Genomic DNA, 57671 nt, shown 5'->3' on the forward strand with positions numbered 1-57671 from the left:
ACAGGCACTTCGCGCGCATGACACAGTACAGCCCCTCCCCCGCCCTTTCGGTGGCGATGAGCGTCTATAATGGCGAGCGCTTCCTCGCGCCCGCTATCCAGAGCGTGCTCGACCAGAGCTTCGGCGATTTCGAATTCCTGATCCTGGATGATGGCTCGACCGACAGCAGCCGCGCGATCATTGAAGAATTTGCCGCACGCGATACGCGCATCAAACCGATCCTGCGCGAGAATCGCGGATTGGTCGCCAGCCTGAATCAATTGCTTGAGACCGCTGCCGCGCCACTTGTCGCCCGTATGGACGCCGATGATATCTGCCGACACAACAGATTTGAAAAGCAGATCGCCTTTCTGGCCGCCCATCCCGATCACGGGGTCGTCGGCAGCTGGAGCGAAGATATCGATGAGAACGGCCAGCCGTGGTTCACCGGCGGTGTCGATCACGCAGTCACCAATGAAGAGATGAAGGCGGTCGCTGCGTGCGGCGGACAATTGCTGGTCCATCCTGCCGTCATGTATCGAAAGGATATCGTGCTTGGCGTTGGCGGCTACCATGCAGCCTTTCGCCATTGCGAAGATTACGACCTGTGGCTGCGGCTCGCGTCAGAAACAAAGATGGCGAACATTCCAGAGCGGCTGCTGCGCTATCGCCATTATCCGGACCAGGTTTCCAAGAAATATGTGACCGAGCAGACCGTGGGAGCGGCTATCGCGCATGAGGCCTGGCGCGCGCGCGAGGCTGGGAAGCCCGACCCCACCGCCGATCTCAAGACGCTCCCGCCGGTCGACCAGTTGGATGCCCTTTTCGGGGAGGCCGGTGTTGCGTCTCGCGTGCGCGCGCGCGTCGCGCGCGGGATTCTTCATTCTCGCAATGCCATGCGTGACGGTGGTTTCGATATCATCCTGCACCATGTGTCGGAGGGCGGTGACCGCGAGGGACTGTGGCGGACTGTCGCGCGCCTGCTACGCTTTGGTGAACCCGCGCGCGCGCTGCGCCTGACGATGGCGCTTGCCGCTCGGTGAATCATGGCGAGTGACCACAATCATCACCAGCCCACGAACGCTCCTTCAGAAGGTGCCGAGATTCGCGCAACCAAGATGAGTGTCCGCGCTGCTGCGCTGTTGGCGATGGCTAGCCAGATGAGCGCCTTCATCATTCAATTCGCAGCCAGCGTGATCCTCGCGCGGTTCTTTATCGACCCCGATGAGCTGGGCTTGTTCACCATCGCTTTCTCCTTCGTCAGCCTGCTGGCGGTACTGCAGGAGTTTGGCATCACCCGGTTCGTGAATGGCGAAAAGGATCTGAGCGACGAGAAGATCCGTACTGCCTTTACCGTCTCGATCACGATCAGCTGGGCCATCGCGATCATCTGCGTGGCGCTCGCGTGGCCGGTGTCAGCTTTTTACGAAATGCCGGAGCTGCTGCCGCTGATGCTGGTGATCGCGGCGAGCTATTTCTTCGTGCCGCTCGCCATTGTCCCTATGGCGCTGGCGCATCGCAAGCTCGATTTCGTGTCCAACACCATGACCGAGAATGGCGTAGTGCTGGCCAATGCCGTGGTCGCTATCGGGCTCGCTTGGAAAGGCTATGGCGCGCTGGCTCTGGCATGGGGTGCCTTCGCCCAGCAGGTGGCGCGCATGGTCATTTCGCAGTGGCGAGTCGGTTTCATCGTGCCCTTCCCGCCGCGTTATGAAGGTGCACTGCCGATCCTGAAATTCGGCGGCTTCAACACAGTGTTGACCGGCCTCTACCAGGCGGGCGGGCGTCTGCCGGAGCTGCTGATCGGGCGCCTGCTCGATACCGCTGCGCTCGGCCTCTATACCCGCGCGTTCGGTCTTGCGGCGCAATTGCGATTGCTGGTCTCAGGCGCGCTGGCGAGTGTGTTCTATCCTGCCTTTGCGCGCCTTCGGGATCGCGGCGATGCCATCGGTCCGCAATATGAGCGGGTGACAGCGAGCTATTGCGCGATCACCTGGCCCGCCATGGCAGGCCTTGCCGCCTGCGCCGTACCGATCATTTCCATGCTGTATGGCGAGCGCTGGCTGGGTGCGGCCACGCCTCTAGAGTGGATCGCGATTTCGCAATTGCTGTTTATCGCTGTGCCTTTGCACATGGACCTGCCCATCCTGCTCGGCAAAATGCGTCCGCTCGTTTGGCGCTGCGCGTGGGACACGCTCGCCTCAATTGTTCTGTTGCTGATCGGCGCATGGTTTTCGCTCGAGGCGGCGGCTGCCAGCCGTGTCGCCTATGGCCTTGCATGGTTTGTCATCCACGCGCCCTTCATGCAGCGATGCACCGGCTTTCGCTGGAGAATGATGATCCGCATCTGGGCGCTTTCGCTACTGGCGACAGGCTTTGCCATCCTGCCCGTCTGGCTGTCTTATCTCTTTTGGGCTTCCTCATCCGAGGCTAGCTTCGGGCAGCTTTTCGTGAGCGTGCTCGCCGGGATGGCGCTGTGGCTTATCTGCCTTCGCCAGACGCGCCATCCGGCCTATGCGGAGATTCATGGCTATGCGACTGCCGGTCTGAACCGTCTCGGCTGGAGCCATCTCATCCCTGCACCGCGATAGGGCTGTATTGCCTGCATTTGGGCCTCTCCCCAGATACTGATAGAGTAAAAAAAACCTGCTGCAGCCGGGACGCGTCAGCAGGCGGGAGAATGCTTTATGAACTGGCTCGCCCTCAGCGGCATTCTTGCGCTGGCAGGCAGCGTGCTCAGCCCAGCCGATCCACAGTCGGGTGAGCTGCCTGTCGAAAGCGAAACCGTGCCGCAGGAAGCGGATCCGGCGCAGCCTGATGTGCTGATCGACACCATCGGAATGCAGATCGAGCACTATCGTCGCCTGACCGTGCCGGTGATGATTGGCGGCGAGGGTCCGTTCAACTTCATGGTCGATACCGGCGCGCAGGCCACCGTGCTTTCCTCTGAACTCGCGGAACAGCTGCAGCTCTACGACCGCGAGGCAGCAATGCTGGTCGGCATGGCGAGCACGCGGGAGGTGGAAACCACGATGGTGCCGGACTTCACCCTGGGCAGCCGCACCTTCACCATCCGCACCGCTCCCATTGTCGAAGGCAGCAATATCGGCGCGGCGGACGGCATCCTGGGTCTCGACTCGCTCCAGGGACAACGCGTCCTGCTCGACTTCGAAAGTAGCGAAATGCTGGTCACGGAGGATTTCGGCAGGGGCGGCGCGAATGGCTATGACATCGTCGTCAGAGCGCGTGAGCGGCTCGGCCAGCTTATCATTCACCGCGCCGAGATCGAAGGTGTGCGGACGGCGATTATCATCGATACCGGCGCTGCAGGTTCGGTAGGCAACCCAGCGTTGCAAGCACGCCTTCGGACGCGCGAGTCGCTGCAGGATTCCATAATGACCGATGTGAACGGCGTCCGCGTCACCAGCCAGACGCGGATTGCGCGCCGGCTGAACATGGGCCGGGTCGAGCTCAACAATTTCCCGATATCCTTCGCCGACTCCCCGACCTTCCATGTGCTCGGACTGGCCGACGAGCCGGCGCTGATCATGGGCATGAGCGAGCTGCGCCTGTTCGAGCGTGTCGCGATCGACTTTCGCAGCAACCGCGTGCTCTTCGATATTCCGGGCGAAGGCGGTTACGAGCAGCAATGGCGTTTCAACCAGCGCGCCACGCGGCTGCGCCCGCAGGACTGATTGCCCAGCCTTCGCTTGTGTAACGCCTGCACCTTCCCCACTTGGGGGCGGTTGTGAGAGATTTCGGCACGCAAACAGGGACGGGTGAAAGCGCGGATTGGGCGACCATGCGTCGCTTCCTTCCCTATCTGTGGCCTAAAGGCCGGCCCGATCTGAAGCGCCGCATCATCGGGGCAGCTGGCTTCGTGCTACTGTCCAAAGCCATCGTCCTGTCCCTGCCCTTTGCCTATGCCCGCGCGGTGGACACCATGTCTGCCGGTGGCGATCCAGCGGTGTGGGTCGCGATGGCGCTGGTGATCGCCTACGCCGCCGGTCGCTTCGGAAATGTGCTGTTCGATCAGCTGCGCAATATCACTTTCAACCGCGTTGGGCAGGATGCGGTGCGCGAGCTGGCAGAGGATGTCTTTTCGCAGCTGCACCGCCTCTCGCTCCGCTTCCACCTCTCACGCCGCACCGGCGAGATTACGCGCGTGATAGAGCGCGGCACCCGCTCGATCGGGCAGATGCTCTATTTCCTGCTGTTCAACATCGCGCCCACGGCGATCGAGCTGGTGGTCGTATCGATCATTTTCTGGACGATTTTCGGCTGGGAGCTTGTCGCGGCGACCGCAGTAACCGTCGTCACATTTATCTGGACGACCCAGCGCATAACAGAATGGCGCGTCAAATTGCGCAAGGACATGAACGATCTCGATGGGCAAGCGATGGCCCGCGCGGTCGACAGCCTGCTGAATTACGAGACGGTCAAATATTTTGGCGCTGAAGAGCGGGAGCGGCATCGCTACGCCAGCTCTGCGACCGCCTATGCGGAGGCCGCGATCAAGACCGAGAACTCCCTCGGCATGCTCAACATCGTGCAGGCAGTGATCCTCAATCTGATGATGGGTGGCGCAATGGCGTGGACGGTCTGGGGCTGGTCACAAGGCCGCTTGTCTCCTGGCGATCTGGTGCTGGTCAACACCTATCTCATGCAGCTCTTCCGCCCGCTCGATCTGCTTGGCTGGGTATACCGCACAATTCGCCAGGGCCTGATTGACATGGCAGACATGTTCCGCCTGATGGATACCGAGGCCGAGGTGGAAGATGCGCCCGGTGCGCCCGCGCTGGTCGTCCGCCGCCCGACAGTCGTGTTCGACAATGTCAGCTTCGGTTATGAAACAGATCGGCAGATCCTGCACAGCCTCAGCTTCGAAGCGCCCGCCGGATCGACGGTCGCGCTGGTCGGGCCATCGGGAGCCGGCAAATCCACCATCGGGCGGTTGCTGTTCCGTTTCTACGACCCGTCGGGCGGTCGCATTCTGATCGACGGACAGGATATTGCCGAGGTCACGCAGGAAAGCCTGCGCAGTGCGATTGGCATTGTCCCGCAAGACAGCGTGCTGTTCAACGACACCATCGGCTACAACATCGCCTACGGCCGCGATGATCCTTCGGACGAAGAGATTGTGCGCGCTGCAGCGGATGCAAGCATCCTGCCTTTTATCGAAGCACTGCCGCAAGGCTTCGACACCGAAGTGGGCGAGCGCGGGCTCAAGCTGTCGGGCGGCGAGAAGCAGCGCGTTGCCATTGCCCGAACGCTACTCAAGAACCCGCCGATCCTGTTGCTCGATGAAGCGACAAGCGCGCTCGACAGCCGGACCGAGCAGGATATTCTCTCGACCCTCAAGCGGGTCAGCGCAGATCGCACCACCATCGCCATCGCCCACCGCCTTTCGACGATTGCCGATGCCGACATCATCAATGTGATGGATGCAGGGCAAATCGTGGAAAGCGGCAGTCACGCAGACCTGCTGAGGCGCGACGGCCTTTATGCCGAGATGTGGAACCGCCAGCTCAGTGAACAACCGGAAGCGACGGAGGCCGCCGAATAGGCAGCCTCCTTGCACATTAGCTTACATCGCGTCGGCGGGCACCTGCGGATTGGTAAGGTCGAGTGCGCTCGCCGGGATGACTTCTACATTGTCGCGCAGCTCACGCAGCTGGTCGATAAAGGCATCGGCATTGCCGACCACGACGATCGTCGTGTTGTCCGGATCGAAATAGCGATCCGCCGCAGCTGAAGCCTGATCGGCCGTTACATCATTGATGCTCGCCGCATAGTTGGAGATTTCCGCGGGATCGATGCCGAGCGCAATCAGGTTTGCGACCTGGTTGTTGTAGCCCACCGTGCTTTCGAGGCTGCGCGAATTGCCACCCGTCAGATAGAGCCGGCGGCGGTCGAGCAGTTCGTTCGAAAACGGCTCGCTGCCGATGCGCTCATATTGCTCGAGCATCACCGCCACGACTTCATCCACCGTCTCGTTAGCGGTCTGCGCGCTCGCCTGCAGCAGCGGATCTTCCCGCAGCGAGGACAGGCCCGAATAGGAGCCGTAGGACAGAGCACGGTTGGTGCGGATTTCCTCGAACAGGCGACCGCTCGATCCACCGCCGAGAACCGCATTGGCGAGCAGCAGTGGATAGTAGCTGTCTTCCGTGCGCGCCGGGCCGCGGCCCAGCATGAAGACGGCAGCCTGTCCCGCCTCGGGCATATCGATCACTACCGTGCGTGCGGGCTGCCGCTCGCCCGCGGGTGCCTCGATATCGGCCGGGATCGGCGCAGCGCTCGTCCAGTCGCCGAACATTTCTTCTGCCAGGGCAAAGGCGTCTTGCGGAGCGATCCCGCCACTCACCACGATGCGCGCTGCACCCGGGTGCCAATAGGTTTCGCGGTGCTCTGCCAGATCTTCGCGGGTCAACGCAGCGAGCGATTCGGGCGTGCCGCCCGCCATGGTGGCGTAGGGCGCATCACCGTAGATCACCGGCCGCGCGACCATTCCGGCGAGCGATCCGGGCTGGCTGAGCGAGACGCGCAGCGCATCGATCGCGCGGGCGATCTCCCGCTCGAACACATCCTGCGGATAGCTGGCATTGCGCACGACATCGGCGAAGACTTCGCCCGCTGCCGGCATATTGCTCACCGGCGCATAGAGCGTCAGCGAAGAACCATCGCTGCGCGTACCGCCATTGATGCCCGCACCCAGCCGCTCCATCGTTGCGGCGATATCATTGGCGCTGCGCGTCGGCGTGCCTTGGTCGGCGAGACCCGCAGCAAAGCTAGCCGTACCTGCGTCTTCGAACCCGTCACTCGCGGTGCCGCCGGGGAAAAGGATGGTCATCGCGGCAATCGGCACATCGCCCGTTTCGATGGCGATGACTTCGATACCGTTGGAGAGCGTATGGCTGACCATATCCGGCACGGCGACTTCGGGTACTGCGCCGGGGCCCGGAGGAGCTTCGCGCGTCTCCGGCGGATTGACCGCCAGCGGCTCACCCACGGCCGGCGGCAGCGTGCGGAAGCTCGGCATCGGTGCGGGGTTGGCGTAATCGGCAGGATCATGCTCACCGCGCGAATAGCGGATTTCAACGCGGGATCCGGGCGTGAGCCATTCCTGCGCGACGCGCTGGACGTCCTCCACGGTCACTTCGGCAATCGCGGCAAGGCGGCGATCGGCAGCGCGCGGATCGCCCGTGCTGACCAGCGCTTCACCCAGTTCAAAAGCGCGACCACGTGCGGTCTCGCGGCTGAAGAGAGAGCCTGAGATCAGCTCATTCTGCGCTTCGGACAATTCCTCCGCGCTCACAGGCTCGTCACGCATGCGCGCGATTTCTTCCATCAGCACGGCAGCAATCGCGTCGCGGTCCGCATCGGGATTGACCAGCGCATAATGCGCAAACAGCCCAGCCTCTTCCTGGAAGTACGCGAATTGCGGCACCTGCACGGCCAACCCCGGCTCGATCAGGGCGGAATAGAGGCGGCTGTTCTGGCCGCTGCTCATGATCGCATCGAGCACTTCCAGCGCAGGCGCATCGGGATGGGTCGCATCGGGCAGCTGCCAGATATGGCCGACAGCAGGCAGGGGCACGTTGGGCGAGAAGGCCTCGACATAGCGCGCCTCTGTCCGCCGGTCCTCGCGTTCCGTGATCGTCACATCGACCGGGTTTTGACGCGCAGGGATGTCGCCGAAATATTCGTCGACCAGGCCGCGCAGATTAGCCATTTCGAAATTACCGGCGACGATCAGCGTCGCGGTGTCGGGACCGTAATAGGCTTGGTGAAAAGCGCGCGCATCTTCCAGCGTTGCGGCGTCCAGATCTTCGATACTGCCGATGCCAGGGCGGCGATGCGGCAGATCGTCATAGGCATTTTCGGACAGTACCAGTCGCTGCAAAATGCCGTATGGCGGCGCGAGGACGCGGGTGCGGTATTCCTCCTTCACGACATTGCGCTCGGTTTCGAACACTTCGTCATCCACCACGGGGAAATACATCCGCTCGCGGTGGGTCCACAGCATGGTTTCCAGATATTCCGCCGGCACTGTCTCGAAGTAATTCGTGCGGTCGGTGCCGTTGGAGGCATTGCGCGTGCCGCCGACATCGGCCGTCAGGTCGTAGATCATGTTGTAAGGCATGTTCAGCGTCTTGCGGCTGAGGATATGCTCGAACAGGTGCGCGAACCCGCTGCGGCCTTCGGGATCGAGCTTGCTGCCGATTTCGTACCACAGCGATGTCGTGACTGTGGCGGTCGTATCGTCCTGAATGGCGATCACGCGCAGGCCATTGTCGAGCTCCCATTCGGTGAATTCGATCTCCGGCGCGGTCAGCACCGGCGCATCGGCGGCGTCCTGCGCGAAAGCAGGCTGCGATGTGGCGAGCGCAAGCGCAGTCGCTGCGGTAGCAAGCAAACGAAATGTCACGATAATATCCCCTTGAGTGTCCCGGACTTCTTCAGGCTGAGATAGACCGCAAAGCCAATCTAGACGCAAGCCGCATCCGGAACGCGCTCGACGAGCGACATGGAATGCTCTGCGAACGACTTGGCCGCCATGGCACCAGAAGGCCCCGCCCTTGCATTGTGCAGTGCAACATGTATGAGGTCGCGGACGAAATTCTTCGGCGCGCCGCCTCGCGCGCGCCCAGCCATAATGGACATTCCCATGCTGAACACCGCCGCGCTGAAGCGCGACTGGCTCGCCCAGCCGCGTGCCGATATCCTTGCAGGCATCGTTGTTGCCCTGGCGCTGATTCCGGAAGCGATCGGCTTCTCGATCATCGCCGGTGTCGACCCGCGCGTGGGCCTCTACGCCTCCATCGCCATCGCCATGATCATCGCTTTTACCGGCGGTCGCCCCGGCATGATCAGTGCTGCGACAGCTGCGGTGGCGGTTGTTGTCGTGCCGCTGGTGCGCGATCACGGGGTGGAATATCTCTTCGCCGCGACGATCCTGATGGGGATTTTCCAGGCGATTGCCGCCGTCTTGCGGCTCGACCTGCTGATGCAGTTCGTGGGCCGCGCGGTCATCATCGGCTTCGTGAACGCGCTGGCTATCCTCATTTTCATGGCGCAGCTGCCGCAGCTCGATCCGAGCAATGAGGGGGTCAATTGGATCACCTATGCGATGGTCGCGGGCGCGCTCGCGATTATCTACCTGCTGCCCAAGCTGACCACAGCCGTGCCCAGCCCGCTGGTGGCGATCATCGTCCTTGGTTCGATCAGCATCGGCATGGATTTGCCCATCATCACTGTCGGCGACATGGGCGATATTCCCGAAGGCCTGCCCTATTTCATCTTTCCCGATGTCCCGCTGACGTGGGAGACCTTCACGATCATCGCGCCCTACTCCGCAACCATGGCTGCCGTCGGCCTGATCGAGAGCCTGCTGACCGCCAAGATCGTCGATGACATGACGCACACCGGCTCCAACAAACGCCGTGAGACCTGGGGTCAGGGCGTTGCCAATATCGGTGCCGCCATGTTCGGCGGCATGGGCGGTTGCGCGATGATCGGCCAGTCGGTGATCAATGTGACCTCGGGCGGACGTGGTCGCTTGTCGACCTTTGTTGCAGGTCTGACGCTGCTGATCCTGCTCTGGCTGCTCGGCCCGATTGTCGGTCAGATCCCCATGCCCGCTCTCGTTGCCGTGATGATCATGGTGAGCATCGGGACGTTCAGCTGGACGTCCATCCCTAATCTCAAGCACCATCCGTGGCAGGCGAATGTCGTGATGCTGTCGACCGTCGCTGTCGTCGTCGGCACGCACAATCTCGCGCTTGGCGTGCTGGTGGGCGTGCTGATGTCCGGCATCTTTTTCGCTGCGCTGGTCATGAACCTGTTCAGCGTGGAGCGCACCCGCGACGGCGAAACCGCCTTTTACAAAGTCACCGGCCAGATTTTCTTCGCCAGTGTCGAGCGCTTCAACGATGCCATGAAGCCCGAAAGCCAGCGATCCGATCCGGCAGACCATGTTGTGATCGACGTATCAGAGGCGCATTTCTGGGACATCTCGAGCGCCGGGGCACTCGATGCCATCGTGGAACGGATGCGCCGCAACGGCCGCAGTGTGCAGGTCGTGGGGCTCAACGAGGCGAGCGCAGATATGATCGACAAACATGCTGTGACCGACAGGACCGGCGTGGAACTAGGGCTGGCGCCGCATCCGTGAGCCGGATGCTGCGGTGTCCGTGCAGCTTGCGCTCAAGGACATAAACTGCGAAGTCTGTTCCTGAGGGTCGCTCTTGCAACCTCTTGGGGGGATATCGCAGATGAAATACGCAATCAGTGCGGCAGTACTTGCCGCAGCCGCAATCGCGATGCCGGCATCAGCGCATGAGGTGAATGCCGAGTATGCGACGACCGTTGTCGCGCGGGCCCTTCCAGCTTCCATGCAGGCCGATACCGGCGTCCGCATCGAAGGCGAGGACGGTGAAATGACCTGGGCCCAACCATGGACGAGATGCGCAGCTCCACGAGCTCGCGCGAGGAATTCATGGCTGCCGTAAGCTCCGCCATCGAGGACGGTACTCTGACGCCGCCGGCAGCCGGGACCACCGGTTACCTTTGGCGGGGTGCGGCAGACACTTGGGGCTTGGCACCGGAAGCTCTCGAGGGCGAAGGCTGGCAGATCGTCTTCACGCCGTTCGCAACGGGCAGCGATCTGAATCTTCTGGAAGAGCCCGATGGTACCATGCCGTGGGTGATGGCAGGCGGCACACCCTTCGCACACATCATGGTCTTCGGCTCAGCCGAGTAAATGGCGCGCATTTCGGGGCTGCCTGTGTACCTGCACGGGCGGCCCTGCTCGCATTGGCGCGATCCGTGGCTTGCGCACTTCGGCCTGAGTGAAGCGAGCGCGGACATGATCGACAAGCACGCTGTGACGGACCGGACCGGCGTCGAAATCGGCCTTGCCCCGCATCCCTAATCGTTTGACGGTTCGCCATTAGCTGATAGCCCTCCCACTTGAGCGCATGGCGCGCGAGGGGCTGCGATTTTTGGCGAGACACGGGCAGACATTCCATACGCTCAACGGCATGCGCGGCATTGCGGCGATCGCCGTTGCGATGATGCATTTCCAGTGGTTTCTGGCAGGCCTGCATCCCGCGATTGTTTCGCTGGCGGTCGACTTCTTCTTCGTACTCAGCGGTTTTGTGATCGCCTTTGCGTATGAAAAACGCCTGCAAAGCGGCCTCAGGCGACGCGATTTCCTGCTCGCGCGTTTCATTCGGCTTTACCCGATGTTTCTCGCCGGGATGCTGCTCGGTATTCTGGCGGTCACCCTTTACCAACCGCCGCAGGACATGACCGCGTTCTGGGGTAATGTCGCCCTCAATTCCTTCATGCTGCCCTATCCGTTCGAATTTCCGGCAGTGAATGATGACCTTTTTCCGCTGAATTTCCCTGCGTGGTCGCTGTTTTTCGAGCTTGTGGCCTACACCCTCTTCGCCTGCCTGATGCCCAGACTTGGAAACCGAACTCTGCTGATCCTGATCGCAGCAGGTTTTCTCGCGCTGATAGTCATCGGGGTGACGCAAGGCACGCTGGATCGCGGCGTATGGCGGCCGAGCTGGCCGGGCGGGCTGGCGCGCGTAACTTTCTGCTTCTTTGCAGGCGTTGGGCTCTATCGCTTATGGCTGCGCAAACCCACAAGGTTCGCTTTGCATCCTGCGATGATGCTGGCCGTGCTCGCCACCCCGCTGCTCTGGCGCCCCCATCCAGAATTGGACAATGCGTGGCTCTATGAGCTGGCAGTCCTCACAGTGTGGATGCCTCTCATGGTTTGGCTCGGGGCGGGCAGCCATGCCTCCGGGGCATCGCAGCGAGCATGCGCGTTTCTGGGCACGATCAGTTACCCGCTATATATAGTCCACGCGCCGCTGGTGCTGATCGCAATCAATTTCAACAATCGCCAGGGCGATGCCTTTTTCATGGCCAATGCCCCTTGGGCCGGATTTGCCTTCATTGGCGTGCTGATAGCTCTCGCATGGCTGCTCGCCACCTTTGTCGACCTGCCCGTTCGGCGCTTTCTCGTGAAAAATCTGCTGGCTGATCGCTTGCGAGTCTCAGCGAAAGCGGAGAGCGCTAAGGACGGTGACCCGGCCAGCGCTCCCTAGCGCTGCAGCAGCTGCAGCCAACCACCTCTACCGCTGCGTCGCCCGCCCATAGGTGCCCGTCACATCGCCCCGCGCCCAATCGGCCATCAGATCGTAGAACCCATCGGTCACGCGCGTAATTTCGCGGCTGCCATCATCCGCCTGAGCGAATTCCCACATTCCGTGATCGGTCTCCGGGAACACGTAGATAGTGATATCGCTTCCTTCGGCGCGAAGGCCGCGTAGCCGTTCCAGAGTGGTATCGATCGGCGCTTCGCGATCTGCTCCTGCCAGCGCCCAGAGCTGCGGCGTTTGCACGTCGCGCAGCACTTCCACCGGATCGAGCGACCAATCGATATTGAGCCGGTCGAACATCGGCACGCCTTCGTCACGCAATTGCGCAATGGGGATATTGAGCAGCACGCCGCTGTAACCGCCGCGAAGGTTCGCCAGCCATGGCTCACCGGCATAGCGATCCCGAAAAGCGGCGAATTCCTCGAGGCCGTCCTGATAATTGGATACGACCATGCGGGCTGTGATGTCGGTCAGTTCGCGGCCCAACGGGACTTCCTCCGAATAACCGCCCTCGCGCAGCTCGAGCTCGACCTGGCTTGCATCTTCTTCGCGGATATCGACCACCAGCCCGTAACCAATGCCAATGAAATCAGCGTCAGCGCGTTCCGAAGCAAGCGGAGCAATCCAGCCGCCCTGACTGAGGCCGACCAGCCCAAACCGGCCGTGCCGATCGACCAGTAAGCGCCGCGCTTCTGCTGATGCTGCGACAAGATCATCGGCCAGATCAGGGAAGTTCTGCGAATAGGTTCCGCCCGATGCACCCGTGCCGCGCTTATCGTATACGAAGACCGTGATGCCCCTGCCGACCATTTGATATGGATCGCGCGCGCGGCCAATCCAGCCCTCTTCCTCGGAGCCGTGAGCAAAGACAATGACCGGAGTATCGGGCCCCGCACCCGGCGGCTGGATGAGCCGCCCGGCCAGCTCGATGTCGCCGGACTGGAAGCGCGTGTCCGTGACCGTCGTTTGCAAGCGCGGCAGGACGATTCCATCGGTATTTACGAGCGTCGGACCGGCGCAGCGGGCCGGCGCGGTCGCATCCGCGATCTGTCCTATCTCTCCAGCTGAGGTCGCGTAATTAAACCCTTCGCTGCCTTCGGTAACGATGATCAATTCACCGTCACCGGATGGATACACGCCCACCATGCAATCGCCGGATGTCATTGGTGCGCGCTGGGTGCCGTCGACAAGCGACGGCTCGATCTCGTCAGCTTGGCAGCCACCGAGCAAACTCGCCATCGTCAAAGCAAAAAAGGTATTCCGCATTTCTGCTGCTTACCGCGCAGCTATCGGCGGTCAATCGACTGGCGCAAACAGATCTATCAACTGAGCAGTCCGCTCTACCGAAGACGATCGCGTATTGTCGCTCGCCGCACCAAATGAAAAATGCCGCGAAAGATCAGATAGGCTGCGGCACCCACAACCATCGGCAGCCAGACGCTCGCGAATTGCATATCGCCGCCGGTCCAGAAAAGCTCTCGCCAGAAGGGGCCGCTCACTTTGAGGTGCAAGGAGATGGCAGAGGCAAAGCCGACAGTGTCTGCCAGAAGACCTAGCAGTGGCAAGCGCCGAAGCAGCATCGCAAACACGTATGCCGCGACCAGTAACGTAATGTGTGAGCCGAGTGTGAATCCAAGCCATGCCATGGGTTGCTCACCAAACGGTGCGCCCGGGCGAGTGATATGGTCGACATAATCGAACGCCGTCAGCGCGGTGAGCAATATCACCAGCCACAACCAGTGCGAACGCCAATGGATCCGCACGATAGTCTCAATCCTTAGGGAGGTAGTCCGGCCAGACCACGGCCTGCGCTACTTTCATCTCACCGCGCCACCAATCGTAGACGGCTTTGGGTTCGCCATAGAGGCGATAGCCCTCTTCCAGAGCTTGTGAGACTTTGAGACAAAAGGCCTTGTCATCCTTACCCGTGATCAGGCGGTAGCCTGACTTGCCGGCGGGAAGATCGTGGATCGGTGAATCGCTCATGTCGGGTTCGCCTTAAAGTACATATTTGCTCAAATCGGCATCGCCAGCGAGTTCGCCCAGCTTTTCGCGAACGTAATCGGCATCGACGGTTACGGTCTGATCGGCCATTTCTTCGGCTTCAAAGCTCAGCTCCTCGAACAGCTTTTCCATCACTGTCTGCAGGCGGCGCGCGCCGATATTCTCGACGCTTTCGTTCACCTGCGCAGCGATGCGGGCGACTTCGGCGACGGCACCTTCGGTCATGTCCACCGTCAGCTTCTCGGTGCCGAGCAGTGCCTTGTACTGGCTGACGAGGTTCGCCTTGGTCTCGCTAAGGATGCGGATGAAGTCCTCTTCCGTAAGCGAGCGCAGCTCGACGCGGATTGGCAGGCGGCCCTGCAACTCGGGCAGCATGTCCGAAGGCTTGGCGACATGGAACGCGCCTGATGCGATGAAGAGAACGTGGTCGGTCTTCATCGGACCGTATTTGGTCGCGACTGTCGTGCCTTCGATCAGCGGCAGCAAGTCGCGCTGCACGCCCTCTCTGCTGACCGAGCCGCCGCGCACGTCGGAGACGGCGATCTTGTCGACCTCGTCTAGGAAAACGATGCCGTTGGTCTCTGCATTGGCAAGCGCCACGCGGGCGACATCGTCTTGGTCCATACGCTTTTCAGCTTCTTCATCGACCAGCCGATCCCACGCATCGGGCACTTTCAGCTTCTGCTTCTTTTTCGGAGGACCGCCGAACGCCTTGCCCATCATCTCACTGAGATTGATCATGCTCGCGCCGTTGCCCATGCCGGGGATGTCCATCTGCATATTGGGCTGATCGGTCACTTCGACTTCGACTTCGGTGTCATTCATCGAATTGTCCACGATCCGCTGGCGGAAGCTTTCGCGCGTTGCCTCGCTGGCGTTCTGGCCGACGAGTGCATCGAGCAGGCGCTGCATCGCAGCCTCGCTCGCCGCTTCGCGCACAGCCTCGCGCCGGCGGTCTTTCTCCAGCCGGATCGCTTCTTCGACGAGGTCGCGGGCGATCTGTTCGACGTCCCGGCCGACATAGCCGACTTCGGTGAATTTGGTCGCTTCGACTTTCACGAAGGGAGCCTCTGCGAGCTTGGCGAGGCGGCGCGAGATTTCGGTCTTGCCGCAGCCGGTCGGGCCGATCATCAGAATGTTCTTCGGCGTTACCTCATCGCGCAATTCGGGCGCGAGGCGTTGCCGCCGCCAGCGATTGCGCAGCGCCACGGCAACCGCGCGCTTGGCATCTTTCTGGCCGATAATATGCTCGTCGAGCGCGCCGACGATGGCTTTGGGAGTCAGGTTTTCCATGAATTCTCTCAGACCGTTTCTACGGTGACATTGCCGTTGGTGAAGACGCAGATTTCCGCCGCCACGGCCATCGCCTTGCGGGCGATCGTTTCGGGGTCATCTTCATATTCGGTGAGCGCGCGGGCAGCAGCGAGCGCGTAATTCCCGCCCGAACCGATCGCGGCGATCCCGCCTTCGGGTTCCAGCACATCGCCATTGCCGGTGAGTACAAGCAGCGTTTCCTTGTCGGCAACGATCATCAGCGCTTCGAGATTGCGCAAGTACTTGTCCGTCCGCCAATCCTTGGCGAGCTCGACAGCGGCGCGCAGCAACTGGCCGCTATATTGCTCAAGCTTACGCTCCAGCCTTTCGAACAGGGTGAAAGCATCGGCAGTCGCGCCAGCGAATCCGGCCACGACTTTGCCATCTTCCCCGATGCGGCGAACCTTGCGCGCATTGGGCTTCATCACGGTATTGCCCATCGAGACCTGGCCATCGCCAGCGATCACGATGCCGCTGTCGCGCTTCACGCCCACAATGGTGGTGCCGTGCCACTGGGTCAGGCCGTGGCTCGCCTTGTCATCACTCATGCGACGCATATGGGCGCGCCCCTCGCGCGCTTCAAGCGATCAGCAATGTGAGAGGAATTGGGAGTGTCTTAGCGCCCGCCGCCGCCGGCAGCACCGGGGCCGGCACCGCCGACCGTGCCGATATTGCCGAACAGGTCTTCCAAGAAGCCGCGCTCACGTCCAAGCGTCGGCGTCGTGTCGTTTTCCGGATCGATCCGGGCGACCTGCTCCATCCCGCTGCGATCGGTGGAGATCACATTGCCCGCTTCATCGAATTGCACGGCGAAGACATTGTGCTGTTCGATGCGCGGCTGGCTGAACGGAGCCTGCTCCGTCCGGCTGGAAATGTAATACCACACCGGATCGCCAAACTGGCTGATCATGGTCGGCTGGCCCAGCGTTTCGCGAACCGACTGCTGGTTGTCGAGACCCGGCTGCACGGCTGCGAACAGCGTTTCGTCGATAATGTAACCGCGATTGGTAGCGATCGAAGCACATCCTGACACCACAAGTGCCACGGCCAGGACCGGCCCTGCCATTGCTGCCTTGCGCACGATCGAACCCATAATCAAATCCTTCAAATATCTCTGGCGTAGACCAAGGGGCAATTGCTTCACCCCCACGGTCACCTATATCAGCGCCGATAGATCAGCCTGAGCCTTAGGCGACCTCTCCCGCCGGTGCAACGCGTTCTAGGGCTTCATCCATTGAACTTGTGCTTAACAAGCCAGAGCAAACGAGAATTGACCATGTCCTTCTGGAAACGCTTCCTCGGAAAAGACGGCCGCGACGAGCTGCGCGACCTGTGGCACGCCACGGTCGGCACCAGCAGAGAGCCCGAATGGTATGCCGATTGCGGCGTGAAAGACAGCGTCGAAGGCCGGTTCGACATGATCGCTCTGGTTATGAGCCTCGTCATGCTGCGGATGGAGAAAAGCGAGGAGCTGGCCCCCAAGACCGCTCTGCTGACCGAGCTGTTCGTCGAGGATATGGACCGGCAGCTGCGCGATACCGGCGTGGGCGATCTTTCGGTCGGCAAGAATATGGGCAAATTGATGAGCGCGATCGGCGGCCGCATGGGCAGCCTGCGCGAGAATTTGACCGAAAGCGATGCGAAGCTCGCCGAGATTCTCCAGCGCAATATGACTTTGAACAATGATGAGGCGAAACCCTTCGCCCTCGCCGTGCGCACCCGCGCTCTTCACAATGATCTGCAGGCGGTGGATGATGCAGCTCTGATGCGCGGGCAATTGCGCCCACTCGAGGCCTGACAATGAGCGATACGCCAGAATTTTCCCGGCCCGCCGATATTCGCGGGATCACTGCCGAACCGGTTGAGCTCGTGGCCGACGAAGCCGAGCGCGCCGCGTTGGCGAAGCGGTTTGGCCTGGTGGCGATCAACCGGCTCGAAGCGCAGCTCAGCCTTGAAGCGGCGGGTGATGAGATTGGAGCTAGCGGCACGATGAAGGCAGACATAGTGCAGAGCTGCGCTGTGTCGGGGGACGATCTGCCCGCCGAAATCCGTGAAGACATTGCCTTTCGTTTCGTCCCTCTCGCCAGCCTTGAAGCGAATGAAGAGGACGAGGAAATCGAACTCGACGAGGATGATCTCGACGAAATCGGCTATTCGGGAACGCAATTCGACTTGGGCGAGGCTGTCGCACAGAGCCTAGCGCTGGCCATCGATCCCTATGCCGAAGGGCCCGGTGCGGATGCCGTGCGGCGCGAGCAGGGTCTGATCGAGGAAGGCGAAGGAAGCGGCCCGCTGGCCGATGCCCTGCGCGGCCTCAAAGGCGAGTAGATACGGAACCTGTTATCGGGCCTGCGTGTTGAATGAGCGAAACGCAATTCGTCATAAGGACATCACCCGATGAAAGCCCTGCGCGCCGCCACCAATACCGCCACCATCGCCCTTGCGCTGGGCCTCGCCGCCTGCGGCTCTTCAGAAGAGGTCGGCGATTCGGGCCTTGGTGACGAGCCAGCGGCAGAAGCCGATGTCTATGACGCCGAAACCACCGACAGCGTCGATACCGACATGCCGACGCAGGGCGATTGGTCGGGCATTGAAAGCGCGCGCGGCGAAATCGAAGAAATCCTTGCCTCGGCTGGCGATGAATATGCGCCTGCTTTCCATTTCGTCGTGGTCGATTCGCTCGATATCGATACGGCTGGCGGCGAGACGCCGTTCATGGCTGCCGGCATGGCCGCAGCCGATCAGGGCGGATCGACGATCGTGGTGTACACTCAGGATCAGCAAGTGCACATCACCGGCGATGAAGGACTCGCCTATATGGTGGAAGACCGCAATCGTATCGAAGGCGAAATGGCCGACTATTTCGATCGCGGTGAATATGTCGAAGGCATTCGGCAAGGGCTGTCCATGATAGACGAATGGAATGCAGAGCCCTGATCCCACTGGCACTGATTTAGAAAGCTAGTGTCACACCGGCCCTTCCCATCACATAGTCGTAATCGGTGCCGCCGGTGATCGAATTATTGCTGTAGGTCACCTCCCCGAACACAGTGAGGTCGCGGCGATCGCGCGGGCTCTCGATGCGCAGATTGCCGTACCGCGCGAGCGACCAGTCGCCGCCTCCGCTGCTCTGCGCTCCCGCTCCGCCAGCCGCCAGAAACATCCAGCCATCGGTATTGAGACGGCGCAATTGCACCAGCGGGACGACGCTCACGAAATTTCGCGGTGAGAAATAGTCGAATTCGCCCGGCTCGGTAGAGTGGTAGTAGCGGGCATCGACCTGCGCGCTCAGCCCCAGATCGGCGTCGACCGCATGCACCAGCCGTCCGCGCAGGTGCAGCCGCTCATTCCGCCCTGAAAACTCCTGCACACCAACCGTTACGCTGGCGCTCGTGCTGTCGGTTACTGGCACGTCCGTGCTCGCCCCGACGAAGGTGTAATAGATGCGGCGATTGAGACCCTGCTCGGTCTCGATAATCTCGCGCTCGATAAACAGGCTCTGCGACCAGTCCGCGCGGCGGAGTTCCGCATTGCCCAGCACGGTGTGGCCGTCGGTGCCGACCCGCGCCCGCCAGCGCCAGTCCTCTCCCAAATGGTCGGCAAGATCGAGGTAGATGCGGGTGTCGCTTTCGGGCTCCCCCTTGGCGGGAGAGAAGCGCGCCGCTTCCACCGCAATTCCGGCATATCGGTCGCGGTCCTCGAAGGAGATGAGCGCGCGGCCCAGCAGCTTGACGACTTCTGTGCCTTCGGAGTCGCCGCTCACCCAGATCTCCGCCCCTGCGGCAGGACCGCTTTCCTCATTAGACTGCGCCGCCGCCGGAGCAGCCATCACGCCGAGCATCGCCGCCAGCGCGGCTCCTGTCATGAAGCGCGACATCATTTGGTATCCCATGCTTTGCGAAGGCCGATCAGTTCGGCCAAATAGCCCCACACGCACACCGGCTGCATCAGCAGGCTGTAGGCAAGCGCATAAAAGAAAAAGCCGCCGCGATTGCGCCGTACTTTCAATCCCTCACGCCGGTAAACGCGCGACTGGATGCGGAAGATGATGCCGTTCCAAAGCACGGTCAGCGGAAGGACCGCGATGGTGAGCGGCCCGGCGATGTAGAAATAGCCGAAACACGCAATCACCAGCCCGGGAATGAAGACCAGCGTGTAGACCAGATCGAGCGGCAGGAAGCAGACGTTCCACCAGATAAACAGCGTAGACATGCGGCGCTGGAACAGCAGCTGCCAATGCGCCTTGAACGCTTCCATAAGCCCGCGCGACCAGCGCTTTCGCTGCAAGGCGAACTGCCGGATCGTGTCAGGCACGTTGGTGAAGACCAGCGCATCGTCGGCATAGCCAATGCGATAGCCGCGCTTCAGCAACGCCCATGACAGGACGATGTCCTCGCCCACGCATTCAGGCCAACCGCCCACCTGCTCGAGCGATTTGCGGCGGTAAATGCTGAAAGCCCCCTGCGCCACCAGCGTGCCATGATACATGCCCTGCATCCGCTTGATCGAAGCGATGCCGTGGAAATAGTCCCACTCCTGCGCCTTGCAGATGAGATTGCGGCGCGAATTGCGCACCATCACGGCTCCGGCAATCGCCTGCGTATCGGGCGGATCGGAATGCAGCCGCTCGACGATCTTGCGAAGACCATCGCGCTTCACCCATGAATCGCCATCGATGGTGACGATAAGATCGTGACTGGCCGCTGCCAGACCATCGTTCAGCACTGCCGACTTGCCGCGGTTGACCTGGAAATCGAGCACCCTGACCGTCATGCCTTCGGGAAATTCCAGTTCGTCAATCGCGGCATTGGCCAAGGCGACCGTCTCATCCTTTGAGCCATCGTTCAGCACGAAGACTTCGAGCAGTCCGGGATATTCCTGCCGCGAAAGACTGGTGAGCGTATCGCGGATCGCCGCCGCCTCATTATAGGCCGCAACCAGAATGGTGACACCGGGATAGGTGCCCAGCATCCTGCGGCTCGGCTTCCTGTCGAAGAGGAGCGAGGACAGCAGGAAGGCGTTCATGAAGCCGGGGACGTAGGCGATGAAAGTGATCGCGATGACCGCAAAGGCCATTGTAGTGACGCTCGCCAAGTCACGGACCCAGTTAACCGAAAGCCAGACGCTGAACGCCGTCCAGGCGCACGCCAGAAAACAGGTGAGCAGGAATTTGTACTTGAGAGGCAGGTAGAAACGGCTGCGCTGCTCCGGCGGTTCAGGCGCAAGTTCGGGCAGAGCGACATCGCTCGCCTCCACGGAAATCTCTTCCGCGTAGCTTTCCGCTTCCCTGGAGGCCTGCATGTCCATGCGCCCTCCATGGACAAACATGGATAGCGATTGCTGAGCAGCGCCCTACGCAGTCCTACCTAGGTTTAGCCGCGCCAGAGCTCCGGCAGGGGCAAGTCGGCGCGGTTCGGATCATTGGGCTTATCGAGAGGATGCGGAAACGGACCAGCCGGTTCGCCATCGCGCAGCCTGTCCCGCCGCAGCAGGGTAAATTCAATCACGCGCGGCACGGTGATATTGCCGCGCTTCACCACTCCGCCGTAATTATTGGGATGCGCATGCACGAGAGCAAAATGCTCGAGCAGCCGCGCGAACATAGCGGACAGCACGGTAAATCCTTCGCGATCCAGCAGCCGGTCCAGATGGTGCGCTTCGAGCACGATTATGCGAAACCGGCGCAGCACTTCATCGGGGGCATTGAGCAGGACAGGCACTTCGGCGCCTTCGATGTCCATCTGGAGGATCAGATCATCGTCGCCCGGTGCATGGCCGTCGACCCATCGTTCCAGTGTCGTGAGAGTATCGCTTTCGACGACGCCGAGATATTTGCGCAGGAATGTGCCGCCCGGAAGATCCGCCGGCATTGCCTCGACCGAGGCATCGGCGAGATGCGAGATGATGCCTCTTTCCGCGCAATCAGCCTCGAACGTCGCGCGATCATCCACGCCGGGTGAGAAGCAGGCCGTAATGCCTTCCAGATCGTCGGGCACGAGATAGCCGCCATCCCCATCGGCACCCATGCGGATGAGGTCATGCCCGCTGCCCACCGGGCGCAGTCGATTGATGAGCGCGCGCAGAGCCTCCTGATCGGAGGGCATGCCGATGGAAATACCAAGATTGGCGAAAAGAGAGGCTAGTGCGTGCTTCAGCATGGCCGGTCAGCCTGCCGCGCCCGCCTCAGAACGGAATATCGTCGTCCAGATCGTCATAGTTGGAGCCGCCACCGCCCGATGAGCTGCCACCGCCAGAGCCTCCGCCCTGATCCCAGCCGCCCGGAGCGCCGCCAGCATTGCCGCGATCGCCGTAACCGGCACCGCCGCCGCCTCCGCCGCCAAAGCCGCCTCGCTGGCCACCACCGCCACCGCCGCCACCTTCGCCGCGCCCATCGAGGCCCGTCAGCGTGCCGGAATAGGGACGCACCACGACTTCGGTCGAATAGCGGTCATTGCCCTGCTGATCCTGCCACTTACGCGTCTCCAGCTGGCCTTCGACATAGACCTTGCTGCCCTTGCGCAGATATTGCTCAGCGTAGTTTGCAGCGCCTTCCTGAAAGATGGCGACCGTGTGCCACTGCGTGCGTTCCTGCCGCTCACCCGAGTTGCGGTCCTTCCACGATTCACTGGTGGCGACGCGCAAATTGCACACCTTCCCGCCATTCTGAAAAGAGCGCACTTCCGGGTCAGCACCCAGATTGCCGATAAGCATCACTTTGTTGAGGCTGCCCGCCATGATTGTCGATTCCTTGTCTGTTCAAGGGACAGGCTTATCGAAGGGTCCGCTGAGTCGCCACCCCCACTCGGGCGGTGTGTCCACAGCGGATGCGATTATTCGCTACAATCCGAGACCGACAGCCGCCCAATAGGTGAGGCCCGCGAAGACATAGGCGAGCGCAAACAGATAACCCACCATCACCATGGGCCATTTCCAGCCATTGGTCTCACGCCGCGCGACAGCAATGGTCGAGAGGCATTGCGGCGCAAAGACGAACCACGCGAGGAAGGCGAGTGCGGTGGGCAAACTCCAGCGCGCAGAAATCTGATCGCGCAGCGCGTTTTCGGTTTCTTCCTCATCGTCGGAATCCACCGCATACGTCGTGGCGAGCGAGGCGACGGCGACTTCGCGCGCGGCCATGGCGGGCACCAGCGCCAGAGTCATCTCGCGCTGGAATCCGATCGGCTCGAATGCGGGCTGCATGAAGCTCGCAATTTGTCCTGCGGCAGAGGCATCGAGCTGGCTTTCGCCCGGCTCCGCCTTGGGGAAGGTAAGCAGCAGCCATAGGATCACGGTCGCTGCAAAGATGATCGTACCAGCGCGGCGCAGGAATACCCACGCGCGCTGCCACAGTCCGATCAGCACATCGCGTAGCGGAGGCAGCTGGTACTTTGGCATTTCCATGATGAAGCCAGAAGCCGCGCCCTTGGTCGCCGTCCGGCGCAGCACGAGTGCAACGACCATCGCCCCGATGATCCCGGCGATATACAGGCCGAAGAGGACGAGCCCCTGCAATCCGATACCTGGACCCACGGCGGTCGACGGAATAACCGCCGCAATAATGACGGTATAAACCGGCAAGCGCGCCGAACAGGTCATCAGCGGGGCGATCAGGATCGTCGTCAGCCGGTCCTTAGGATCGGCGATAGACCGGGTCGCCATGATGCCGGGAATAGCGCAGGCGAAACTGGAAAGCAGCGGGATGAAGCTGCGCCCCGACAGGCCCACATAGGCCATCAGCCGGTCCATAATGAAGGCGGCGCGCGCCATATATCCCGATTGCTCCATCACCAGGATGAAGGCGAACAGGATGATGATCTGCGGCAGGAATACGACGACCGAGCCGACCCCGGCGATCACGCCTTCAGTCAGGAAATCGCGTATGAAGCTCTCGCCCATTGAGGAAGTGACGAGCGCCGAAGCGCCTTCTGCCAGCCCTTCAATCGCCCCGATCAGCGGGTCGGCCCATGCGAACACAGCCTGAAAGACGACGAAAAGCAGAGCGAACAGAATGATCGGGCCAAGCCATGGGTGCAGCAACACCTTGTCGAGGTTCGCATACAGCTTACGCTCCCGGCTTTCTGAAAGGATCGCCGCCTTGGCAATGTTGCGCGCCGCGAGCCGCTGTTCCGGCATGGAAAGACTGGCCACCTGATGGCGAGTGGAAAGATCCTGATGGTTCGCCGATTCCATCGCCTCGGCCAGTGTATCGAGGCCCTTCTTGCGCACCGCGATTGTCGGAACGACCGGCACACCCAGAGCATCGGAAAGAGCGGCTGGATCGAGTGTCAGCCCGTCACGCTCGGCCAGATCGACCATGTTGAGCGCTACCACTGTCGGCACGCCCAGAGAAATGATTTCCTGCGCAAAAACCAGGTGCTGCTCCAGATTGGCCGCATCCATCACGATAACCAGCAATTCGGGCTGCGCTTCGCCGGGGAACTCCCCTTGCACGACTTGGCGCGTGACTTCTTCATCGGGGCTCGCCGCATCGAGCGAGTATGAGCCCGGCAAATCGATCAACTCAAGCGGCTGCCCATCGGGCATCATCATCCGGCCCGCTTTCCGCTCAACCGTGACGCCCGGATAGTTGGCGATCTTCTGGCGCGCACCGGTCAGCGCGTTGAACAGCGCGGTCTTGCCAGCGTTCGGATTGCCGACCAGCGCGGCGGTGCGAAGGCGCGTCATAGCGATTTCACCAGAATAGCCTTGGCGTGTGCTCGCCTGATTGCCACCGTCGTCCGGCCGATCACCAGCGCGATCGGATCACGTCCGAAGAATACGCCGCGATGCGCGACGGCCACCCGCGTTCCCACATCGAGCCCGAGAGCGCGCAGGCGCTTTGCCTCATCGGGCGCGAGCGCGCCCCAGTTGACGGAGAGGATTTCCGCCCGTGCGCGCGGCGCGAGGCTATCAAGCGTAGCGGTGTCTGATGGTCTGGTTTCGGTCACGGCGCAGGCCGTGCCAGAGCGCCCCATTAATTGCAACTAATTCTCATTAGTGTTTCTCGGGATGGGTCGCGATCAGTTCTGCGGATAGCGCAATCGGCCAAGAAAACGCGCGATATCGAAATGCTCACGGTCGCCGCCAAGCCACTTTGCCTTGGCCTTTTCGAATTTCATCACGCCTTCGATCCGGCGATCGAGGAAGGCTGCGGTTTCCGCCTTGTCCTCGCTTTCATCGCTCTTCCAGACGGCGAGAGTCGCTGCATAGATCGACGCGAGAATCGCGCGCTTAGTGTAGTGATTGTAGTCAGTCGCCGTATCGCCGGCCAAGCGCCACATCTTGTCCGCCGATGACCAGCCCTGCTTGAGCGCGGTAGGAGCGTTCTGCGGTTGGGCCTGAATGGCCATGGCGCGCGACAGCGATTCTTCGAGGCCTTCGATGGCTTCAAGCCTGAACCATACCAGCGAGCGAATGCGTTCGCGGATCGGCATATTGTCGAGCCCACCGTCAGCAAATGCGTCTTCCATCTTTTGGTCGATGGATGCGACCCACGCGTCGATCATGTCCATCGCACGGCCGCTCAGCCCTTTGGCCGGGAAAGCCAGTCGCGCCACATCCGGATCGACGTCCTGCGCCTCAGCCGCCACTGTCAGCGCAGCATCGCTCCAGCCGTCGAACATCGCTGCCAGAGCAATTTCCGGCGCGAGCGCGACGCGCAATTCATCCAGAGTCAGGTCGTCATTATCAGCCATCAGAATGCCGGACCGTAAGTCTCGCCCTCGCCCTCAGCACTAGCATCCTGCTCATTGGCTTCAAGGACCATGAGGATGCGCGGTGGCACACCTCTTTCGCGGGCATAATCGCGGGCGCTGCGCCCGGTATTGTCGGTGAGGTCAGGATTGGCGCCCGCTTCCAGCAAAACCTCGATCAATTCGACATTCCGGGAGTGAATGGCCGCAATCAGCGGCGTCTCGCCCGCCTGATTGGCGACGTCCACGCGCGCCCCGCGACGCACGAGAACTTCGATCGCTTCCAGAAAGCCTATTTCGCTCGCTGCGATTAGCGGGGTGCGGCCGCGATTATCTGCAACATTCGGATTGGCACCTTCCTGCAGAAGCCACCGTGTCCACGTAATATCCCGGCGCGCGACCACGACATGAAGCGCGGTCTCTCCACTGGTGAGATCGCGCGTATTGATTATCGTGCTGCCCGGTTCGTTGAGCATTTCGGTGGCTTCGGTGCCATTGCGATCGCGCACCGCTTCAAGGAACTGGTAGCCATCCGAATAAAACTGCGCCTGCGCCGGCACGGCGAGCGCAAAAGCGCTGCCTGCGGCAAAAATCGTCAAAATTGTGCGAAGAGCCGCTCGGGCCACCCCAACCTCCTGTTCGAATTGTGCGCAAAAGCCTGCCCACGGGCCAGACTTTACCTTGCCTGCGCTGCGTTAGCAGAGCATGAACCATTCGTCATGTCTGCTTGGTGCAAATCTCTTAAAACACTCGCAGCGCTCAGCGCCACCGTGACTTTGGTCGCGTGTGGCAATGGGGAGCCGCAAACCCCTCCGCCATTGTACGATTCCGCTGTCGTCGGCGGTTTCGATCTGGTTGATAGCGCGGGCAACCCGGTTACCGATGCCGATTTCGAAGGCCGGTATCAGATGGTCTATTTCGGCTATGCCTATTGCCCCGATGTCTGCCCCTTCGATGTGGCGCGCATGGTGCAGGGTTACGAGCAATTCGCTGAGGCCAATCCCGATCTGGCAGAGGACATCCAGCCGATTTTCATCACCGTCGATCCGGAGCGCGATACGCCGGAAGTAATTGCCGAATTCACGGCGAATTTCTCCGACGATCTGATCGGGCTGACCGGTTCGCCCGAAGCCATCGAGGAGGCGGCAGCGAACTACTTTGCCTATTACAGCAAGATGGAGCCCAATGCCGAAGGTGGCTATCTGATGGATCATTCGCGATCGGGCTATCTGGTCGACCAAGAAGGCCAGCCAATGGCCCTGCTGCCGGTCGAACAATCAGCCGACGCCGTCGCTGCGGAACTTGAGAAATGGGTGCGCTGAGAGAGCGATTTTGGGAATTGCCGCTCGATGCGCTGACGCGTGAAGAGTGGGAAGCGCTGTGCGATGGCTGCGGGCGCTGTTGCCTGCACAAGCTGGAAGATGACGATACTGGCGAGATCCACGAAACCAATGTCGCCTGCAAACTGCTCGACACCGGCACCGCGCGTTGCATGGATTATCGCCACCGCAAGGCCTTCGTCCCTGATTGCCTGCGCCTGACGCCCAAACTGGTGCAGCAGGTGCGCTGGCTTCCCAAGACATGCGCCTATAAATTGCGTGCCGAAGGCGATCCCCTGCCCGATTGGCATTACCTTCTCAGCGGCAGCCGCGATGCCATGCTGGAAGCGGGCGCCTGTGTTGCCGGTCGCTGCGTCAGCGAGACGGTGGCGGGCGATCTGGAGCACCATCTGACCGATTGGGACGAATCGTGATCGACTGGCTGCGCAAGGATATGCAGAACCCAAGTGTCGAGATCGACGGCACCCACTTGCCTATCGCCATTCGCCGCCATGCTCGCGCCAAGCGGCTGACCATGCGGCTCGCGCCGGATGGCAGCGAAGTGCGCATCACCCTTCCGCGCTGGGGCAGAACGCTGGATGCCATTACCTTCGCCAATGCCCGCAAACCCTGGATCGCGCGCCAGATTTGCAAAGTGCCCGCCAAACTTGAAATCGCGCCGGGTGCTGATGTGCCCTATCGCGGCGGGACTTTACTGCTGAACTGGCAGGCGGGGGGCAGTCGCAAAGTGCTCCATAAGGACGGCACGCTCCATGTCGGCGGGCCGCAGGACCGGCTCGCCGGGCGCGTCCAGCGATGGCTGGAAGCCGAAGCGCTCCGGCTCACCGGTGAGGACCTCGCCCATTACTGCAGCCGCGCAGATCTCCCCGTCTCGCAATTGCGGCTATCGCGCGCAAAGCGGCGCTGGGGTTCATGCTCCGGGGAGAGTCGCAATGGGCGCTGCATTCGCATCAATTGGCGATTGGTGATGGCACCTGACCATGTGCGCCAATCGGTAGTGGCGCATGAAGTGGCGCATCTCGTGCATTTCGATCATTCGCCCGCCTTTCACGGCCTTCTGGGCGAAATCTTCGATGGTGACATCAGCGAGGCGGATGCGTGGCTGAAAACCGAAGGGCGCAGCCTCTATGCTGTGTTCAGCTGAGCACTTGTAAAGCGCAGGCTGGCTAAAGCCGCAAAGGCCACCTATCTGTGCAGCCATGAAGGGTTTTTTCCGCCGTGTTTCGCCCAAGCGGGCTGTGGGTGATTTCGCCGAACGGTGGCGTCAGCCAACGCCGCATCGCTGGCAAATCCTTGGTGTCGCCTGTGCTGCCACATTCTGCCTGTTCTTTCTCCTCATCCCCGAAGGTGAGAAAGCCCCGCTGCCGCGCCCAGAGCTCGTGTACATCTCTACATTTGCAGACGATCGGACCGATGCAGAAATCATCGCATCCAACTGTGCCAATCAGGAATTGCAGGATGCGATCGATGCGCGGCTCGCCGAACGCGCGGAACTGCGCCGCGAGATGTATCGCGCGTTGGGACGGGCAACTTTCATCGACGTCGATGAGATGGAAGCCGAAATTGAAGCCGAGCGCGAGGCCAGGGGCGAAGTAGACGAAGGGCCGAGCGAGGAAGATCTGGCTTTGAGCATCGAGGAATATTGCGCGCGTGCTACGGAAGGCTGAAGACGCGCGCTGGATGGCAGCTGCAGCTGCCCTCGCGGAGCGCGCCCGTCCGCTCAGTTCCCCCAATCCGGGTGTGGGCGCGATTATCGTGAAAGACGGCGTTGTTGTTGGCCGAGGCTGGACCCAGCCGGGCGGTCGGCCACATGCCGAGGCCATGGCGCTGGAAGACGCCGGTGAGGCAGCAAACGGCGCGACAGCCTATGTGACGCTCGAACCATGCGCACATCAATCTCCACGCGGACCGAGCTGTGCATCACTTCTGGCGGCCTCGGGCATCGCCCGCCTCGTCTATGGGATTGAAGATCCCGATCCGCGTACAGCAGGCGCAGGCATCGCGATGTTGAAAGACAGGGGCGTTGACTGCGTGCAGGTCGAAAGCGATGCAGTCCGTGAAAGCCTAGCTGGCCATCTGATGCAATTGAGCGAAGGCCGCTCGCATGTGACGCTCAAGCTCGCCATGTCACTCGACGGGTGCATCGCAATGGCCAATGGTGAAAGCCAGTGGATCACGGGCGAAACTGCCCGCGCGCATACCCATCGTGAGCGAGCGCGCGCCGATGCCATACTGGTGGGCGGCGAAACGCTGCGGAGCGACAATCCCCGTCTGAATGTGCGGCTGGGCGGTTTGGAAAATCGCTCGCCGCGCAAGCTCGTCCTTACCCGCGGAAATGCATCCGAAGGCTGGGAAGCGGTCAAATCACCCGAAGCCATTCGCGACCTTGCAGACGCGCGCTATCTCTTCATCGAAGGGGGTGCGGGCGCTGCCAGCGCTTTCCTTGAGGCCGATCTCGTCGACCGCCTGCTCATATACCGCGCGCCGATCCTGATCGGTGGCGGCCGCGCGGGCGTCAGTGACTTCGGTCTTGGAAGCCTGCAAAGCGCACATGGCCGCTGGCGGCCTGAAAGCTGCCTTACCCTCGGGGAAGACAGGCTCGAAATTTACACGCGCACGCGCTAGGAGCTCGCCCATGTTCACAGGTATCGTCACCGCCATCGGCACAATCGAAAGCGCAGAGCAGCGCGGCGATTTGCGCCTGCGCGTCGCATGTCCGTTCGACCCTGCAGACATCGCCATCGGCGCGAGTATCGCCTGTTCGGGTGTGTGCCTGACCGCTGTCGACAAGGGCGGCACGAAGGGAGATGCGCATTTCACCGTCGATGTTTCGGCGGAAACCGTGAGCCGCACGGCGAAAGGCATGTGGCAGGAAGGCGCGGAGCTCAATCTGGAGCCCTCGCTGCGCATCGGTGATGAACTCGGCGGTCATATCGTGACCGGCCATGTCGATGCGGTAGGCAAAGTGGTCGATTGGCAGCCGTCCGGCGATTCCATGATCGCAGTGATTGCCGCTCCCGCCGCGCTCGCGCCTTTCATTGCCGAAAAGGGATCGATCACCGTCAACGGCGTGTCGCTCACGGTGAATTCCGTGGAAGACCAGCCCGACGGCGCAGCGCATTTCACGCTCAATATCATTCCGCACACAGGCGATGTGACCACGCTGGGCGGCCTGCGACAAGGCGGCGAGGTCAATCTCGAAGTCGATACGATCGCGCGCTACCTGCACCGCATGCAGGCCCTGCGCGCCCGCTAGCCCTTGGCCAATATCCGCTCGTAGTCTAACCGCGTCATTTCGTAATACAGATGGACAGCTTCGCCGATGCCGGGAAGCACCGCTCGTTCAATCCGGTCTGGCGATAGCTGCGCGCCGATCTTCTCCAGCGCACGGCGGCTGCGCCAATTCGCTTCACCGACCCGAAAATCGACGCGTGCCACGCTTGCCAGTGCGTGATCGACCATCAGTCGCTTCATTTCTCGATTGGCGCCCGTGCCCCAGTAATGCGGATCGAGAAAAGTCCAGCCGATCTCTACCGATCCTCCATCTGCCGGATCGTATGCCTGAAATCGGGACGAACCAATGATGTCGCCTGATGCGCGATCAATCGCGGCAAGCGCACCACCCTTTGCCAGTGCATCGTCGAAGAACTCCCGGAAAACTTCCTCCTGCCAGCGATCATGCATTGGATGCATGGCCCAAACCTTGGGGTTTGCGGCAACGGCGTAGAGCTTATCCCAGTCCGCGGCTGTCAGTGGGCGCAGATTGATCGTGTTGCCGCGCAAGGTAGGTTGGCGATCCAGAGACACGGCGGTGGTTTAGCCGAACAGCCGCGCAAAGAGCCCTCGACCGCGCCTTGAGGGGCGCGACTGACCGCTGATTTCGAACAGGTAATTGGCCAGCTGAACAGCCTGATTCCGGTCCATCAGATAAATATGCGAATGCACGTCATCGCGTTCGTGCGGTGGCGGCTTGGTGACGCTCTGCATCCGCAGGCTGATGCGATCTCCCGCTTGGCTGGACGCCCAGCCGACGAGCGCGCCGTAATCAATATGTTTGCTGTCTTCCATCGCCGCACTCCCCAATTCGCATGCGGAAGTTAAGCGATGAGCGCTGCAATGATCAATCGGGCAGCGCAGCCTTATCCCTAGCCAGTCACATCGGCGAGCGCGGCAACGAATGCATCGATATTGCCGAGGGTGAGGCCTGCCACGTTGATGCGGCCCGATCCGGCCATATAAACCGCGTGATCCTTGCGCAGTTGCTGCACTTGCTCTTTCGAGACCGGCAGCATGGCGAACATGCCCTGCTGTCGGCCGAGCGGTTCCAGATCCACGCTGCCTGCCGTACCCGAGGCTGCAAGCGTAGAGCGCACTGCGGCGATGCGCTCACGCATGGATTGAAGCTCATCGAGCCACTGCTGCGTCAGTTCGGCATCTTCCAGAATGATGCGGATGGCCGCGCCGCCGTGATCGGGCGGCATGGACCAGCTCGCCCGCGCCAAGGCAGACGCGTTGGAGATCGCGCGTGCGGTCGTTTCGGCATCGGCCGTCTGCACATAAAAGGCGCCGACCCGGTCGCGATACATGCCGAAATTCTTGTCGCAGCTATAGGCGACCAGCACTTCCGGCACGGCGGTCATCACAGCGCGCACGCCATAGGCATCCTCGTCCATGCCTTTGCCCAAGCCCTGATAGGCGACATCGATGAGCGGGATGACGGGGCTGTTTTTCAGAAGTCCTGCAATCTCGTCCCACTCGGCAGGGGTGTAGTCGACACCGGTCGGGTTGTGACAACAGCCGTGGAGCAGGATGGCATCACCCTCGCCTGCATTCGCCAGCGCAGAGCGCAGCCCATCCATATTGGCGCTGCCATCGCCGTTCGCATGCTCAAAGCCGACCAGCTCCAGCTCAAGATCGTCGAGAATCTGCGCATGGTTCGGCCAGCTCGGCGTCCCCATCAGGACGCGGCTCACTCCGGCCTTCTTTGCGAGCGCAAGCGCAAGGCGCACAGCGCCCGTGCCGCCGGGCGTCTGCATGCCTTCCAGCCGGCCATCGTCAGGCGCGGCATCGCCAAAGATGTGCGGGATCAGGCCGCTGACGAAGCCCATATCACCCTCGGGCCCGAGATAGGATTTGCTGTCCTGGTTATCGACGAGGCGTTGCTCTGCACCTTTGATCGCCTCGAAGACCGGCGTGGCACCATCGGCGGTTTTGTACACGCCGACGCCGAGATCGATCTTGTCCGCGCGCTCATCCGCTTTGAAAAGCTTGATCAGGGCCAGCAGGGCATCAGGGGCTTGTTCGTCGAGTCTGTTCAGCATGGGAAGCGCAATGCCTCCCTGCGCGAATCATCGCAAGGCTTCTGACGCCAATTTCAGTGCGAATTCCTATTCGCCGATGAAGGGTGGCTTTAGAAGGGAAGCCAGCGCTGTTCGCGCGAGAAGCGCATATAGCCGGCATTGATGCCCAGCCGCAGGCCTGCACCCACGCGGATCGGGATGAGCACAATGTCCCCCCGGCGCACGTAGCTGGCAGTGAAGCCGCCGACGAAATAGGCCTGTCCCTCGCCAGCGGGGAAACGCTCATACAGCTCTTCGGTGTCGTAGAGATTATAGACCAGAACGAAGGTGTTACCGGCATTGGCACCCGCATCGAGACCGATCGAGGGACCAGTCCAGTACACAGGCATATTGCCCTCGACGGCATGGTAGAGAGTGCCCGAACCATAGCGCACACCAAGGATGAATGCGCCGCTGCCTTCGCGGCCGACGATATAGCCATTGGGCTCACCCTGATCGGCCAGAATGTCCTGAATGAGCCGGGCGAGACCTTCCGCACCGCGGCCGAACAGCCCTTCGGCAGCACCGATCAGGTCATCCTCGCCATAAACGGTTTCGGGATCGTCGACCGGAGGGAAAGTTTCTGTGTCGACCGTTGCGACCTGCTCGCCTTCGCTCTGCATCGGCGGCAGATCGAGCACGGGCCGTGCATCACTAGATTGGACCGGGTCGGTTGTATCCTCTGTCTGATAACGCGGCGTCGCCTCGCTCCGATCATAGGCGCCGGTGTAGGCCGAGGAATCATCCGATGCGGAATCGCTCGTCACCTCATCGCCGGGCGAAGGTTCGATCAGGTCACCATCGATCACGACATTGGGATCGACCGTCTCGATATCCTGCGCCAGAACGGGCACGGAAAAGGCCGCGGCCAGCGGCGCTAGGGCAGCAAGCGCGGTTATGCGAATTGCAGCGGTCAAACCTGTCTTCATGGCCAATCTCCGATCCCGATACGGGCAAGGCTTTGCTTCCCTAAGAGAATCCCCTGCGCCTGAAGCGGCAATGAATAGGCGGCAGAGCGAATCCGTTTTGCGGTGAACCGAATCCGGGGAACCGCTCAATCAAGGAACTTTGCCGGTTTGAGAAACGGCTCTTGAAGCGCGCCCCACCCCTCGTTATAGCGCGCCACTTGCCACACAGGTCCGGAGACGTGGGTGAGTGGCTGAAACCAGTTCCCTGCTAAGGAACCATACCTCTATCGGGGTATCGAGGGTTCGAATCCCTCCGTCTCCGCCACCTGTGAAAATCCCTCACAATTGATGTCGATGTCGATTGACCGCGCCGGTGCTTTCGCGCAGAGCCTTGGCTTGCCTGGTGGGCGGCTGAGTCGCCTGGCAGATGCGCGGGAGAGCTCTCCATTTGCTGGAGGCGCCGAAGGAGCAACCGCCCCGGAAACTCTCAGGTCACAGGGACCGCGCAGCTGGCACAGGCACTCTGGAAAGCGCATCGGTGAAAGCCGCTGCCACCGAAGGAGTAAGGCGGCTTTTGTAAAGCTGCCGGAATCTCTCAGGTCTCAAAGACAGAGGGGGCATGGTGAAGGCGTCCGGCACGCGGGCGCCGCCAGACCGTGCCCTGCGCTGGAAGTGACCTGTTGATGAGCGATACCGAAACCGAAATTGAAGAACAGGCACCGGAAAAGCTTCCGCTGGATGCCTGGCACCGCGCGCAGGGTGGCCGCATGGTTCCCTTCGCGGGCTATGAAATGCCGATCCAGTATGAAGGCATCAAGGCAGAACACGATTGGACACGCAGCTCCGCCAGCCTGTTCGATGTGAGCCATATGGGCCAGCTTTCCGTAAGCGGAGACAATGCCGCGCAGGAACTGGAAAAGCTGCTCCCCAACGGGATCGCCAATCTTGGCGAAGGCAAGATGCGCTATTCGCTGCTGCTGAACGATGAAGGCGGCATTATCGACGATCTCATCGTAACCAATGCCGGGCCGCATCTTGCGCTCGTGGTCAACGGTGCCTGCAAGTGGGACGATATCGCCCACCTTCGCGAGCACCTGCCCGACGAAATCACGCTGACGCATTACGATGATTTTGCATTGCTCGCCCTGCAAGGCCCGAAAGCAGCCGAGGTGCTGGAAAGCATCATTCCCGGTGTAGGCGATCTCACTTTCATGACCGCGGGTCTTTTCAAGTTCAAGGATCAGCATGTCTGGGTGAGCCGCGCTGGGTATACCGGTGAGGACGGCTTCGAAATTTCCATCCATGAAGGCCATGTCGAAACGCTCGCCAATGCGCTGGTGGCAGACGAGCGCGTGAAGCCTGCGGGCCTTGGCGCGCGGGATTCGCTGCGCCTTGAGGCAGCACTGCCTCTCTATGGCCATGACCTTACCCTCGAGACCGATCCCGTCAGTGCAGGCCTCACCTTCGCCATCGCCAAGGCGCGGCGCGAGACCGGCGGCTATCTCGGCCACGCGGCAACCATTTCGCGGCTCGACGGCGGCAATACACATACGCGCATTGGCCTCGCCCTCGAAGGTCGTCAGCCAGCGCGCGAGGGTGCGCTTGTCTACTCCAGCGATGAGCAAGTGGGCCATGTCACCAGTGGCGGTTTCTCGCCGACGCTCGGCCATCCCATCGCCATGGCCTATGTCCAAAACCCGTATTGCGAAATGGGCACCGATCTTGAAATCGAAGTGCGCGGCAAGCGTTTGCCCGCCAAGACCGTGCCCTTCCCCTTCGTCCCGCATAAATACCACCGCAAAGGAGCCTGAGCAGCATGGCACGTTACTTTACCGAAGAGCATGAGTGGATCGAAGTCGACGGCGACACCGCGATCATCGGCATCACCGATTATGCGCAGGAACAGCTGGGCGATGTCGTGTTCGTCGAAGTGCCGGATACAGGCGCAGAATTTGCGAAGGGTGCTGAAGCCGCCGTGGTCGAAAGCGTGAAAGCCGCGAGCGACGTCTATGCTCCTATCGCGGGCACTGTGCTCGAAGGCAATTCCGCTCTCGAAGACGAACCCGAACTCGTCAACACAGCTCCCGAAGCCGAAGGCTGGTTCTTCAAGCTGACTATCGCCGACAAGGGCGAGCTGGAAGGCCTCATGGATGCCAAGGCCTACAAGGCGTTCTGCGACGAATTGTAATTTTACAACCCCCCTCCCGCCTGCGGGAGGGGCCGGGGGTGGGTATGGGCCCGGACGGGCCCACCCCGCTGCGACTAGCTCGCTTCGCTCGGCAAGTCTCGCTCCCCTCCCGCAAGCGGTAGGGGCATTGGATAAAAACTATGCGCTACCTCCCCCTGACCGAAACCGATCGCACTGCGATGCTCGATGCCATCGGCGCTTCGAGCGTCGACGCCTTGTTCACCGATGTGCCGTCCGATCTCTATCTCAATGGCCCGATCGAAGGTCTGCCGCTGCATGCGACCGAGATGGCAGTCGAAAAGCACATGCGGAAGCTGTCGAAGCAGAACCTTGCGGCGGCCGATGCGGCGTTTTTCCTGGGGGCAGGAGCGTACAAGCATCACGTGCCCGCCACGGTCGATCACCTGATCCAGCGCGGCGAATTCCTCACCGCCTATACGCCCTACCAGCCGGAAATTGCGCAGGGCACGCTGCAGATGCTGTTCGAGTTCCAGACGCAGGTCGCAAACCTTTACGGCTGCGCGATTGCCAATGCCTCGCTTTACGATGGCTCGACTGCATGTTGGGAGGCGGTCGCGATGGCGGCGCGTGTCACACGCAAGAAGCGCCATGTCCTCTCCGGCGCGCTGCACCCGCATTACGCCGAAGTCGTGCGCACGATGGCCAAGTTCACCGAGGACGAGATCGCCGGGGCGAAAGTCAGCCTCACCGCGCGTCCCGATGATGACGGGCTGATCGCGCGGATTGACGAGAATACCGCGAGCGTCGTGGTGCAATATCCCGATATCCTGGGCCGCATTCCGGACTTGCAGAAAATCGCCGATGCCGCCCACGCGGTCGGCGCAAAGCTGATCGTCGTGAATACCGAGCCGGTGGCTCTGGGCGCGCTGGAAGCTCCGGGTAATCTCGGCGCGGATATCGTGGTTGGTGAAGGCCAGGCTCTGGGTGTCGGCCTGCAATTTGGCGGGCCCTATCTCGGCCTGTTCGCAATCAGCGATCCCAAGATGGTGCGGCAGATGCCGGGTCGCCTTTGCGGAGAGACCACGGATGCCGATGGCAAGCGCGGCTTCGTACTGACGCTTTCGACGCGCGAGCAGCATATCCGGCGCGAGAAAGCCACGTCGAACATTTGCACCAACAGCGGCCTGTGCGCTCTCGCCTTCTCGATCCATATGACCCTGCTGGGCGACAAGGGATTGAAGGGCCTTGCGGCAGAAAACCACCGCCTCGCCTGCATCGCTGCCGACCGCCTCTCCAAGGTGCCGGGCGTCACCGTGCTGAACGATCATTTCTTCAACGAATTTACGCTGATCTTCGATGCCGATGCGCGCCAGTTGGTGCGCGATCTGGCCGAACAGAACATTCTTGCAGGTGTCTCATTGGGCCGCCTGTTCCCGAATGACGATTGCAATGGCCTGATCGTCGCGGTGACCGAGACGACCACGGTGGAGGATATCGAAACCCTTGCCGCTGCGCTTGAGGAGAAGCTGTCATGAACAAGCCGATCAACCAGAGCGGGTGGAAGCCCGGAACGCCTGTCGCATCCGATGGAAGCGAGCATCCCACCGTCACCGGCAACAAGGCACTGATGCTGGAAGAGGCGCTGATCTTCGAGATTGGCGGTACCGAAACTTGCGGCGTGGACCTGCCCGAAACGCCGACCGATCTGCCCAGCCGCCTTGGCGATTTTGCGCGAACGGACGGCACCGGCCTTCCCGGTCTGTCCGAGCCGGAGACAGTACGCCACTACACGCGCCTCAGTCGCCAGAACTACGGGATCGACCTTGGCTTCTTCCCGCTCGGCAGCTGCACCATGAAGCATAATCCGCGCCTCAACGAGAAGGTCGCGCGCATGCCCGGATTTGCCGATGTGCATCCGATGCAGCCGACCGACACGGTGCAGGGCGCGCTCGGCGTCATGAACGAGCTTGCGCATTGGCTGATCGAGCTCACCGGCATGCGTGGCGTGGCCATGAGCCCGAAGGCGGGCGCGCATGGCGAGCTCTGCGGTATCCTGTGTATCCGCGCCGCACTGGAAGCGCGCGGCGATGCGCGCAAGGTCGTGCTGGTGCCCGAAAGCGCGCATGGCACGAACCCCGCGACCGCGGCCTTTGCCGGCTATGCGACCGAAGATATTCCCGCCAACAAGGACGGGCGCGTCGATCTTGAAGCTTTGAAAGAGCGCCTCGGCCCCGATGTGGCAGCGGTGATGATCACCAATCCGAACACTTGCGGCCTGTTCGAACGCGACATGAAAGCGATTTCGGATGCGGTGCATGAAGCGGGTGGTTTCGTCTATTGCGACGGCGCTAATTTCAACGCGATCATGGGCCGCGTGAAGCCGGGTGATCTTGGCGTGGATGCGATGCACATCAACCTCCACAAGACCTTCTCCACCCCGCACGGCGGCGGCGGACCGGGTTCTGGCCCGGTCGTGCTGTCAGAGGCACTGTCGCCGTTCGGCCCGCTGCCGTTCACCGCGCGGACCGATGATGGCTACATCCACCTGGTCGAAGAGGAGAATGCCGACGAATACGACCACACCCGCGCCTTTGGCCGGATGACCGCGTTCCACGGGCAGATGGGTATGTTCAGCCGCGCGCTGACCTATATCCTCAGCCACGGGGCGGATGGATTGCGCACGGCTGCAGGCGATGCGGTGCTCAACGCCAATTACATCCTGCGCCAGCTCGAAGGTGAATTCGATGCACCGTTCGCAGCGAGCGGACCTTGCATGCACGAAGCACTGTTCAGCGATGAAGGTTTTGCGGAGGGGTTCAGCACGCTCGATCTTGCCAAGGGCCTGATCGACGAAGGCTTCCACCCGATGACCATGTACTTCCCGCTGGTGGTGCATGGCGCGATGCTGATCGAACCCACCGAGACCGAGAGCAAGGACGGGATCGACCAGTTCATCATGGCAATGAAATCGCTCGGCAAGCGTGCGAAAGAAGGCGATGAGGCGCTGAAATCGGCCCCGCATCACGCGCCGCGCGCGCGTCTCGATGAGGCTCAGGCTGCACGCAAGCCGCGCCTGTCCTGGACGCAGGACGAGGGCTAACAGACTTCTCGCACCAGTCATTCGGTTTCCGTTCATCATTAGGCAGCTATTGATGAACGGAAACGCTATCAATTGGGGGGCAATTTATGACGAAAGCAGGTTATCTTTCCGCTGCAGCCATGGCGGCTGTGCTGGTGCTGGCACCGGCTGCCGCGCAGACATTTTCACCGACTGCCGAAGCGGCGCTCAGCGCGTCCAAGCAGGATCGCAAACCCGATTCCAGCAATAGGGCCATGCGCAATTCGGGCGGCGCGATCGCACTGGGCGAAGGCGTCTCCGGCAATCTGGACCGCGGTACCGCGACTTACACGCTGGAAGGCCGCGCCGGACAGCGTGTGCGCATCGCGCTCAGTTCCTCGCAATTCGACACCGTGCTGCGCATGACCGGCCCCGGCGGGTTCAGCGAAGAGAACGACGACGCCCCGAGCGGCGGGACGCTCAACAGTGAAATCGAGACGGTCCTGCCCGCCGATGGCACCTATCGCTTGGTGGTAGGAGCGTATGGCAATCAAGGCAGCGGTCCGTTCCGCCTCTCCGCGATGGATCCCGCCAATCCCGCCCCGGGCGGAGCTGCGGCCATCGCCATGGGTCAGACCATAACCGGCACTTTGCGGCAGAGCGACCAGACCTCGCTCACCGGGCAATATGTCGATTACTATGCCTTCAACGGCCGCGCCGGAGAGCGCGTGACTTTCGATCTGGGCGCGCCCGATGTCGATACGGTCCTCTCCGTCTATCTCCCCGATGGCCGTCAGGAGAGCAATGACGATTACAATGCGTCGGAAAGCTTCGACAGCCGCCTTTCGATCACTCTGCCGACCGATGGCACCTATCACGTCGCGGCGAGCAGCTTCTCTCCCGGCGAGACCGGCGAGTACTATCTGACCATCCGCCCCGCCGATGACAATGTGCGCACCGTGCGCCCGGCATCGGGCAATGCGCGGGTTTTTGCGCTCAGCGTAGGTGTGGCCGATTACGAGCGGATCAGCCCGCTTAACCGGACAGACGAGGATGCCACCCGTGTCACCGCTGCCCTGCGCGATGCAGGCATGCTGGCACCGGAAAGCGTCACGCTGGTCAACGCGCAGGCGACCCGCGAGAATTTTGCCGAGGCGCTCAGCAGTCTGAATGCCGCGATGGGCGATGACGACCTGCTGCTCGTCTTCTTCTCCGGCCACGGCGAAAAGGTCGAGAACATGACGACCGAGCGTGACGGCAGCGCGGAAACGATCGAGCTCTTCGATGCCGCCCTGTTCGATTACGAACTTGCCGAAATGTTCGAGAATATCGATGCCCGAACGCTGCTAGTGATCGATGCCTGCTTCGCTGGCGGATTCGACAATGTCGTGCGCCAGCGCAACAATCGTATGGGCATCTTCAGCTCCGACGAAGACGTGCTGAGCCTTGTCGCCACGGGCGAGAAGGCAGGCGGCTATATCAGCCACATCTTCCGCGCTGCGCTGGAAGGCGGAGCCGATCTCAACGGAGACCGCGCTGTCGAAGCTGGCGAGCTGTCCGAATACATGCGCCGCGAATTCTACACCATGGTGTTGGAAGAGCCGCTGGCAACCGATGCCGAGGATTTCCGCGACACGCAGACACCCGGCTGGCAGCACATCATCGTCGATCGCGGTGGTGACGGCATGCCGCACCAGCAGGTGCTCATGAACATGGGCTCTGTCACCGGAGATCGCGTCGCGCGCCGCTAGAGCAATTCAGAAGCGAAAACGAAAAGGGGCGACGGTCTGGATGACCGCCGCCCCTTTTTCATTCGGTGACGCCTGGATCAAGCGTAGGTTTCGGCCGGCCGTCTGGCGAATATCCCGAAAGCTGCAATCACTGCATAGCAAATGATCGGAATGATCATTGCGAAGGCAAGGTTGCCGCCAGTCGCATCGGCGACAACACCGTACAGCAGCGGAACCACTGCGCCGCCGAAGATAGCGACATTGATGATGCCCGAACCGTCTGCGGCCTTGGGCCCGAGCTTCTCGCATGCGAGCGAGAAGATCGTCGGGAACATGATCGAATTCATCAGGCCAACTGCGAGCAGGCTGTACGCCGACACTTCGCCGCTGGTCATGATGGATATAACGATCAATGCGATCGCGCCGACCGCGTTGAAGGCGAGGATCTTGCCGGGGCTGAACATGCGCAGGAACGCAGAGCCGATGAAACGGCCAACCATGGCACCGCCCCAATAGAGGCCAATCATCCAGCCGATTACGCTCTCCGGCTCACCTAGCACACGCTCGGTGGACAGGTAGTTGATGATGATCGAGCCGATGGCAACTTCACCGCCCACATAGAGGAAGATGCACAATGCGCCGAAAGCGAAACGCTTCCGCCCCCGCAAGAGGGCATTGTCATAAAGCCAAAGCGCCGGAGCAGCGAGGATGACGAACACACCCAGCCACGCATTGACCTGAACTGCGAGAAACGCACCAAGCGCCACCAGCGCCAGGCCTATCAGATAGCGACCGTTGGAAACCAGCTCGCCTTCGCCCATTGTCTTTGCATCGTGAGGCAGGCGGTTGCGGAACATCCACACGGCTGCTGCCACCAGAGCGATAAGAACTGCTACGCCGAGATAGCCCTGCCAGATCGCTTCACTTTCAGCAGCGCGATAGGCCTGCAGCGCAGCGCCTTCGAGTTGATCCGCACTCATTTCGGCAAGGCTGCCGAGAATGACGGCAGCGCCGACAATCGGGAAAACCGTGGTGCCGAGCGAGTTGAACGCCTGCGCAAAAGTTAGGCGGCTGTGCGTCGTCGAAGGCGGGCCGAGCAGGCTGATAAGCGGGTTTGCCACGACCTGCACGATCACCACGCCGCTGGCGAGAATAAACAATGCGGCCAGGAAGATGGCATAGGTCGCATTCTGACTAGCCGGAATGAATAGCAGGCAGCCCACGATCATCGTGCACAGGCCGGCTACGGCGCCACGCATATAGCCGATTTTCTTCACCAGCTTTGCACCCGGAATGCCGATCAGCAAATAGGCTGCGAAGAAGCAAAACTGCACCAGCATCGCCTCTGTGTAGGAGAGCGTGAACAGCTCTTTCAGCTTCGGGATGAGCACATCGTTGAGCGAGGTGATGCCGCCAAAGATGAAAAAAAGGCCAAAAACGAAATATTGCAAACCCGGCGCATTCACCGGCGGCGTATCATCGTCGACCACCGGTTTTGGATCGGTGCTGCTCGACACATCAGGCGCTAAAGCCATTATCTTCTCCCCACAAACGAGACGCTTTGTGACAAGCGCCCCGCGTTAAATCCAGTCCCTAAATTCGCGTGCTCAGAAAGAGCACTCGGTACCTTCCGGCAAATCTTCACGGCGAATTTCCGCGATACGGAAAGTCAGATCCGCTTCGGTCATGAAACCTAGGATATTACCCATTTCGGCAAAGCAGGCATCGGTCAGGATCATCTCGCGGAAGCCCTTTCCGTGTGCATTCTGCCATTCCATGGTGACATCGAGCACACTCGGCTCACCATCGGGCGTTGCCATCAGCAGCGAGACCGGCGCCGTCGGACGCGTTTCGACTTCATAGGTCAGACGCCATGCACCGCCCCCATCGTCTTCCTGCAGGATGGCAAGGCGCGATCCGGCGGACATTTCAATCTCGCGCGAATCTTCCTGCGCGTTGCGATCGTAACCGCGCACGCTGATACCGGCAGCTTGCGACGAGCCGCGAAAATTGGGCAGCGTCTCATTGTCATTGCCCAGCCCATTGCCCGAGGCGAAGGCCATCGCGCCGTCGACAAGGCGGCCTGATCCGAAGATTTCCGAACCTGCGCCCACTTCGAGCAGGCTGCAGCTTTCGCCGAGGTCTCCGCGCGAGCCGGTCTCGCCGGTGGAAAGGCCATAGCCCACGGCGAACAGCGCCCCTTCCGCCTGGTTGAGCGGGGTGCCGATGCAGTCATTCGGCCAGCTGAAGGACAATCGTCCTGTCGCTTGCACTGCGCCCGTCAGAATATCGGCAACACCGCCGCCTTCGCTGCCCGGAAGCCAGGATGCGACAAAGGCATTGGAGGCGTTCATCTCGCGGTTCATCCACAGCGGACGGCCGGAAAGAAATACCGCAACCGTTGGGATGCCCTGCTCTTCAAAAGAGCGCAGAAGTTCGAGGCCTTCCTCGTCGCGGAAGGCCAGGTCGCGCTGGTCGCCTGCGAATTCGGCATAGGGCTTCTCGCCGAACACGACGACGGCAACGTCGGGCCGCGTGGTAAAGCTGCCATCTTCGGAAAGCGTCGCTGTTCCGTCATTGCTGGTGATCGCTTCTTCCAGGCCTTCCCAGATCGATTCCGCATTGGGGAACAAGCGGTCAGCGATGCCCGCGTCCGCGCCCATTTCGCCTTCGAGGCCGCCCTGCCATTCCAGCGTCCAGCCGCCGGAGGCCTGACCGATGTCATCGGCAGCAGAGCCAGCGACAAGCACATTGGAGCCTGCAGCAAGCGGCAGGATGCCATCATTCTGCAGGATCACCTGCGAACGCGCCACGGCTTCGCGCGCCAGGGCGCGGTGCTCAGGCGATGCGAGCAGTTCGTAGCGCCCGGCGACGCCGCGCTCCGACGGGCGCACCGCATCGGGGCCGAGCAGGCCAGCGCGATATTTGACGCGCAGGACGCGGGTGACCGCTTCATCGACGCGTTCCGTGGGAACGGTGCCGTCATTCACCTGTGCAATCAGGTTTTCCGTCAGTTCGCGCCAGTCATCGGGCACCATGTAGATGTCGAGCCCTGCCAGCAGCGATTGCGGACAATTGGTGACCGTGCAGCCCTGCACTTGTCCGTGACCGTTCCAGTCACCCACCACCAGGCCGTCGAAACCCATTTCGCCGCGCAGAACATCTGTCAGCAGCGCTTCATTGCCGTGCATCTTGCGGCCATTGATCGAATTGAAGCTGGCCATGATCGTTTCAACCCCGGCGTCGATTGTCGCGGGATAGGGACGGCCGTGCAGAGCCAATAGCTCGTCGATATCGCCATTCACATCGCCCTGGTCGACGCCCTGTTCGGTGCCGCCATCGCCGAAGAAATGCTTGGCGGTTGCGATCACCCGGCCGGTGCCGAGATAATCATCTGCGCCGCGCGTACCCTGCAGGCCTTCGACCAATGCAGCGCCGAGTTCGGCGACGAGATCGGGGTTCTCGGAATAGCTTTCGTAAGTCCGGCCCCAGCGATCATCGCGCGCGACAGCGACTGTCGGCGAGAAATTCCAGTCGATGCCGGTGACTTCGATTTCGACGGCAGTCGCCTGACCGATCCGGCGCACCAGATCGGCATCGCCTGCCGCGCCAAGCGCGATATTGTGCGGGAAGATCGTCGCGCCAACCACATTGGTGTGGCCATGAACCGCGTCCGTACCCCACATCGTCGGGATTACCGGCTCGCCATTCGGCAGCGGCTGGACCGATGCGGCATACATTTCATCGGCATAGCGCAGCCACTCGGAAGCAGGCGCGAATTCGTCTCCGTAAGGGCCGCCGTTGCCGCCGTTCAGATAGCTGCCGAAGCGATATTGCTCCATGTCTTCAGGAGTGAAGGAATTGATCTGCGGCTGGATCAGCTGACCGATCTTGTGCTCAAGCGACATGCGCGACACGAGATCGGCGATATAGGCATCTTCATCGCCGTATAGGCTGGCGGTTTCCACACTTGCCTGCGGCTCTGCCACTGGTGTTGTCGCACAGCCCGCAAGAGCCAATGCCATAACAGTTCCGGCGACACTCGCCCGCAAATTCAACCCCGACCGCATAGTAAACCTCTCTCCAGATTCCCCGATTGAGAACGTTCTCAATTGATCCGGTTTTACACCGCAGGGCTATCAAGGCAAGCGGTCATTTTGCGATTTCGGCGCTCTTATGGCTGTCAGCAGGATGATGCACGCCAGAGCGGAAAGGCCTGCCAGCAAGCCAAACAGTCCTGCAAATCCGAACACCGGCACCAGCATGATCGTCAGCACGGACATGATCGGTGAGGGCACTGTATTGGTGAGATTGAATATGCCGAGATCGCGCCCACGGCTTTCCGGGCGCGGCAGGACACGCAGCGTCTGCGCGGTGTGCAGCGACAGGAAGACGTGCGAGGCGAGGCCGAACATGGCGTAGGCTGCCAGAGCAAGCGGAAGGCTGGGCGCCAGCGCCATGCTCACCAAGGCCAGCGAGCTCACCCCGGCAGTGATGCCCAAGGGAAAAATCGGCCGATCATTGCGGTCCATCCAGCGCCCGACCAGCATGCTGGCCGGCACGGTCAAGAACAGAACGCCGAAGAAAATCTGCGCCGCGTCATCATCGCCAATCTCCGGATTGATCGATCGCAGCCACAGGTAAAGATAGGCAAACAGCGTCGCCTCGGCGATCTGCACCAGCAGCCGTGCAATCCACATGCGGGCGACAAGACGGCGGCGGGCACCTGAGGTTTCCGCGGACTGCGAAGTCGCCGGCGCATGCAAAGCCGGAAAATGAACGGGCCTGCCGAAAAGGAGCACTGGCAGGACGCAAGCGATAACGATCGCCGCCACCGCGACCATCCGCATATCGGCGCTGAGCATGCCGGGGATCGTCAGCACGGCCCCGCTGAGCGCACCCAAGGCAGGCGCAAATGCCAGCAGTCCGCCAAGCAAGCCCTTCTGCTGATCGGGCACGGTATCTCCCGCCCATGCCGCAAGCGGGCTGAGCATCATGTTCAGGCCCAACTGCCAGAGCACGAGCAGGCCGAGCAAAGTCGCCAGATCATTGGCGGAACGCAAGGCGACCAGCAGAATGCTGCTAATCACCAGGCCGGTGAGTATCCAATAACGGCGATTGCGCGTCAGATCGGATAGCCAGCCGAAGCCGATGTTGGAGACGCTGGCGGCGATTGCCCCGGCAAACGCGGCATAGGCGAGCCAATCCACGCTCTGCGCTCCAGCCATGGACTCGACCCGAACGGGAAGCAGTATGGTCAGAAACGGCACATAGGCGACCGCGCCTCCAGCTGCCGCCAGCGCATAGAGCAAAAGGAAGCGAATGGACTGGCGCTCGATCGCGGCAGGTCCGCTTGCCTGATCAGCCATGCAGGCGCAGCTTGGCAGGCGAAGCGACAGACTCACGCTCGATCAGCCTGCCTTCGACGACCAGCGGCATTTCCGGCAAATCGTCTCCGCGCTGCTTCGCGATCAGCAATTCGACCGCGCGGCCAACCGTCTCTGCAACCGGCTGGTCGATGGCTGTCAGGGCAGGCTGGATGAAGCGAACGACGGGCGAATTGTCGAAGCTGATGAGCGAGACATCGCCAGGCACGCGCAGACCGAGCGAATGGGCGACCGAATTGGTCGCCATCGCCATCTGATCATTACTGGCGATGATCGCCGTCGGACGCGACGACTTCTGCAGCAGCGTGCGTGCCGCACGCTCTCCCGATGCGAATGAAAAATCGCCGCGCTCGCACAGGCCATCTGTCGGCAGGCCAGCCTCCTGCATGGTTTCCTTCCAGCCCAATTTACGGCGATTGCTGACCGCATATTCCTCGGGCCCTGCAATCATCGCGATCCGTTCATGTCCCTTGTCGATCAGATAGCGCGTGGCCATCGCCGCCATCCTGCTGTCCGCCATGGTCAGCGAAATGCTGCCGCCATTGGCGCGCGAGCCGATCCGCGCATAGGGAATCTTGTGTTTGTCCAGCAGCTCGGTGATCAGGCGGTTATCGGAGTGCGGCGGCGTAAGGATAACGCCATCGGGCTGGATCGCGGCGATCGTCCCGGCCAATTCACGCTGGATATTGTCATCATGCGTATCGACTAGCTCGAACAGCAGGCGATAGCCGTGCTCTGCACATTTGAGCATTCCGCCCATCAGCATCTGGTCGACCCAATCGCTGCCTTCGCGCGCATTCCATGCTTCGATCGTGCGCTCACGATCGTTGAGGGCAAGAATGATATAGGATCGCGATCCGCTCATCCTTTGTGCCGCGATGGAGGGAACATAGCCCAATTTGTCGATCGAGGCCTGCACCCGCTCCTTCATCTCCGGGCGGACGTTAGCTTCGTTGTTGATCACACGGCTGACCGTTTGCAACGACACACCCGCGTCAGCTGCAACATGCTTGATCGTGACCGATTGACGACGGCGCGCCATCTTAATTGCCCTCCATGCAGCCGCGACCGGTCGCGGGATCTGCATCACATTGCCACACGCGAACCCAATCGACTTCAACCTGCTTGGGGAAGCCGTCTGTCGATACGCCGCGTAAATTGGTATTTTCCGGCCAATTGCCGCCAATGGCAAGATTGATGATCAGGTGAAACTCCTGATCGAAAGGCGCATTGGCGTCGCTGCTGGCGGCAGTCCACCACTCGCTCGCTTCTATCGTGCCAAAGGGTTCACCGTCGATCGTCCAGGTGAAGCGCCCCTCTTCCCAGATCACGCCATAAGTATGAAATTCACCGTCGAGGACGCCGGGAAAGGACCGCTCGCGATTGAGATAGACATTGCCCGGCGGACGATCACCGAAATGGAGCGTGCCAAGCACTGAATTCTCGCCGCCCGCTTCGCAATCGGCGCATTCGACGCCGAGATTGACCGCTTCCATGATATCGATCTCGCCCGAGAGCGGCCATCCGCCATAAACATCGCCTTCCGGCATCATCCAGAATGCGGGCCAGGTCCCCTGACCCTGCGGCAGGCGGGCACGCAACTCGATACGGCCGTAGCGCCAGCTGGCATTGCCTTGCGTGGTGACCTTGCCCGAAGTGAATGGCTTGGTGTTCTGCGCGTTGGGATCAGGCTGGGATGACGCCATGTGCGGCGGCCATGCGGCACCCGTCCAGCTTTCTTCATGCGCGCGCAGGACAAGCATGCCGTTCTGCACCGAGACGTTTTCCGGCCGGGCCGTATAGCATTGCTGCTCGTTATTCCCGCCACCCCAGCAATCCTCGATGAGGTTCCAGCGCGATGTATCGAGCGATGGCGCATTAAATTCGTCCGACCACACAAGCTGCCACTCGCCGGTCGGCGTCGCGCCAGTGCTCGGCGTTGGCATCGGCGTGGACAGACTTGTCGGAGCACCAGATGCGCTGCCGCCGCCACAGCCGGCGAGCGTCATACAGGCAGCTGCCAGCGCGGCACTGCCGATGTGGTTCTGCAGAATTCTCATCATCCCATCCACCATCCGGATAGCGCATTTTACATGCGCAACTCCAGAAAAAGAATGGGCCCCGGCGCACTTACCGCGCCGGAGCCCATCTGTCCTTACTCGTCCCGAAGGAGCTCCGGCTTTAGAAGTTGAACCGGACGAGGAAAGTATAGCGACGGTCGTTGCGGTACGCCGAGCGGATTACGCGGGTACCGTCAAAGTCCACCACCGAGCTGGTCTGCGTGACTTCGTCGAGCAGGTTTACACCCTGCACACCGATTTTGATGTTGTCGGTGAGCTCATAGAAGATCGACGCGTCGAGCTGCCCGGTGCTCTCACCGTAAATCGGCGAGAACGGGAAGATCACGTCACGCGGGGTCTGCAGGAAGTCCGAGCGCCAGTTGTAGGCCGCACGGGCCGAGAACCCATCGACTTCGTAGAAGATCGTCGCGTTGACCGTGTGCTCCGAGACACCTGGCTGCGGCAGGTCACCGAACACATCGCCCGAGGACGAGAAGTCCTGCGAGTCAATGTAAGTGTAGGTGAACTGACCACCGAGATACTGAAGCGGACCAGGCAGGAATTCCCAGACGTCCTGATAGGCAACTTCGACACCTTGCAACTGGGCAGACCCGAAGTTGACCGGACCGTTGACTTCAACAGCTGCAGTCACACCAGACGGGCTGGTGAAATCGCGAACCGTCGGACCAAAGCCGAACAGATTGTCGAATTCCTTGTGGAACAGGGCAACCGACAACGAACCAACATCGTCGAAGTAATATTCGAAGCTGAGATCGAGGTTCCACGATTCAATCGGCCGCAGCAGGCGGTTGCCGGTGAAGATCGCAAACAGCGGTCCATTGGCAAGAGCGTCTGGCCCTGCAAGCTCGAGCGAGCGGGTGTTGTCGAAGATCGCGCCACCGGTACGGAAGTCCGACAGATCGGGCCGCGAGATGCCACGCGAGCCAGCGAAGCGCACGAGCATGCCATTGTCAAAGTCCAGCTTCATATTGAAGCTCGGCAGCCAGTTGTCGAATTCGATATCGTCGCTGTCATCGATGACTTCACCGGTGAAAGCGGCTGCGAATTCGTCCTGACGCGCAGCGCTCAATGCGCAATATCCCGGAGCCTGCTGGCCCTGCTGGATGTTGCCGCAAGCAGCGCGGATTTCATCGCCGGTAACGGTGCCATCGAAATCGGTGTCGAAGAAGTTGCCGAACGGGAAGTTGATTTCCCCTTCGCTCTCGACAGTGGTTTCGACGTAACGCACGCCCACGTTGCCCGACAGCTCCCAGCCATTGGCGAAATAGGTGCCGAAGTCGAGACGACCGTAAAGGGCGAGCGTCTCTTCGCTGACGTCGGAAATTTCACCCGGCAGGAAGACCGTACCGTCGACCGTACCGCCGCGCGCGCTGATCGGGAACCAGGCGTTTGGCGTCAGGGTGAAGTCGGTGATTTCACGGGCCTGGCGGGTAATGTCACCGCTCAGGTAATCTTCGACCAGATTGTCACCGCCGAAGAAGAAGGCAGAGCCATCGCCCAGAGGGGTCGGCGCATTGCCGCGCTGGAAGTCGTCACCAAACGGATTGCGAACACTTGCCGATTCCGGGAAATCGAACACGTAAGCACCGCCACAGCCGAAGGCCTGGAAGTCCTGGCAGTTCCAATTGCCGCCGCGACCGGTCCACGGCGCACCTAGGTTACCCCAGTTGGAGAAGTTGGCGCTGCGCGTCACGCGATCGCGATTGGCCCATCGTGCACCAAAGCGAGCGGTACGCAGGAAGCCGTCGGTGGAGATGTCATACTCGACATCGCCGCGCAGGCTGTAAAGATCGCCTTCGTTGTCGACCTGGTTGTCCAGCAGGAACCAGTAGAAGGTACGCGCCGGATCGTTGAAGTACGATGTGTTCGACTGACCGGTACCCGGCTCCAGGAACTGGACCTGAGGCGTTCCGCCGGTGTTGTCGATGGCGATATCGGTATAGGTCTGCATGGCCGAGATGAAGCCATCTTCGGTACGACCCGAGCTCAGGATCTGACCTTCGAAATTGAAGCGCAGACGATCGGTTGCCTCGATCGCAACATCGATCGAGTAGTCTTCCGTGAAAGCTTCGTCTTCACGCTGGAAGCGCAGAAGCTCGGTCGGGATACCGCCGGCAGCATTGCCGTTAAACGGCTGCAACTGCGTCAGAACGCCGGTCTGGAAGACACCATTCTCGTCGAAGGTCCAGGTCGAACCATCGGCCTGCACAGGAAACAGACCATCGTCGTTCACGAGGCCGAGTGCAGCGAATTCATTGATGGTCGCTTCGGTTTCGGCACGCAGATATTCGAAAGTGACGAGGAAACGGCCGTCATTGCTTTCGAACTGACCGACTGCGGAATAGGCGTAACGGTCACGCGTCAGGCCGGTAGTACGGACACCAGCACCCTTGGGCGCGATGACCGTGCCCGCGGGCGGGAAGTTATCGGCATCAAAGTTCGGATCGCCAAAGTATCCGCCCGAACCCACGTTCACGACGCGGAGACAGCCGGAGTCCAGCGTATCGGCGCGGTAGCAAGGGTCAGTCAGCTGCGAAGCGTCCGTGCGCGTCACCAGCTCCTGCTGGGCGTAGCCGAACTGCAGGCCGAAGGTACCAATGGCGCTGTCGAACGTGTTCGAGATCAGGCCGGAGAAACCGGGCGACCACTCTTCAGCCATGTCGCCATAGTTCGCCTCAATCGTACCGGCAAAGTTGAAGCCAGGATTGTCGAGCGGCTTACGGGTCACGAGGTTTACGAGACCCGAAATGTTGCCCTCAATCATGTCGGCAGAGACGTTTTTGTAGATTTCTACGCGACCAAGCAGTTCGGGCGACACGTCGTTGAAGGACAGCACGCGGCCACCATTGGCGGAGAAAATGTCACGGCCATTGAGATTCGAAAGAACGTATGGCAGGCCGCGGATGATGACGTTCGAACCTTCAACCGAGAAACGGTCGGGGTCATCGCGCTGTTCGAAACGGCTGATGTTGACACCCGGAACGCGCTGCAGGGCCTCTGCAACCGAGCGGTCTGCCAGAGCGCCGATATCCTCAGCGGTAATGACGTCGACGACCGTATCGGCATCTTCCTTGAAATCCTGCGCACTTTCGAGCGAAGCGCGGATGCCGCTGACGATGATCGTATTCTCATCGACGACTTCTTCTTCAGGATCTTCGTCGGCGGACGCATCCTGCGCCAGCGCGATATTCGGCAGCCCTGCGACCAGCGCGAGGCTGGAAACGGTTGCGAGCGAACGAACCCGTCCTGCGGGTGAAATAATGGATTTGCGCACTGTAATCTCCCCTTCGACGCAGGCTTTGCACATCGCCTGTCATCGGCACCAAACTGATCCTCGTACGAGGAATCAGCGTTCTACATACCAGCGATGTGAGCGTTCACAACCCAAAAATATGAACGTTCACATTTGCTATTGCTTGGTGTAACATTTTTGCAATTATCCGGCTGCACCGCCAAAGGCCCACCCTTCCGGTTGGTCGCCGTAATGGGTAGAGATCGCGGCCGACCACACTATGCAATGCCCGAGGGAGTGGGGCGCATCATGGCTATTGAACATATCGTAATCGTTGGTGGCGGCACCGCGGGCTGGATGGCGGCGGCAGCGCTTTCCCGACTGCGACAGGGGCGCGAGCTTGCGATCACACTGGTCGAATCGGAAGCGATCGGCACCGTGGGCGTGGGCGAAGCGACCATCCCGCCATTCGTCGATTTCCAGCGCCTGCTCGAAATTGACGAAGCCGAAATGCTCGCCGCTGTGCAGGGCTCTTTTAAGCTCGGCATCCAGTTCGTGAACTGGGGCAAGCTTGGCGACAGCTACATCCACCCCTTCGGCAACTACGGCTATGAGATTGGCGGCCTCAGCTTCCACCACATCTGGCATTACCAGCAATCGACCGGCGACAATCGCCCGATCCAGGTCTTCAATGCCGAGACGATGGCCGCCTATTTCGGCAAATTCGCACGCACAGACGACATGCGCCGCGACGACCTGCCGCCGATCAATTACGCCTATCATATCAATGCCACCGCCTATGCCGGCTTCCTGCGCAAATATGCCGAGAAGCGCGGGGTCGTGCGGCAGGAAGGCAAGATCAGCGATGTGCAGCTGGACAGCGAAAGCGGCTTCGTCTCTTCGGTAACGCTGGAGAGCGGGCAGGAAATCAAAGGCGATTTCTTCGTCGATTGTTCGGGATTTCGTGGATTGCTCATCGAGCAGGCTCTGGAAACCGGATATGAGGACTGGACTCACTGGCTGCCCTGCAACCGCGCGGTAGCCCTGCCTTGCAACCGCGATGATGCCAGCCCTGCCCCGCCTTTCACCCGCGCCACCGCGCATTCGGCAGGCTGGCAGTGGCAGGTCCCGCTGCAACATCGCAATGGCAACGGCCATGTCTATTGCGATGCGTTCATGGAAGCCGATGAGGCGACCGATATCCTGATCAAGCATATGGCTGGCAAACCCACGGCAGATCCCAACCACCTGCGGTTTGTGACGGGGCGGCGGAAGAAATTCTGGAACAAGAATGTGGTGGCGATCGGCCTTGCCGCCGGCTTCATGGAGCCGCTGGAGTCCACCTCCATCCATCTCATCAACACCGGCATCAACAAGCTGATCGCCTTGCTTTCGCTCGATGGCGTGAATGAAACGCAGGCGCAGTCCTTCAACCGGCTGACCAATAAGGAATATGAGAAAATCCGCGATTTCCTCATCCTGCATTACCACGCCACCAGCCGCGATGATTCCGAATTCTGGAATTACTGCCGCACCATGAGCGTGCCCGACAGCCTGACCGAGAAGATGGAGCTGTTCAAATTGAACGGTCAAATCTTCCGCGAAGATGATGAGCTGTTCACCGAAACCAGCTGGGCCGCGGTGATGATGGGTCAGGGCATTTCCATGCAGGGCCATAACGCGATGGCAGCGACACTCGATCAGGCGGAGACCAAAAAGGAACTCGACGAGATCGAGAAATCCATCCGCTTCTTGGTGCAGCACATGCCATCGCATGGCGAGTATCTCGCGCGCTATTGCCCGGCCTCCCCGGCCTGACAGGAATTCACCCGCAATCCCTGCGGTTTTGCGCGCAAATTGTCATAAGCCAGTCAAATAAGGGCTGCACCACACCTCTCGTATCTCAGGATTGCGAGAGCAATGGACCGCGTCACGATTTTCACCACCGATAGCGCTGCTGCGCAGTTCCCGGCATTTGCCAATGGCGAAACCGAATTCGCCTTCGCGCATCTGTCGGCCGAAGGGCCCTCGCGGCTGATCGAAGGCTCCGTCTGGGCGTTCGTCGATTGGGTGATGGACGATCTTTCGGGCCTGGAAATGGTTCGCCGCCTGCGTGCAGACGAGCGCACCAGCGATGCGCATATCACCCTTGTTCTCGATGAAGATGATGCGGAGGACCGCCGCCGCGCACTGAAAGCTGGCGCCGATGACTATGCCGTCGCGCCGCTCGACCGGCAGGCCATCCTGGACCGCGTCCTCGCTCTCTACGATTGCACAAACCGCGCCGCGGCGGAGCGCCAGATCGTGCACGGCGATCTGGAGATTTTCGTCAGCAGCGAATTGGCACGCTGGCAGGGCGAACGCATCGAGCTGCGGCCCAATGAATTCCGCGTGCTCCGCTTTCTCGCCGAGAATCCGGAGCGCATTTTCTCCCGCCAGCAATTGATCGACGCGCTCGGCAAAGATGGCGATCCTGAGTGCCTGCGCACGGTGGATGTCTGGATCAAGCGACTGCGCGCGGGCCTGCGCAAGGTCGGCGCGGAGCATTTGCTGCGCACGGTCCACGGCCGGGGCTACGTCTTCGATCGCCCCTGATCGCCTGCTCTCCTCAATGAAAAAGCCCGCCGCACTTTCTCAAGTACAGCGGGCTTTTTGTTGGAGCGGCTGCCAGATCAGAAAGTGATCGAGAGCGATGCGCTGAATGACGTGCCCACATCATAGGTGTTGATCTCGACGCGATCGACACCGTTGGTCTGGAATTCCTCATTCCCGCGGCCGAAGATGTTGCGCGCTTCGAGCTTCAGCTCGGCATCACTGCCGAAGAGAGCGAGGCCCTGGCGGTAGACGAGATCGACTTCGAGACCCGGATCTTCGACGATGTCGGGCAGACCGGCCGTCCCGCGGCTGGTCACACGCTCGCTGCCGTAATTAACCAGCACGGTGAACTGCTGCAGCTCATCGACATCTTCCAGACTGGCCTGGAAATTGGCGAGGTGATCGGACTGGCCGGTCAGCGGCACGCCATCGACGAAGAGGTTCGTCGCCGGGACAGGTCCGCCGGGGAACAGCTGCGTAATGTCGGCGGCATCCACGGCGATGTCCGACTGGGTCCAGGTGTAGTTGGCAAACAGTGCAATCTGCTTGCTTTCAAACCAGCCGCCCCAGTTGAGCAGGTCGATTGTGTAGGCGACGTCCGCTTCGATACCGTAAAGCGTCGCGCTCGGCGCATTCGCGAAGCTGGTGATCTGATTGTTGTCGGAGAAGCTCGAGAACGCCTCGATCGGGTTTTCAATGTCCTTGTAGAAACCGGCAACCGATACGCGGTCAGGCCCGCCCATATAGTATTCGACGCGCACTTCGTAATTCGTCAGCTCGCTGTCGATGAGCAGCGGGTTACCGTTGAATTGGCGGTTGGTTTCGGGATCGTAATAGGTCTGGAAAACCAGCTCCCGGAATTGCGGGCGCGCGATCGTGCGGCTGGCATTGGCGCGGATCTGCAGGTCTTCGACCGGCTCCCACGTGACCGTGGCGGCAGGCAACCAATAGCTGTTCTCGAGCAGCGTGGATGCAGTGGATACGGGCGCATTGTCGAAGACTTGCGCCGGGTTCACGCTTTGCACTGCATCTTCATAGCGGACACCGGCATCCAAGCTGAGGCCGAGGACGGGCTCCCAATTGATCTTGCCGTAGCCAGCCCAGATTTCGAGCCCTGCGTTAAACGCCGGATCGGACTGGGTGGATTCGATGAGACCGATGTCAAAGAATTCGATGATCGCATCGCCGAGTAGAAGATCGGGACGCAGCGCGCCGACGCCATCGGGAAAGCTGGTGGGCGCGTTGAACAGGAATTCGCGGCGTTCGGAGAAGCGCGCGGTATTCGTATAGGCGCCGCCGACGGTCACAGCGAAGCTGTCGAAAATCGGGTAGCTGACATCCACGCCTGCCGACCACAACTCCTCCTGCAAGTCCGAGAAGACCACTGCAGCATCGCCCGTCTGGCGGTCGAGCACGTTGATGAAACGATCACCGAATTCGCCCGACGAATTGTCGCGCACATAGGTGAAAGTGTATTCATACGGCGCTTCGCGATCGGTGCGAGCGTAACCACCGCGCAGGTCGAGCGAGAGATCGCCGAATTCCAGTTCGGCGACCAGCTGGCTGTCGATCAGCTGGCGTTCGTACCAGGCGGTCTGCTGCTGCTGGATGCTGTCATCATCCTGGAAATCCTCACCCACCGATAGGCGCGCCTCCTTGAGCGAGTCGCGGATGAAGAGGTTGGTGAAGCGGAAGCGATGGTCGCCGATTTCAAGACCAATGCCGAGCATGGCATTGGCAAGAATGCGGTTGTCGGTCACCACATCGCGGAAATCATTGTCGAGCGAGAAGTCGGCGAGCACCGACTGCGAGACGATATCGCGGGTGCGCCATTTGTTGCTGATCGAACCGGTGAAGACGACACCGAGTATTCCGTCCGCGCCCACATCGAAGGAGGTCCCTGCGGTGAGGCTGGCCGACCAGTTCGCAGGCACATCGCCCAGACGCTGAAGCAGGATAAGGTTCGGATCACCGAGCTGCTGCGCGATGGCAGCCTGCGTGACCGGGGCATCGTTAAAATTCTGACCGTCATCGAGCGGGATGTCGCTCATCTGCAGGCCGCTGTCGAAATAGGTCTGCAAGGCAGGCGGCACATCGCGCGTGCCATCATCGAAGCCGAACCAGTCGAAGTCGGAGCCGTAGTAGGACAGGCCCTGATGCAGCGTGGTTTCGGTGTCCCCGCTGATCCCGCCGCCGATGGTCAGAAAGCTCTCATCGGGCACGGCGCGGGTTGTGAGGTTGATCACACCGCCACCGAATTCACCCGGGAAGTTCGCCGAATAGGTCTTCTGGACGAGGCTGGAGGCGACCACGTTGGTGGGGAAAATATCCAATGGGACAACACGGCTCAGCGGCTGCGGCGAAGGCAGCGGCAGGCCGTTCAGCAGCGCGAGCGAATAGCGATCACCAAGGCCGCGCACATAGACAAAGCCCTGACCCTGCACCGAGAGGCCGGTTACACGGCCCAGCGCGCCGGCGATATCGCCTTCACCCGTACGCGCAATCTGTTCAGTCGAAAGAACGCTGACGACCTGACTGGAGCTTTGCGTCGGATCGCGATTGATCCGGCCGGTCACGATGATCGATCCACCGGGGATCGAGATATCGGGATCCTCGACCTGATCTTCGTCATCCTGCGGATCCTGATCCTGCGGCGTGCTCAGGTCTTCCGGCGGGGTCGGGTCGACGTCCTGAGGCGGGAGCTGCGTATCCTGCGCAAAAGCCGCGCCCGGTATGGTGAGCGCGGTGGAAAGGAGAAGCAGGGCCGCCAGCTTCTTGCCAGTGGTGATCATCGGGAAATCCCTCATTTCGATCCTAAATTCCGCATCGGGCAGTGGCCCGATTGCCAATGAGACAAGGGGAGCGGCGCGCCTTACCCTGCGCGCCGCTCCCCCACGCTCAATCAGTTGAAGACCGGGATGGCCGTGCAATTGCCGGTGTTGTTGCCGAAGCTCACAGCCGAGGAGTCGCAGGTCCAGCCCTGCGTCCAGTCATCGCTATCGGAAACCGCACCGATGAAGTTCGCCGAAACGAAGAAGCTGCCCAGCGTCGTCACATCGAAAATGGTCGCGAAGCCGTTTTCATTTCCGCCGTTCAAATAGCCGTTCACCAGCGTGTTGGTGTAGCTCTTGTTGTTGCCGGTACCTGCATCGAAGATACCTTCGGCCTGCGCTGCAGTGATGCCGCCGCTGCCATCGCGGAAGTTGGCGGCACAATCGAGCGCAACCGACTGGAAGCGCGGCGGGCCGACATCATCGAGACCGGCATTGGCTGCACGAACCGTTTCATCGAGATCGAGGCGGATACACGGCGTGCCTGCTGCCGAAGCGTCCCAGATCAGCGTGTTGTAGAGGCCGTAGTCGGTGCCACCACGAATGCGGATCGCCTGATCGTTATCTCTGCGCTGGATGAAGGTCGCATTGGCAATCGTCGTGTTCTGGCGCGGGGTCTGGTCCTCAAGACCGTTGTTCGAGTCGGCTTCGATAATACCGTCACCGATGCCGGCGCGCTGTGCGGCGATCACGAACTGCATGTTCGCCTTCACACCGGTGTCGGTGTCGATCGAATCGTCTTCTGCGCCAGCTACGATCAGGTTCTTGATGTTCACGAAGCCGCCGAAGAATTCGACGCCATCGTCAGACGAATTGACCGACTGGATGAAGCTGAGATCGGTGCCGGTGCCGGTGCCGCCGGTGGTCAGCGCCTGCAGCTCGCTATCGCCCGAAAGTACGAAGCCGGAGAAACGGATCTGGACGTAGCGCATGGTGCCCGAGCTGTCGTCTTCAGTTGCCCCGCCGAAGAGCGATGGGTTCACCGCGCCTTCAACCTGGCGTTCGCAATCGACCGTACCCGGCGTCGCGCCCGGCGTGCGGCAATCGGTGACAGGAGCACGGCCGGAGAGAACCACGCCGCCCCACTGGCCCGACGAATCGGCATTGTTCTGGCCAAGGATGTTGTCGCGGCTGGTAAAGATGATCGGCCGGTCGGCGGTGCCGACGGCATTGATCGTGTTGCCGCGCGTTACGTTCAGGAAGCCCGAACCGCTGGCATAAAGGATGACGCCCGGATCGATCGACAGCTCAACATTGGTGTCGGAAAGACCGTCCGATGCGTCTGGAGCCGGGCCGCCATCGGTTCCGACGTTGACCTCGCCCGGAAGGCGATAGAGCAGGCCGTCGAAACGCGGCAGCGTGGTCGAAACATTGATGCGCTGTGGCAGTGCGCAGACGCGCCATTCGCCTTCGGGGCCGGTGATCGTGCCTTCATCGGTCAGGCCCTGCGGATCGGCGATCGTAGGGCAGCCGCCAGCTGGGGTCACGGCAGAAGACGTCGGGGTCGGCGACGGCGTCGGTGTTGCCGGCGGGTTGTTGATGATCACATTGCCGCCGGTACCGGGCGAAGCAATGTCGTCAGCGCCGCAAGCCGAAAGGGCAAGAGCGGATACGCCAAGAATGAGCGAACGGGAAAGTAGTGTCACGGCTATGGACCCCTCAAAAATCCGAAAGTGAAAATTGGACTTGTCGTTGAGAGAGGCATCTAGGCCCGCGAGGTGACACTTTATTTGCGGTTATGTGACGCTATGGAGAATCGCCTGACGCCGCATCTATATATCTGGAATGACGCCGTTTTATTTATACACAGCCGGCCCGAGACATCATTCCCCGCTCCAATATTTCATATTTGTGAC

The 57671-nt window shown here is 61.0% G+C and carries 51 protein-coding genes, 1 tRNA gene and 1 riboswitch; of the genes, 25 read left to right on the forward strand and 27 right to left on the reverse strand.

The window, feature by feature from the left end:
• Positions 1 to 17 precede the first annotated feature (17 nt).
• The 4 genes from O2N64_RS02185 (at position 18) to O2N64_RS02200 (ending at position 5545) form a co-directional block, all read left to right on the forward strand.
• Positions 18 to 1022 (forward strand): glycosyltransferase, encoded by a 1005-nt coding sequence (locus O2N64_RS02185; protein ID WP_271078656.1) that lies wholly within the window; start codon positions 18 to 20, stop codon positions 1020 to 1022.
• Positions 1023 to 1025: 3 nt separating this feature from the next.
• Positions 1026 to 2570: an oligosaccharide flippase family protein gene (locus tag O2N64_RS02190; protein ID WP_271078657.1), complete on the forward strand. Its 1545-nt coding sequence runs from the start codon at positions 1026 to 1028 to the stop codon at positions 2568 to 2570.
• Between the two features lie 96 nt (positions 2571 to 2666).
• A complete protein-coding gene (locus tag O2N64_RS02195) occupies positions 2667 to 3674 on the forward strand; it encodes an aspartyl protease family protein (protein ID WP_271078658.1) in 1008 nt (335 codons plus the stop codon).
• A gap of 107 nt (positions 3675 to 3781) precedes the next feature.
• Positions 3782 to 5545, forward strand: coding sequence for an ABCB family ABC transporter ATP-binding protein/permease (locus tag O2N64_RS02200; protein ID WP_271079589.1), 1764 nt, complete (start codon positions 3782 to 3784; stop codon positions 5543 to 5545).
• A 21-nt stretch (positions 5546 to 5566) separates the two neighbouring features.
• On the opposite strand, the gene O2N64_RS02205 is transcribed toward O2N64_RS02200, so the two are convergent.
• Positions 5567 to 8407 carry a M16 family metallopeptidase gene (locus tag O2N64_RS02205; protein ID WP_271078659.1) on the reverse strand — a complete coding sequence of 947 codons (2841 nt, stop codon included), beginning with the start codon at positions 8405 to 8407 and terminating at the stop codon, positions 5567 to 5569.
• Between the two features lie 240 nt (positions 8408 to 8647).
• Here O2N64_RS02205 and O2N64_RS02210 point away from each other — a divergent pair, with 240 nt between their 5' ends.
• The 4 genes from O2N64_RS02210 (at position 8648) to O2N64_RS02225 (ending at position 12101) form a co-directional block, all read left to right on the forward strand.
• Entirely contained in the window at positions 8648 to 10153 is a 1506-nt protein-coding gene (locus O2N64_RS02210; protein ID WP_271078660.1) for a SulP family inorganic anion transporter, read from the forward strand.
• Between the two features lie 282 nt (positions 10154 to 10435).
• Positions 10436 to 10741 carry a hypothetical protein gene (locus O2N64_RS02215; protein WP_271078661.1) on the forward strand — a complete coding sequence of 102 codons (306 nt, stop codon included), beginning with the start codon at positions 10436 to 10438 and terminating at the stop codon, positions 10739 to 10741.
• The gene (locus O2N64_RS02220; RefSeq protein ID WP_271078662.1) at positions 10742 to 10912 is read left to right on the forward strand and encodes a hypothetical protein; all 171 of its coding nucleotides are present in this window, start codon (positions 10742 to 10744) and stop codon (positions 10910 to 10912) included. It begins immediately after the preceding gene.
• Positions 10913 to 10982: 70 nt separating this feature from the next.
• Positions 10983 to 12101 carry an acyltransferase family protein gene (locus tag O2N64_RS02225; RefSeq protein ID WP_271078663.1) on the forward strand — a complete coding sequence of 373 codons (1119 nt, stop codon included), beginning with the start codon at positions 10983 to 10985 and terminating at the stop codon, positions 12099 to 12101.
• Positions 12102 to 12128: 27 nt separating this feature from the next.
• Here O2N64_RS02225 and O2N64_RS02230 read toward each other — a convergent pair whose 3' ends face one another.
• From O2N64_RS02230 to O2N64_RS02255, 6 genes are all read right to left on the reverse strand, one after another.
• Complete coding sequence (locus O2N64_RS02230) at positions 12129 to 13394, reverse strand: alpha/beta hydrolase family protein (RefSeq protein WP_271078664.1); 1266 nt, start codon at positions 13392 to 13394, stop codon at positions 12129 to 12131.
• 101 nt (positions 13395 to 13495) lie between these two features.
• Positions 13496 to 13918 (reverse strand): hypothetical protein, encoded by a 423-nt coding sequence (locus O2N64_RS02235; protein ID WP_271078665.1) that lies wholly within the window; start codon positions 13916 to 13918, stop codon positions 13496 to 13498.
• Positions 13919 to 13925: 7 nt separating this feature from the next.
• Positions 13926 to 14141, reverse strand: a complete 216-nt coding sequence (locus O2N64_RS02240) for a DUF1737 domain-containing protein (RefSeq protein ID WP_271078666.1) — start codon at positions 14139 to 14141, stop codon at positions 13926 to 13928.
• Positions 14142 to 14153: 12 nt separating this feature from the next.
• The gene (gene hslU, locus O2N64_RS02245; protein ID WP_271078667.1) at positions 14154 to 15452 is read right to left on the reverse strand and encodes an ATP-dependent protease ATPase subunit HslU; all 1299 of its coding nucleotides are present in this window, start codon (positions 15450 to 15452) and stop codon (positions 14154 to 14156) included.
• A gap of 8 nt (positions 15453 to 15460) precedes the next feature.
• Positions 15461 to 16021, reverse strand: a complete 561-nt coding sequence (gene hslV, locus O2N64_RS02250) for an ATP-dependent protease subunit HslV (protein ID WP_271078668.1) — start codon at positions 16019 to 16021, stop codon at positions 15461 to 15463.
• Positions 16022 to 16089: 68 nt separating this feature from the next.
• On the reverse strand, positions 16090 to 16566 hold the full coding sequence (locus tag O2N64_RS02255) for an outer membrane protein assembly factor BamE (protein WP_271078669.1): 477 nt from the start codon (positions 16564 to 16566) through the stop codon (positions 16090 to 16092).
• Positions 16567 to 16749: 183 nt separating this feature from the next.
• Between O2N64_RS02255 and O2N64_RS02260 the strand changes: the two genes are divergently transcribed.
• The 3 genes from O2N64_RS02260 to O2N64_RS02270 all read left to right on the forward strand — a co-directional run bounded on the left by O2N64_RS02260 (position 16750) and on the right by O2N64_RS02270 (position 18410).
• Positions 16750 to 17271: a ubiquinol-cytochrome C chaperone family protein gene (locus O2N64_RS02260; protein WP_271079590.1), complete on the forward strand. Its 522-nt coding sequence runs from the start codon at positions 16750 to 16752 to the stop codon at positions 17269 to 17271.
• A 2-nt stretch (positions 17272 to 17273) separates the two neighbouring features.
• Positions 17274 to 17801, forward strand: coding sequence for a YceD family protein (locus O2N64_RS02265; protein WP_271078670.1), 528 nt, complete (start codon positions 17274 to 17276; stop codon positions 17799 to 17801).
• A gap of 69 nt (positions 17802 to 17870) precedes the next feature.
• Positions 17871 to 18410, forward strand: coding sequence for a TPM domain-containing protein (locus O2N64_RS02270; RefSeq protein ID WP_271078671.1), 540 nt, complete (start codon positions 17871 to 17873; stop codon positions 18408 to 18410).
• A gap of 16 nt (positions 18411 to 18426) precedes the next feature.
• Here O2N64_RS02270 and O2N64_RS02275 read toward each other — a convergent pair whose 3' ends face one another.
• The 8 genes from O2N64_RS02275 to O2N64_RS02310 all read right to left on the reverse strand — a co-directional run bounded on the left by O2N64_RS02275 (position 18427) and on the right by O2N64_RS02310 (position 25764).
• Positions 18427 to 19353 carry a hypothetical protein gene (locus O2N64_RS02275; protein ID WP_271078672.1) on the reverse strand — a complete coding sequence of 309 codons (927 nt, stop codon included), beginning with the start codon at positions 19351 to 19353 and terminating at the stop codon, positions 18427 to 18429.
• Positions 19350 to 20774, reverse strand: a complete 1425-nt coding sequence (locus O2N64_RS02280; protein ID WP_271078673.1) for a glycosyltransferase — start codon at positions 20772 to 20774, stop codon at positions 19350 to 19352. Before O2N64_RS02280 ends, O2N64_RS02275 begins: the two co-directional genes overlap by 4 nt.
• Before the next feature lie 71 nt (positions 20775 to 20845).
• Positions 20846 to 21631: an FkbM family methyltransferase gene (locus O2N64_RS02285; protein WP_271078674.1), complete on the reverse strand. Its 786-nt coding sequence runs from the start codon at positions 21629 to 21631 to the stop codon at positions 20846 to 20848.
• Between the two features lie 25 nt (positions 21632 to 21656).
• Positions 21657 to 22208 carry a single-stranded DNA-binding protein gene (gene ssb / locus O2N64_RS02290; RefSeq protein WP_271078675.1) on the reverse strand — a complete coding sequence of 184 codons (552 nt, stop codon included), beginning with the start codon at positions 22206 to 22208 and terminating at the stop codon, positions 21657 to 21659.
• A gap of 102 nt (positions 22209 to 22310) precedes the next feature.
• Complete coding sequence (gene feoB, locus O2N64_RS02295; RefSeq protein WP_271078676.1) at positions 22311 to 24158, reverse strand: ferrous iron transporter B; 1848 nt, start codon at positions 24156 to 24158, stop codon at positions 22311 to 22313.
• Positions 24155 to 24421 carry a FeoA family protein gene (locus O2N64_RS02300; RefSeq protein WP_271078677.1) on the reverse strand — a complete coding sequence of 89 codons (267 nt, stop codon included), beginning with the start codon at positions 24419 to 24421 and terminating at the stop codon, positions 24155 to 24157. Before O2N64_RS02300 ends, feoB begins: the two co-directional genes overlap by 4 nt.
• Positions 24422 to 24493: 72 nt before the next feature.
• Positions 24494 to 25168 (reverse strand): COQ9 family protein, encoded by a 675-nt coding sequence (locus O2N64_RS02305; protein ID WP_271078678.1) that lies wholly within the window; start codon positions 25166 to 25168, stop codon positions 24494 to 24496.
• Complete coding sequence (locus O2N64_RS02310) at positions 25168 to 25764, reverse strand: ankyrin repeat domain-containing protein (protein WP_271078679.1); 597 nt, start codon at positions 25762 to 25764, stop codon at positions 25168 to 25170. The genes O2N64_RS02305 and O2N64_RS02310 overlap by 1 nt, the downstream gene beginning before the upstream one ends.
• Before the next feature lie 171 nt (positions 25765 to 25935).
• Between O2N64_RS02310 and O2N64_RS02315 the strand changes: the two genes are divergently transcribed.
• Genes O2N64_RS02315 through O2N64_RS02340 form a run of 6 tightly spaced genes read left to right on the forward strand, consistent with a single transcriptional unit; the run spans position 25936 to position 29761 of the window.
• Complete coding sequence (locus tag O2N64_RS02315; protein WP_271078680.1) at positions 25936 to 26487, forward strand: SCO family protein; 552 nt, start codon at positions 25936 to 25938, stop codon at positions 26485 to 26487.
• Complete coding sequence (locus O2N64_RS02320) at positions 26475 to 26918, forward strand: YcgN family cysteine cluster protein (RefSeq protein ID WP_271078681.1); 444 nt, start codon at positions 26475 to 26477, stop codon at positions 26916 to 26918. Before O2N64_RS02315 ends, O2N64_RS02320 begins: the two co-directional genes overlap by 13 nt.
• The gene (locus O2N64_RS02325) at positions 26915 to 27649 is read left to right on the forward strand and encodes a M48 family metallopeptidase (protein WP_271078682.1); all 735 of its coding nucleotides are present in this window, start codon (positions 26915 to 26917) and stop codon (positions 27647 to 27649) included. Before O2N64_RS02320 ends, O2N64_RS02325 begins: the two co-directional genes overlap by 4 nt.
• A gap of 55 nt (positions 27650 to 27704) precedes the next feature.
• The gene (locus O2N64_RS02330; protein ID WP_271078683.1) at positions 27705 to 28172 is read left to right on the forward strand and encodes a hypothetical protein; all 468 of its coding nucleotides are present in this window, start codon (positions 27705 to 27707) and stop codon (positions 28170 to 28172) included.
• Between the two features lie 13 nt (positions 28173 to 28185).
• Positions 28186 to 29130 (forward strand): bifunctional diaminohydroxyphosphoribosylaminopyrimidine deaminase/5-amino-6-(5-phosphoribosylamino)uracil reductase RibD, encoded by a 945-nt coding sequence (gene ribD, locus O2N64_RS02335; protein ID WP_271079591.1) that lies wholly within the window; start codon positions 28186 to 28188, stop codon positions 29128 to 29130.
• Between the two features lie 10 nt (positions 29131 to 29140).
• A complete protein-coding gene (locus O2N64_RS02340) occupies positions 29141 to 29761 on the forward strand; it encodes a riboflavin synthase (RefSeq protein ID WP_271078684.1) in 621 nt (206 codons plus the stop codon).
• Here the strand turns inward: O2N64_RS02340 and O2N64_RS02345 are convergent.
• From O2N64_RS02345 to O2N64_RS02360, 4 genes are all read right to left on the reverse strand, one after another.
• Positions 29758 to 30312, reverse strand: coding sequence for a GNAT family N-acetyltransferase (locus O2N64_RS02345; RefSeq protein WP_271078685.1), 555 nt, complete (start codon positions 30310 to 30312; stop codon positions 29758 to 29760). The genes O2N64_RS02340 and O2N64_RS02345 overlap by 4 nt on opposite strands.
• A 9-nt stretch (positions 30313 to 30321) precedes the next feature.
• Positions 30322 to 30573: a hypothetical protein gene (locus O2N64_RS02350; RefSeq protein ID WP_271078686.1), complete on the reverse strand. Its 252-nt coding sequence runs from the start codon at positions 30571 to 30573 to the stop codon at positions 30322 to 30324.
• A 77-nt stretch (positions 30574 to 30650) separates the two neighbouring features.
• Positions 30651 to 31826 (reverse strand): amino acid aminotransferase, encoded by a 1176-nt coding sequence (locus tag O2N64_RS02355; protein ID WP_271078687.1) that lies wholly within the window; start codon positions 31824 to 31826, stop codon positions 30651 to 30653.
• Positions 31827 to 31915: 89 nt separating this feature from the next.
• Positions 31916 to 32773 (reverse strand): DUF1134 domain-containing protein, encoded by an 858-nt coding sequence (locus O2N64_RS02360; protein ID WP_271078688.1) that lies wholly within the window; start codon positions 32771 to 32773, stop codon positions 31916 to 31918.
• Positions 32774 to 32985: 212 nt separating this feature from the next.
• On the opposite strand from O2N64_RS02360, the gene O2N64_RS02365 reads away from it, so the two are divergent.
• The 6 genes from O2N64_RS02365 (at position 32986) to O2N64_RS02390 (ending at position 39710) form a co-directional block, all read left to right on the forward strand.
• Positions 32986 to 33077: transfer RNA gene (locus O2N64_RS02365), tRNA-Ser, on the forward strand.
• Between the two features lie 97 nt (positions 33078 to 33174).
• Positions 33175 to 33266, forward strand: a riboswitch (glycine riboswitch).
• 169 nt (positions 33267 to 33435) lie between these two features.
• Positions 33436 to 34563 carry a glycine cleavage system aminomethyltransferase GcvT gene (gene gcvT / locus O2N64_RS02370; protein ID WP_271078689.1) on the forward strand — a complete coding sequence of 376 codons (1128 nt, stop codon included), beginning with the start codon at positions 33436 to 33438 and terminating at the stop codon, positions 34561 to 34563.
• Between the two features lie 5 nt (positions 34564 to 34568).
• Positions 34569 to 34940, forward strand: a complete 372-nt coding sequence (gcvH, locus tag O2N64_RS02375; RefSeq protein WP_271078690.1) for a glycine cleavage system protein GcvH — start codon at positions 34569 to 34571, stop codon at positions 34938 to 34940.
• 140 nt (positions 34941 to 35080) lie between these two features.
• Positions 35081 to 36436, forward strand: a complete 1356-nt coding sequence (gene gcvPA, locus O2N64_RS02380) for an aminomethyl-transferring glycine dehydrogenase subunit GcvPA (RefSeq protein ID WP_271078691.1) — start codon at positions 35081 to 35083, stop codon at positions 36434 to 36436.
• Positions 36433 to 38001 (forward strand): aminomethyl-transferring glycine dehydrogenase subunit GcvPB, encoded by a 1569-nt coding sequence (gene gcvPB, locus O2N64_RS02385; RefSeq protein WP_271078692.1) that lies wholly within the window; start codon positions 36433 to 36435, stop codon positions 37999 to 38001. Before gcvPA ends, gcvPB begins: the two co-directional genes overlap by 4 nt.
• An 86-nt stretch (positions 38002 to 38087) precedes the next feature.
• Positions 38088 to 39710, forward strand: a complete 1623-nt coding sequence (locus O2N64_RS02390; protein ID WP_271078693.1) for a pre-peptidase C-terminal domain-containing protein — start codon at positions 38088 to 38090, stop codon at positions 39708 to 39710.
• A 77-nt stretch (positions 39711 to 39787) separates the two neighbouring features.
• Here O2N64_RS02390 and O2N64_RS02395 read toward each other — a convergent pair whose 3' ends face one another.
• The 6 genes from O2N64_RS02395 to O2N64_RS02420 all read right to left on the reverse strand — a co-directional run bounded on the left by O2N64_RS02395 (position 39788) and on the right by O2N64_RS02420 (position 50431).
• Positions 39788 to 41224: a sugar MFS transporter gene (locus tag O2N64_RS02395; protein WP_271078694.1), complete on the reverse strand. Its 1437-nt coding sequence runs from the start codon at positions 41222 to 41224 to the stop codon at positions 39788 to 39790.
• Between the two features lie 72 nt (positions 41225 to 41296).
• Entirely contained in the window at positions 41297 to 43678 is a 2382-nt protein-coding gene (locus tag O2N64_RS02400) for a glycoside hydrolase family 3 protein (RefSeq protein ID WP_271078695.1), read from the reverse strand.
• A gap of 150 nt (positions 43679 to 43828) precedes the next feature.
• Entirely contained in the window at positions 43829 to 45058 is a 1230-nt protein-coding gene (locus O2N64_RS02405; protein WP_271078696.1) for an MFS transporter, read from the reverse strand.
• Positions 45051 to 46118, reverse strand: a complete 1068-nt coding sequence (locus O2N64_RS02410; protein WP_271078697.1) for a LacI family DNA-binding transcriptional regulator — start codon at positions 46116 to 46118, stop codon at positions 45051 to 45053. The genes O2N64_RS02405 and O2N64_RS02410 overlap by 8 nt, the downstream gene beginning before the upstream one ends.
• 1 nt (position 46119) lies before the next feature.
• Entirely contained in the window at positions 46120 to 47139 is a 1020-nt protein-coding gene (locus O2N64_RS02415; RefSeq protein WP_271078698.1) for a glycoside hydrolase family 16 protein, read from the reverse strand.
• Positions 47140 to 47257: 118 nt separating this feature from the next.
• Entirely contained in the window at positions 47258 to 50431 is a 3174-nt protein-coding gene (locus tag O2N64_RS02420) for a TonB-dependent receptor (RefSeq protein WP_271078699.1), read from the reverse strand.
• Between the two features lie 267 nt (positions 50432 to 50698).
• Between O2N64_RS02420 and O2N64_RS02425 the strand changes: the two genes are divergently transcribed.
• Both O2N64_RS02425 and O2N64_RS02430 read left to right on the forward strand, forming a co-directional pair.
• The gene (locus O2N64_RS02425) at positions 50699 to 52207 is read left to right on the forward strand and encodes a tryptophan halogenase family protein (protein WP_271078700.1); all 1509 of its coding nucleotides are present in this window, start codon (positions 50699 to 50701) and stop codon (positions 52205 to 52207) included.
• A 102-nt stretch (positions 52208 to 52309) separates the two neighbouring features.
• Complete coding sequence (locus O2N64_RS02430; protein ID WP_271078701.1) at positions 52310 to 52984, forward strand: response regulator transcription factor; 675 nt, start codon at positions 52310 to 52312, stop codon at positions 52982 to 52984.
• Between the two features lie 77 nt (positions 52985 to 53061).
• On the opposite strand, the gene O2N64_RS02435 is transcribed toward O2N64_RS02430, so the two are convergent.
• Positions 53062 to 55791 (reverse strand): TonB-dependent receptor domain-containing protein, encoded by a 2730-nt coding sequence (locus O2N64_RS02435; RefSeq protein WP_271078702.1) that lies wholly within the window; start codon positions 55789 to 55791, stop codon positions 53062 to 53064.
• 95 nt (positions 55792 to 55886) lie between these two features.
• Positions 55887 to 57461, reverse strand: coding sequence for a hypothetical protein (locus tag O2N64_RS02440; protein ID WP_271078703.1), 1575 nt, complete (start codon positions 57459 to 57461; stop codon positions 55887 to 55889).
• Positions 57462 to 57671 lie beyond the last annotated feature (210 nt).

The organism is Aurantiacibacter sp. MUD61, from assembly GCF_027912455.1.
Taxonomy (GTDB): domain Bacteria; phylum Pseudomonadota; class Alphaproteobacteria; order Sphingomonadales; family Sphingomonadaceae; genus Alteraurantiacibacter.

Coding starts and splice junctions, on each gene's coding strand:
- O2N64_RS02185 (WP_271078656.1), top strand. CDS start 18: ATGACACAGTACAGCCCCTCCCCCGCCCTTTCGGTGGCGATGAGCGTC.
- O2N64_RS02190 (WP_271078657.1), top strand. CDS start 1,026: ATGGCGAGTGACCACAATCATCACCAGCCCACGAACGCTCCTTCAGAA.
- O2N64_RS02195 (WP_271078658.1), top strand. CDS start 2,667: ATGAACTGGCTCGCCCTCAGCGGCATTCTTGCGCTGGCAGGCAGCGTG.
- O2N64_RS02200 (WP_271079589.1), top strand. CDS start 3,782: ATGCGTCGCTTCCTTCCCTATCTGTGGCCTAAAGGCCGGCCCGATCTG.
- O2N64_RS02210 (WP_271078660.1), top strand. CDS start 8,648: ATGCTGAACACCGCCGCGCTGAAGCGCGACTGGCTCGCCCAGCCGCGT.
- O2N64_RS02215 (WP_271078661.1), top strand. CDS start 10,436: ATGGACGAGATGCGCAGCTCCACGAGCTCGCGCGAGGAATTCATGGCT.
- O2N64_RS02220 (WP_271078662.1), top strand. CDS start 10,742: ATGGCGCGCATTTCGGGGCTGCCTGTGTACCTGCACGGGCGGCCCTGC.
- O2N64_RS02230 (WP_271078664.1), bottom strand. CDS start 13,394: ATGGCGAGTTTGCTCGGTGGCTGCCAAGCTGACGAGATCGAGCCGTCG.
- O2N64_RS02240 (WP_271078666.1), bottom strand. CDS start 14,141: ATGAGCGATTCACCGATCCACGATCTTCCCGCCGGCAAGTCAGGCTAC.
- hslU (WP_271078667.1), bottom strand. CDS start 15,452: ATGGAAAACCTGACTCCCAAAGCCATCGTCGGCGCGCTCGACGAGCAT.
- hslV (WP_271078668.1), bottom strand. CDS start 16,021: ATGAGTGATGACAAGGCGAGCCACGGCCTGACCCAGTGGCACGGCACC.
- O2N64_RS02255 (WP_271078669.1), bottom strand. CDS start 16,566: ATGGGTTCGATCGTGCGCAAGGCAGCAATGGCAGGGCCGGTCCTGGCC.
- O2N64_RS02260 (WP_271079590.1), top strand. CDS start 16,750: ATGTCCTTCTGGAAACGCTTCCTCGGAAAAGACGGCCGCGACGAGCTG.
- O2N64_RS02265 (WP_271078670.1), top strand. CDS start 17,274: ATGAGCGATACGCCAGAATTTTCCCGGCCCGCCGATATTCGCGGGATC.
- O2N64_RS02270 (WP_271078671.1), top strand. CDS start 17,871: ATGAAAGCCCTGCGCGCCGCCACCAATACCGCCACCATCGCCCTTGCG.
- O2N64_RS02275 (WP_271078672.1), bottom strand. CDS start 19,353: ATGATGTCGCGCTTCATGACAGGAGCCGCGCTGGCGGCGATGCTCGGC.
- O2N64_RS02280 (WP_271078673.1), bottom strand. CDS start 20,774: ATGCAGGCCTCCAGGGAAGCGGAAAGCTACGCGGAAGAGATTTCCGTG.
- O2N64_RS02285 (WP_271078674.1), bottom strand. CDS start 21,631: ATGCTGAAGCACGCACTAGCCTCTCTTTTCGCCAATCTTGGTATTTCC.
- ssb (WP_271078675.1), bottom strand. CDS start 22,208: ATGGCGGGCAGCCTCAACAAAGTGATGCTTATCGGCAATCTGGGTGCT.
- feoB (WP_271078676.1), bottom strand. CDS start 24,158: ATGACGCGCCTTCGCACCGCCGCGCTGGTCGGCAATCCGAACGCTGGC.
- O2N64_RS02305 (WP_271078678.1), bottom strand. CDS start 25,168: ATGGCTGATAATGACGACCTGACTCTGGATGAATTGCGCGTCGCGCTC.
- O2N64_RS02320 (WP_271078681.1), top strand. CDS start 26,475: ATGGGTGCGCTGAGAGAGCGATTTTGGGAATTGCCGCTCGATGCGCTG.
- O2N64_RS02330 (WP_271078683.1), top strand. CDS start 27,705: ATGAAGGGTTTTTTCCGCCGTGTTTCGCCCAAGCGGGCTGTGGGTGAT.
- ribD (WP_271079591.1), top strand. CDS start 28,186: ATGGCAGCTGCAGCTGCCCTCGCGGAGCGCGCCCGTCCGCTCAGTTCC.
- O2N64_RS02340 (WP_271078684.1), top strand. CDS start 29,141: ATGTTCACAGGTATCGTCACCGCCATCGGCACAATCGAAAGCGCAGAG.
- O2N64_RS02350 (WP_271078686.1), bottom strand. CDS start 30,573: ATGGAAGACAGCAAACATATTGATTACGGCGCGCTCGTCGGCTGGGCG.
- O2N64_RS02355 (WP_271078687.1), bottom strand. CDS start 31,826: ATGCTGAACAGACTCGACGAACAAGCCCCTGATGCCCTGCTGGCCCTG.
- O2N64_RS02360 (WP_271078688.1), bottom strand. CDS start 32,773: ATGAAGACAGGTTTGACCGCTGCAATTCGCATAACCGCGCTTGCTGCC.
- gcvT (WP_271078689.1), top strand. CDS start 33,436: ATGAGCGATACCGAAACCGAAATTGAAGAACAGGCACCGGAAAAGCTT.
- gcvH (WP_271078690.1), top strand. CDS start 34,569: ATGGCACGTTACTTTACCGAAGAGCATGAGTGGATCGAAGTCGACGGC.
- gcvPA (WP_271078691.1), top strand. CDS start 35,081: ATGCGCTACCTCCCCCTGACCGAAACCGATCGCACTGCGATGCTCGAT.
- gcvPB (WP_271078692.1), top strand. CDS start 36,433: ATGAACAAGCCGATCAACCAGAGCGGGTGGAAGCCCGGAACGCCTGTC.
- O2N64_RS02390 (WP_271078693.1), top strand. CDS start 38,088: ATGACGAAAGCAGGTTATCTTTCCGCTGCAGCCATGGCGGCTGTGCTG.
- O2N64_RS02395 (WP_271078694.1), bottom strand. CDS start 41,224: ATGGCTTTAGCGCCTGATGTGTCGAGCAGCACCGATCCAAAACCGGTG.
- O2N64_RS02405 (WP_271078696.1), bottom strand. CDS start 45,058: ATGGCTGATCAGGCAAGCGGACCTGCCGCGATCGAGCGCCAGTCCATT.
- O2N64_RS02410 (WP_271078697.1), bottom strand. CDS start 46,118: ATGGCGCGCCGTCGTCAATCGGTCACGATCAAGCATGTTGCAGCTGAC.
- O2N64_RS02415 (WP_271078698.1), bottom strand. CDS start 47,139: ATGATGAGAATTCTGCAGAACCACATCGGCAGTGCCGCGCTGGCAGCT.
- O2N64_RS02425 (WP_271078700.1), top strand. CDS start 50,699: ATGGCTATTGAACATATCGTAATCGTTGGTGGCGGCACCGCGGGCTGG.
- O2N64_RS02430 (WP_271078701.1), top strand. CDS start 52,310: ATGGACCGCGTCACGATTTTCACCACCGATAGCGCTGCTGCGCAGTTC.
- O2N64_RS02435 (WP_271078702.1), bottom strand. CDS start 55,791: ATGAGGGATTTCCCGATGATCACCACTGGCAAGAAGCTGGCGGCCCTG.